The organism is Pseudomonas sp. W4I3, assembly GCF_030816195.1.
Taxonomy (GTDB): domain Bacteria; phylum Pseudomonadota; class Gammaproteobacteria; order Pseudomonadales; family Pseudomonadaceae; genus Aquipseudomonas.
Map to the genome: position 1 here is coordinate 687,388 of NZ_JAUSXS010000001.1, position 56,590 is coordinate 743,977.

Genomic DNA, 56,590 nt, shown 5'->3' on the forward strand with positions numbered 1-56,590 from the left:
AGAACGCGTTTTGCGGAGTATGGCCTGCAGGGTCATGTATTAAAGCAGGGGCAGCGTTTTCTTCGGGAGACTGCGACGGTCAACTGGCCGTTGGAAGCCACACAGCGAGAAGCTTTATTGCAGGAAGAAGACTTCGTGACGTCATGGCGCTTCAGTGCGCTGGGGGAGGAGCTTGGGCAGGTCGATGCAAAAAACAATGTAAAAGACAGTCGTTATGGACGCATCGGTGAGCTACTGGAAGTGGGCATCACCCTGTCGAGCGGTACTCGTCAGGTCATCGCGGAGGGGCCGACTACAACGCCAGTGGTCAGGTGATAACGCAACGCGCTGGCAACGGCGTGCTCAGCGAGTGGCGCTACGACGCACGTAGTCAGCGGCTGGAGCGGTTATTGACCTATCGCAGCGGGGCAAGGAAAGAGCTGCTGCAAGAGTTGACATACACCTACGACCACGTCGGCAATGTAGTCGAAATTGTTGACGCAGCCCAACCAACCCAATGGTCGAGCAATGCCCAGGTCAGGGCTGTCAGCCGCTATGAATACGACACTTTGTATCAGCTGGTCCGGGCCAGTGGACGGGAGAGTGCGCACAATAGTGCGGGACCGGGAATGCCAAGTCGGGCGACTTTCGGCGCCGCAGATGATAGCCAGTGGCGCAACTACACCCGGACCTACGTCTATGACGCCGATGGCAATCTGCAAAGGCTGCAACATGTGCCTAGCAGTGGCAGCGGCTACACGCGAACAATGAAGGTGGCAACGCTCGGAAACCAAAGTCTGCCGAGTACAAGCCCATTGATCGAGTCGCCCGGACTGGACAAGGGTTTTGACCTCAATGGAAATCAGCAGCAACTCGAACGTGGGCAGATCATGAGCTGGGATGTGTCCAACCGGCTGGCCAGTGTTGCCTTGGTGGTCCGTGAGGATGCTGCCAATGATGAAGAGCTGTACGGCTATGATGCCTTCGGCCGGCGGGTGATAAAAAATGGCTTATCCCGGGCGCGTGCTGTCACTCATCGTGTTCAGGTGTGCTACCTGCCGGGGCTGGAAGTACGGCGCGACAGTGCCAGTGGCGAATGGCTGAATGTCTTGAATATTGAAGTGGGTCGCTACAACGTGCGGATACTTCAGTGGGAAAAAGGTCGCCCTTCCGGGCTTGCGAACAATTGCATTCGCTGCAACGTGTCGGATCATTTGGGCAGCAGCACCCTGGAGTTGGATGAAAAGGCCTTGCTGATCAGTCAGGAAAGTTATTACCCATTTGGCAGTACTGCAGGGTGGGCGGCGAGAGGCGCCATCGAGGCGAGCTACAAAACTCGCCGCTACAGTGGCAAGGAACTCGATGCGTCAGGGCTGTATTACTACGGGTTGCGTTACTACGCCCCCTGGTTGCAGCGTTGGATCAGCCCGGATCCGGCAGGGACAATTGACGGGCTGAATCGATACACAATGGTGCATAACAACCCGATGAACAGGGTTGATCGCCAAGGGATGATTACCTCCTTGCCCACCGACTGGAGTTCGGCCGGTGGAGGCAGGTTGCCAAGCCTTGGGCATAATGTATCCGTTGGCGCTGCACAGGGTGTGGTACTGGGCGGGGTTGCTGCGCTAGGGGCCAAGCTGACGGGCGTTGTGGGGGCCTCAGTTGCATTCGGCGGATTCGTTGCGGGCGGGGCGGGTTTAGCCGCAGCACGCAACGTTTCGGATGAAATCCGTCATTCATTATGGGTAGGCTCGCCCAGTTATAAAAAACTCGTGGCAGGGGCGCAGGCAGCTTCTGTTCTGTTGAATGCAGCGTATGCGGCGCTCGATGATCCTGCTAACGCAACTGAATTGAATCAGTTGAGCGCGTTGTTTTTTGGGGTGACGCAAGGCGCGAGCAATCTAAGGGAAACGATGTCTGCGGTCAGTTATTACCATGACAACTTACACAGAATAAGTGTCATGGAGCACCATGAAGGCAGGACGACGGTGGAGGCTATTTCAGCCAGAGGCACGTTGGAGTCCGGCAGGCTGACGATGCCAGGCATAAAACGGCTGATGTATTTTCAGCGAGATTTTCTGGAACGGTCTTCCGCGGAGCAAATCGCTCACACCTTCATTCATGAAGTCACTCACAGCGCACTCTTAACTCACGATGAAGGCGGCAGTTCGGCCACCGAGGACACCTTGTCGTCCTATCTGAGTGGACTGCGCAGTGAGAGGGTTTTACTGGCCACCAGTGCAGAGGCCAACGCTCATTATTTTTCTTTGTTGGCCGCCTTGCACCTCAATAAAGCCGACTATCTGCGAAGGAAAAACCTGCTGACAAGTGGAGTAGCCGCTCAACCTGCAAGCTCACCAGCCGCACATGTTCCAGTGCGCAGACGAAGGCCTTGAAAACCCGTGTGGCGTGTTAACGGTGGCCCGTAAACGCCTGGTGCAACTCGGCCAATGTTTCAAAGTGCCAGGTCGGCGCTTCGGCATTCAGCTCTTCAAAGCTGCCAAACCCATACCCCACCGCGGCTGAATCCAGCCCGTTGCTGCGCGCGCCGATCAGGTCATGCTTGCGATCACCAATCATCAAGGTGCTGGACGGGTCCAGCCCTTCCTCGCGCACCAAGTGGGCGATCAGCTCAACCTTGTTGGTGCGTGTGCCATCCAGCTCGCTGCCGTAAATCACCTTGAAGTGCTTGGCAAAGTCGAAATGCCGCGCGATCTCACGGGCGAATTCCCACGGCTTGGAGGTGGCCACATACAGCTGACGTCCCTGGTTGTTCAGTTCTTCCAGCAAAGGCATAACGCCGTCGAACACCTGGTTTTCATACAGCCCGGTCACCTTGAAGCGCTCGCGATAGAAATTCACCGCTTCCCACGCCTTGGCCTCATCAAAGCTGTAGAACTGCATGAACGCCTGCAACAACGGCGGGCCGATGAAGTGTTCGAGTTTGGTCAGGTCCGGCTCGTCGATGCCCAGTTTGCCCAGGGCGTACTGGATCGAACGGGTGATGCCCTCGCGCGGGTCGGTGAGGGTGCCGTCGAGGTCGAACAGGACGGTGGGGTGGTGCAAGGTCATTGGTCGAATCCTTCGGCGATGTGCAGGTCTTTGAGCTTCACGTAGTTCGCCGCGCTGTAGGTGAAAAAGGCACGCTCCTTGTCGGTCAGCGGACGGACCTGTTTAACCGGGCTGCCAACGTACAAAAAGCCGCTGACGAGTATCTTGCCCGGCGGCACCAGGCTGCCGGCCCCAATGATCACGTCATCCTCCACCACGGCGCCGTCCATCACGATGCTGCCCATGCCGATCAGGATGCGGCTGCCCACGGTGCAGCCATGCAGCATGACTTTATGGGCGATGGTCACGTCGTCGCCGATCAACAGCGGGAAACCGTCCGGGTTGAACGGGCCGGCGTGGGTAATGTGCAGCACGCAGCCGTCCTGCACGCTGGTGCGTGCACCGATGCGGATGCGGTGCATGTCGCCGCGAATCACCGTCAAGGGCCAGACTGAGCTGTCGGCGCCGATTTCGACATCGCCGATCACCACCGCCGAAACATCGACAAAAGCCCCGGAGCCCAGGGTGGGCGTGTGGTTCTGATAGGTGCGAAGGGTCACGATAGCCTCTCTCTCTTTAGCTGATAGCTGCGGTGGGCATTGATTGTAATTAAGATGGCCCCATCTTTGTCTTATCAGTTTCTTCAGCCAAGGTGCCAACCGTGAGCGCGAACAATCCTCTTCTGCAGCCCTACGACCTGCCGCCGTTCTCGGCGATCCGTGCCGAGCATGTCCAGCCGGCCATCGAACAGATTCTTGCCGATAACCGTGCAGCTATCGCAGACATCCTGCAAAGCCAGGGAAAAAATCCGACATGGGCGGGATTGATTCTGGCCATGGACGAACTGAACGATCGCCTGGGCGCCGCCTGGAGCCCGGTCAGCCACCTCAACGCCGTGTGCAACAGCGCCGAGCTGCGCGAAGCCTATGAGGCGTGCCTGCCGGCATTGAGCGCCTATTCCACCGAGATGGGGCAGAACCGTGAACTGTTCCAGGCCTTCGAAGCCCTGGCCAACAGCCCGGAGGCCGCCGGTTTCGATGTGGCACAGAAAACCATCCTCGAACACTCGCTGCGCGACTTCCGCCTCTCGGGTATTGATTTGCCGCCGGAGCAGCAAAAGCGTTACGCCGAAGTGCAAAGCAAGCTGTCGGAGCTGGGCAGCAAATTCTCCAACCAGTTGCTGGACGCCACCCAGGCCTGGACCAGGCACGTCACCGACGAAGCCACCCTTGCCGGCCTGACCGATTCGGCCAAGGCGCAAATGGCTGCGGCCGCTCAGGCCAAAGGTCTCGATGGCTGGCTGATCACCCTGGAATTTCCGAGCTATTACGCGGTAATGACCTACGCCCAGGACCGCGCCCTGCGTGAAGAGGTCTACGCGGCCTACTGCACACGCGCGTCGGACCAAGGCCCGAATGCCGGCCAGAACGACAACGGCCCGGTGATGGAGCAAATCCTCGACCTGCGCCAGGAACTGGCACAGCTGCTGGGCTACGCATCGTTCGCCGAATTGAGCCTGGCCACCAAAATGGCCGAGTCCAGCGACCAGGTGCTGAGTTTCCTGCGCGACCTGGCCCAGCGCAGCAAACCGTTCGCGACCCAGGACCTGCAACAGCTCAAGGCCTACGCCGCCGAGCAAGGGTGCGCCGACCTGCAAAGCTGGGACAGCGGTTTCTACGGCGAAAAACTGCGCGAGCAGCGCTACAGCGTGTCCCAGGAAGCCCTGCGCGCCTACTTCCCGATCGACAAGGTACTGAGCGGCCTGTTCGCCATCGTGCAGCGCCTGTACGGCATCGAAATCGCCGAGCAGAAAGGGTTCGACGCCTGGCATCCGGACGTGCGCCTGTTCGAGATCAAGGAAAACGGCCAGCACGTCGGCCGCTTCTTCTTCGACCTGTACGCCCGCGCCAACAAGCGTGGCGGTGCCTGGATGGACGGCGCCCGCGACCGTCGCCGCAAAATCGACGGTGTGCTGCAGAGCCCGGTGGCCAACCTGGTGTGCAACTTCACCCCGGCCGACAGTGGCAAGCCTGCCCTGCTGACCCACGATGAAGTGACCACCCTGTTCCACGAGTTCGGCCATGGCCTGCACCACCTGCTGACCCGCGTCGAACATGCCGGCGTGTCCGGGATCAACGGCGTGGCCTGGGATGCGGTGGAGTTGCCGAGCCAGTTCATGGAGAACTGGTGCTGGGAGCCTGAAGGCCTGGCGCTGATTTCCGGCCACTACGAAACCGGTGAGCCGCTGCCGCAGGACCTGCTGGAAAAAATGCTTGCGGCGAAAAATTTCCAGTCCGGCCTGATGATGGTGCGCCAGCTGGAATTCTCGCTGTTCGACTTCGAATTGCACGCCACCCATGGCGATGGTCGCAGTGTGGCGCAGGTGCTTGAAGGCGTGCGCGATGAAGTCTCTGTGATGCGCCCACCGGCCTATAACCGCTTCCCGAACAGCTTCGCGCACATCTTCGCTGGCGGTTACGCCGCAGGTTATTACAGCTACAAGTGGGCCGAAGTGCTGTCGGCGGATGCCTTCTCCAAGTTCGAAGAAGACGGCGTGCTCAATGCCCAGACCGGTCGTGCCTTCCGTGAAGCGATCCTCGCACGGGGCGGTTCTCAGGAGCCGATGGTGTTGTTCGTCGACTTCCGCGGACGTGCGCCGTCAATTGACGCACTCTTGCGCCACAGCGGCCTGAGTGAGGACGCGGCAGCATGAGTGAAGGGCCTGTGATTACCAAAAAGCAATTTATCGCCGGGGCGGTCTGCCCGGCGTGCAGCGAGCCGGACAAGCTCAAGATGTGGACCGAAGACAGCGTGCCGCACCGCGAGTGTGTGGCCTGTGGTTACACCGACACGCTCAACGACCAGGGGCTGTCGGTGCCCAAGGAGTTGGGTACGCGGGTCAATACGTCGGCACTGAAAGCACCGGCGGACCCGAAGGTGCAAGCGGTGCAGTTCTTCCCCAATCCCAAGCTCAAGAAAGATTGAATGGCAGCGGGAGCGAGTACGCTCGCTCCCGCCGTTGCGTTCACTTGCTGTCCTTGACCGTTGTACTGATCCAGCTCTTCATCGAGCACAGCGCAAACGCGCTGGTGCTGCAGTCGCCATTCGCCAAGGCTGCGCGTAACTTGTCGACATCGGCCCGCATCATGTAGCGAACGCCGTCCTTGAAACCATTGCTGCTGCCAAAGCCGCCCAGGGTCATTTCGTTCAGCGCCTCTTCCTTGCTCCATCCTTGGATCACCACGCGATACATCGCGGCCATCAGCCCCGTGCGGTCAGAGCCGTGCTTGCAATGCATCAACACCGGGCCGTTGGCTTGAGCCTGTTGAATGGCCCGCAGTGCCGCCAGCACGTCGGAGTCTTCGACATGGTTGGTGTGATAAGTGATCTGCACTTCTTTGATACCCGATGACTTCAGCCAGGGCGAATCAGGCTCCGGCAGAAAGTTGATCACCGTACCAATCTTCAATTTTTCCAGCACCGGCACGGCGTCACCGTCGAGCAAAGCGCTGCGATAGAGCGTGGGCGTAATCTGGTGCAGGTTGTATTGATCGCTCACCGGCTGCGCCCACTCAGGCGAGCGAATCGAGGAGGCGCTCTGCGCGTAGGCATCGACGCTGGCGAACAGGGTCATCAATGCCAAGCCTAGGGCTGGCAGCAATCGAATCTTGAACATGGAGGAGGTGACCGACCAGGGCAGTGTTGATGGTGCACAGAGTCGTCCCCAGGGGGTGAATGAGGCGTGAGGTGCTCGTCAAAGAATCGTGAATCTTGGGCTCTGATCCGGTGTTTTTGTCACCGAGGCCAGCCTCTCAATGCTTAGCCTGCTATCATTTGTAACTATTGTTTGCCAGAGTGTTCTATCTTTTGGATCCATTCCTTGGCAAATCATCACGCTGCTCCCAGAAGCGGCTGATCAATCCGTGACCACATGATGAGGTGCACCCATGTCTGATCAAGATCAAGACAACCCCCGGCGTGACTTTCTGCGCAAATCCTTGACCTTGATCCCGGTGGTCACGGTTGCCAGCACCGGCCTTGGCGGTTCGATGCTGATGGCGACACCCGAGCCCGCCCAGGCGGCGCCCGCCAAGCCCGCGGTCAGCGACAAGGCGTATGAACCGACCTACTTCACCGCCGAGGAATGGGCGTTCATCAACGCCGCCGTCGAGCGTTTGATCCCTGCTGATGCCCAGGGCCCAGGTGCCCTGGAAGCCGGTGCTGCGGAGTACATCGATCGTCAAATGAACACGCCGTACGCCAGTGGCGCGCTGTGGTTCATGCAAGGCCCCTTCAACACCGATGCCGCGCCGGAAATGGGCTGGCAGAGCAAATTGGTACCCAAAGAAATCTATCGCCTCGGTATCGCCGCGACGGATGCATGGTCGAAGGCGTTCAACGGTAAGGCTTTTGCTGCACAAGACAGCGCTACCCGAGACGATATGTTGCACCGTCTGGAGGCGGGTGGCAGTGAAGTGAGCGCGCATTTCGAGGCGGTGCCGGCCAAGATGTTCTTCAACCTGTTGCTGCAGAACACCAAGGAAGGCTTCTTCTGCGACCCCATCCACGGCGGCAATAAAGGCATGGTCGGCTGGACCATGATCGGTTTTCCCGGCGCCCGCGCCGATTTCATGGACTGGGTGGAGCGCAACGAGCAATACCCCTTCCCGGCAGTTTCCATTCGCGGCGAGAGGGCATAACCGTGGCGACCATCATGAAGAAAGTGGACGCGGTGATCGTGGGCTTCGGCTGGACCGGCGCGATCATGGCCAAGGAGCTGACCGAAGCCGGCCTCAACGTGGTCGCGCTTGAGCGCGGCCCGATGCAGGACACTTACCCGGACGGCAACTATCCCCAGGTCATCGACGAATTGACCTACAGCGTGCGTAAAAAACTCTTCCAGGACATCTCCAAGGAGACGGTGACCATTCGCCACAGCGTGAATGACGTCGCCCTGCCCAACCGTCAGCTTGGCGCCTTCTTGCCGGGCAATGGTGTTGGCGGGGCCGGTCTGCACTGGTCGGGCGTGCATTTTCGTGTCGATCCCATCGAGCTGCGCATGCGCAGCCACTACGAAGAACGCTACGGGAAGAACTTCATCCCCAAGGACATGACCATCCAGGACTTCGGGGTCAGCTACGAAGAGCTGGAGCCGTTTTTCGATTACGCGGAAAAAGTCTTCGGCACCTCCGGCGAGGCCTGGACCGTCAAAGGCCAGTTGGTGGGTGAAGGTCGCGGCGGTAACCCGTATGCACCGGATCGCTCGAACCCGTTCCCACTGGAGTCGCAAAAGAACACCGTCTCCGCGCAGCTGTTTCAGAAAGCGGCGGCTGATGTGGGTTACAAACCTTACAACCTGCCGTCAGCCAACACTTCCGGGCCTTACACCAACCCTTATGGCGCGCAGATGGGCCCGTGCAACTTCTGCGGTTTTTGCAGTGGCTACGTGTGCTACATGTACTCCAAGGCGTCGCCGAACGTGAACATCCTGCCGGCGCTGCGCCAAGTGCCGAATTTCGAGCTGCGGCCCAATTCCCATGTGCTCAAGGTCAATCTCGACAGCACTCAGAAGAAAGCCACCGGTGTGACCTATGTCGACGGCCAGGGCCGCGAGTGCGAGCAGCCGGCGGACCTGGTGATCCTCGGTGCGTTCCAGTTCCACAACGTGCGCCTGATGCTGCTGTCGGGCATCGGCAAGCCTTACGACCCGGTTACGAATGAAGGCGTGGTGGGGCGCAACTTTGCCTACCAGAACATGGGCACCATCAAGGTGTTTTTCGACAAGGACACCCACACCAACAACTTCATCGGCGCTGGCGGCAACGGCGTGGCCATCGATGATTTCAATGCCGACAACTTCGACCACGGGCCTCACGGCTTCGTCGGGGGCTCGCCGATGTGGGTCAACCAGGCGGGCAGCCGGCCGATTGCCGGCACTTCCAACCCGCCGGGCACGCCGGCCTGGGGCAGCGCGTGGAAGCGCGCCACTGCCGATTACTACACCCACCAGGTGTCGATGGACGCCCACGGTGCCCATCAGTCCTACCGGAGCAATTACCTGGATCTGGACCCGGTTTACCGCGATGCCTACGGCCTGCCGCTATTGCGAATGACCTTCGACTGGCAGGAAAACGACATCAAGATGAACCGCTTCATGATGGAGAAAATGGGCAAGGTCGCCCAGGCCATGAACCCCAAGGCCATTGCGGTGCTGGGCAAAAAAGTCGGTGAGCATTTCAATACCGCGGCGTACCAGACCACCCACCTCAACGGGGGCGCGATCATGGGCACCGACCCGAAAACCAGCGCGCTGAACCGCTACCTGCAGAGCTGGGATGTGCACAACGTGTTTGTCCCCGGGGCGTCCGCTTTCCCACAAGGACTGGGCTACAACCCTACCGGGCTGGTGGCGGCGCTGACCTATTGGTCGGCCCGTGCGATCCGCGAGCAGTACCTGAAAAACCCCGGCCCGCTGGTTCAGGCATAAGGAGCGATGACCATGAAAGCACTCGTTATCGCCTCTCTGGCGCTGTTGAGCAGTTGCTCGGTGAGCGCGCGCTGAAGCCGAGCTAATCAAGCAAGGTGAATACCTGGCCCGCGCCGGTGACTGTGTGGCCTGCCACACCGCCAAGGGCGGCAAGCCATTCGCCGGCGGCCTGCCGATGGAAACCCCCATCGGCGTGATTTATTCCACCAACATCACGCCGGACAAGACCGGCCTTGGCGACTACAGCTTCGAAGACTTCGACAAGGCCGTGCGCCATGGTGTCGCCAAGAACGGCAGTACGCTTTACCCGGCGATGCCCTACCCGTCTTACGCGCGTGTCAGCGACAGCGATATGCAGGCGTTGTATGCCTATTTCATGAAAGGCGTCGAGCCGGTGGCCCAGGAGAACAAGGACAGCGATATTCCCTGGCCGTTAAGCATGCGCTGGCCCCTGGCGGCGTGGCGCTGGATGTTTGCGCCGTCTGTTGAAGAGCATCAGGCACAAGCGGCCGCCGACCCGGTGGTCAGCCGTGGCGCTTACCTGGTGGAAGGCCTCGGCCACTGCGGTGCGTGTCACACACCGCGTGCCCTGACCATGCAGGAAAAGGCCCTGAGTGCCACCGACGGTGATGCGTTCCTGTCCGGCAGCGCGCCGTTGGAAGGCTGGATTGCGAAAAGCCTGCGCGGCGACCACAAGGACGGCCTCGGCAGTTGGAGCGAGGAGCAGTTGGTGCAATTCCTCAAGACCGGGCGCAGTGATCGCAGTGCTGTGTTTGGCGGCATGAGTGATGTGGTGGTGCATAGCATGCAGTACATGTCGCAAGACGACCTGACCGCTATCGCCCGCTACCTCAAAAGCCTGCCGGCGGTGGACCCCAAGGATCAGCCGCACCAGTACGACAAGCAAGTGGCCCAGGCGCTGTGGAAGGGTGATGACAGCCAGCCGGGCGCCTCGGTGTATATCGACAACTGCGCGGCTTGCCACCGTACCGATGGGCACGGTTACACGCGGGTGTTCCCGGCACTGGCGGGCAACCCGGTGCTGCAGACGGCGGATGCCACGTCGATGATCAACATCGTGTTGAACGGCGGCACCTTACCGGCAACCCACGCCGCGCCTTCGACCTTCACCATGCCGGCATTTGCCTGGCGCTTGTCGGACCAGGAAGTGGCGGACGTGGTCAGTTTCATCCGCAGCAGCTGGGGCAACCAGGGCGCGCCGGTGAGTGCCAGTGATGTGGCCGACCTGCGCAAGAGCGACATGCGCACCACCTCGGGTGACGATCTGGGGCAGGTCACGCAAAAGCACTGACCGCCAAACGGCACTGGTCATAAACCTCGCGCCTCGATACTGTATATAAAAACAGTATCGAGGCGTTTTCATGACCACTGCACTGCCACCCCGTGGCCGGGGCACGGCCACCAACCTGCATAACCGTTTCGCACCCACTGTCAGCGTGGTCGAGGACGACGGCTGGTTTCAGGAAGTGCCGCCTACCCAGGGCACCGAAGTGCGTATCGAAACGGCCAAGACCATCATCACCCGCAATAACTCGCCGGACTTGCCCTTCGATCGTTCCATCAACCCGTATCGTGGCTGCGAGCATGGCTGCATCTACTGCTATGCGCGGCCCAGCCACGCTTATTGGGACATGTCGCCGGGGCTGGATTTCGAAACCAGGCTGATCGCCAAGAGCAACGCCGCCGACGTGCTGGAGCAGCAGCTGTCCAAGCCGGGGTACGTGTGCGCGCCGATCAACCTGGGCTCCAACACCGACCCATACCAGCCCATCGAGCGCGAATACCGGATCACCCGGCAAACCCTGGAAGTGCTGCTGCGCTATCGGCACCCGGTGACCATCATTACCAAGGGCTCCCTGATTCTGCGCGACCTGGACCTGCTCGCCGAGCTGGCCAGGCAACGCCTCGTGGCAGTGATGATCAGCCTCACCAGCCTGGACGATGAACTCAAGCGCATCCTGGAGCCGCGCACGGCGGCGCCCAAGGCGCGGTTGCGGGCGATACGGGTGATGCGCGAAGCGGGGATCCCAGTGGGTGTGCTGTGCTCTCCGATGATTCCGATGATCAACGACAGCGAGTTGGAAAGCCTGCTCACCGAGGCTCATGCCGCAGGTGCGCGGAGTGCCGCGTACATGATGCTGCGCCTGCCGCTCGAGGTGGCGCCGCTGTTCGAAGAGTGGCTGGCGGCGCATTACCCGCAACGCGCGGCGCATGTGATGAGCCTGGTGCGTCAGGTGCGCGGTGGCGCGGTGTACGACAGCCGTTTCGGCGTACGCATGCGCGGCGAAGGGCCTTTTGCCGATTTGCTGGCGCAACGGTTCAGCAAGGCGATCAAACGTCTGGGGCTCAATCGCCGTGAAGGCTTCGATCTGGATTGCACGGCTTTTTGCCCACCGGGCAGGCAAATGGCATTGTTGTAGACTACAGAGGTTAAATGGGAGATCCCTGTAGGAATAGTCGCGTTTTGATATTACTGAAACCCGCGATCTAGAGCGGTTGATTCAGTTTGAGTTAAGTTTCGGTGGGTACCTTGTTCAACGAGTGACTGATGAGTCGGCGCCCTGGCCGGTGGAGCTTTTCCAACTATTCCACTACCCAGGCGTCGAACTGACCTGAACACTTCCCCTGCATTGATCAAGAGGATGAATCATGAGTGACAAGGATAAACAGCCGTTGGCTGCGTCGGCTTCAGCCCCTCAGGTGGCGGAAACCGCCGATGCAGCGCTGCAGCACATCGTAGACGGCTTTTTGCATTTCCATCACGACGTCTTCCCCCAGCAGGAAGAGCTTTTCAAGCGACTGGCCACGGCTCAGAGTCCGCGCGCGATGTTCATCACCTGCGCCGACTCGCGCATCGTGCCTGAACTGATCACCCAAAGCTCGCCTGGGGATCTGTTCGTGACTCGTAACGTGGGTAACGTGGTGCCGCCCTATGGCCAGATGAACGGCGGTGTGTCCACGGCCATCGAGTACGCGGTCCTGGCGCTGGGCGTGCAGCACATCATCGTGTGCGGGCATTCCGACTGCGGCGCCATGCGTGCGGTCCTCAATCCCGACAGCCTCGAGAAGATGCCGACGGTCAAGGCCTGGTTGCGGCATGCCGAGGTGGCCAAGACCATGGTCCACGACAACTGCGACTGCGCCAGTGAAGGCGAGAGCATGAAGGTGTTGACCGAAGAAAACGTCATCGCCCAGTTGCAGCACTTGCGCACCCACCCTTCCGTGGCATCGCGCATGGCCAACGGCCAATTGTTTATCCACGGTTGGATCTACAACATCGAAACCAGCGAGATCCGAGCCTACGACGCAGACCAGTCGGCGTTCCGACCGTTGGGCGGCGAAGGTCCGATTCCATCCGCGACGCCTAAAGCGCGCTTCTAAACACACTTCCCTGCCGGGTAAAGCGGTGGCTGCCATGGACGCAGCCAGGCTTTACCGCGCCCGGCGAATGCCTCGGGAGAGTCATCATGCGTGCTGCTCAATTGAAAGCTGTTTTACCTCGGGAGCTGCTCGCCTCCGTGGTGGTGTTTCTGGTCGCCCTGCCCTTGTGCATGGGCATCGCGATTGCGTCCGGCATGCCGCCGGCCAAGGGCTTGATCACCGGGATCATCGGGGGGCTGGTGGTGGGCTGGCTGGCGGGTTCTCCGCTGCAAGTCAGTGGCCCTGCCGCGGGGTTGGCGGTGTTGGTGTTCGAGCTGGTGCGCCAGCACGGCATGCTGATGCTGGGGCCTATCCTGCTGCTGGCGGGGTTCCTGCAATTGGCGGCCGGGCGCCTGCGCCTGGGCTGCTGGTTCCGAGTGACGGCGCCAGCGGTGGTGTACGGCATGCTGGCGGGTATCGGCGTATTGATTGTGCTGTCGCAGATCCATGTGATGCTCGACGGTGTGCCCAAACCTTCGGGGCTGGACAACCTGGCGGGCTTCCCGGCGGCATTGATCGAAGCGATTCCCACCCTTGGCGGCGGGCTTGGCTGGCAGGCGGGATTGCTCGGTTTATCGACGATGCTGGTGATGTACCTGTGGGATAAATTGCGCCCGCAAAAATTGCGCTTCGTGCCAGGGGCTCTGCTGGGCGTAGGCCTGGCGACAGTGACCAGCCTGGTGCTGGCGTTGCAGGTCAAACGTGTGGAAGTGCCGGAAAACCTGTCCGATGCCATCGATTGGCTGCGCCCCAGCGACCTGCTCAACCTGGCTGACCCGCAGCTGCTGATCGCCGCATTCGCCGTCGCGTTCATCGCCAGCGCTGAAACGCTGCTTTCCGCTGCAGCGGTTGACCGCATGCACAGCGGGCAGCGTTCGGATTTCGATAAGGAACTGTCCGCTCAAGGCGTGGGCAACATGCTCTGCGGGTTGGTGGGTGCGTTGCCGATGACCGGCGTGATTGTGCGCAGCTCGGCCAACGTCCAGGCAGGCGCCACCACGCGCTTGTCAGCGATGTTCCATGGCGTGTGGCTGCTGGGCTTCGTGCTGCTGCTGTCGAGCGTGCTGCAGAGCATTCCGGTGGCGAGCCTGGCGGGTGTGCTGGTGTATACCGGGATCAAGCTGGTGGACGTGAAGGCGTTCAAGGCACTGGGGCGTTATGGCCGGATGCCGATGTTCACTTACGCAGCCACCGCGTTGGCGATCATCTTCACCGACCTGCTGACCGGTGTGCTGGTGGGCTTCGGGCTGACATTGGTGAAGCTGGCGTTCAAGGCATCGCGGCTGAAAGTCAGCCTGATCGATCTGCCTCAGGACGGTGAGATGGAGTTGCGACTGATCGGTGCGGCGACATTCCTGAAAGTGCCGGCGTTGACCCAGGTGCTGTCGACGGTGCCGATGGGAACCACCGTGCATGTGCCGCTCAATAACCTGAGTTATATCGACCACTCCTGCCTGGAACTGCTGGAGGAATGGGGAAGGGCCAATGCGGCCAAGGGCTCGAAACTGGTGATCGAGGCGCGTGGGTTGAAGCGCCGGTTGGAAGGTCGGATAAGGACCACCACGGGGATAGGCTCCGCACCCTCCACCTGACCAAACCGGATCAAAATGTGGGAGGGGGCTTGCCCTGGTACAAACCGGGGACATCGTTTACATTTCTAACCGGGGACATGGTTTACAGGTTAATACGCATGATCAGGAGATAACTGATCATGCCCTGGAACCAAGAGTCTCCGATGAATCAACGAATCAGACTGGTCGCCGATTGGCTTTCTGGCAACTACACCAAAAGCCAGTTGGCGCGTCGCTTTGACGTTAGTCGGCCTACCGTCGACAAATGGATTTCCCGGCACAACGGTGATTTAAAATCCTTATCCGAACTGTCCCGGCGACCTCACAACAGCCCCAATAAAACCGACGACGAGATCTTGGCCCGCGTCATGGCGATGAAGCAGGCTCACGATAAATGGGGGCCGAAAAAGCTTCTCGAGCTATTACGGCTTGAAGATCCCTCAGTCGCCTGGCCCTCTCCGAGTACAGCAGGCCAATGGCTTGATCGGCTCGGGCTCGTCAACAAGCGACGCTTCAAGCGTCGGCACACTATTTCCCACGCAGAAATGCGAGAGGCCAACGAACCTAACAAGACGTGGTGCGCCGACTACAAAGGGCAATTCAAGATGCTTAACGCGCAGATGTGCTTCCCCTTGACCGTCACAGACCACGCGTCCCGGCTGATTCTGGCATGCAGGGCCCACCCCAAGATCAAGACCCAGCCGGTAAAACAAGCATTTGAGAGGCTTTTTCTGGAGTACGGCATGCCAGAAGTTATCCGTTCGGACAACGGGGTTCCGTTCGCCTCTCCTGGACTGGCACGGATGTCCACACTGGCAGTTTGGTGGATTCGCCTCGGCATCTATCCGGAGCGCACCATGCCCGGAAGACCCGCGCAGAATGGTCGCCATGAGCGAATGCACCGCAGCTTGAAGCTTGAGCTGCCCTTAGGGAAAAACTTGGTCGAGCAGCAGCTTTTGCTGGAGCACTTCAGGCATGAGTTCAATTACGTACGCCCTCATGAAGCACTCGGTATGAAACGTCCGGGAGATTTGTATGTACCGTCTACCCGACCTTACCCAGGATGCTTGCCCGATGTGGAGTATCCCGCGGAAATGAAGGTTCGCAGCGTCAGACAGGACGGATCGATCAAATGGAACGGCAAGTTGGTATTTATTAGCGAGGCGCTATCTGGGGAACGGATAGGGCTCAAAGAAGCTGACGAGGATGTTTGGGATTTGTACTTGTGTGATTATCCCTTGGGGAGGCTTGGACGAGGTATGACCCGTGTCCAGGCCTCAAAAGTGTAAACGATGTCCCCGGTTTCAGATGTAAACGATGTCTACGGTTCTACACCTCGATAGCGGTGGATCAGTCGAAATCTCTTTGGCTGATACACCGTAATCGGGAGCAAGCCCCCTCCCACATTTGTTTTGTGTCTGATTTAGGATTTACGTCGGCTGATCCAGTGCCAGCTCAACGCCAAGCTGGCGCGACAGGCACGGCCAGCGCTTCCACGCGGCTTCCGTGTGCGGGCTCTTCAACTGTTCGCGGTAGGTTTCGACCGACTCCAGCGCAAAAGCTCTCTTCGTTAAGCATCTCATCCACCGCCAGGTGCACCGCTTCATCCAGTTGATTGGCAAAGTTCTCGCCGATCAATTGGTGGGCAATCAGGTTGGCAACGGTGGTATCCGCCGGAATCAGCGGCTGGCCGAAATGCTTGATGTACAGGTCGTTGACTTCCTCCACCAAACGATGGGCCAGGTAGGCCTCGTCCAGCAGGCCATCCAGGCCTTCATGGCCCGCCAGAATCGCCGGCGGCTGCAGGAAGAAATGTTCGGCAATCTTCAGCACAGGCTTGATCTGGCTTTCGATCCCGGCTTCGCGAGCTACGTCGTTAGCGGCTTCGAGCAAATCGGGGACGAGGTCGATGTACGCGGTGACAAAGCGGGTCATGACAATGTTGCGATCACCCTCGGCCAGGGAAATGGCCGAATGCAGGTGCGGCAATTGTTTTTCCAGTTGCTGGGCCAGTTGGCCCGTCGTGGCTTCGTGTTGATGGGCACGGGAAATCTGCTCGCGCAATGCGGCGGTGTTCATGAAGGCTCCAGTCATGCAGGCGTAGGAAAAGGGAGACGATAAGGTAGCTCGTTTATACGAGCGCCTAAGACGCATTTGTCATAATTATTTCATGGTTATACGGAGACGTTATATCGGATTGCCATCGTTCGTCGGATAAACGATTCCGCAACCGATTTTATTGGGCCCATCCGTCTGTTTTCACTCATTTGCCCCTACACATTGCGGGGTCGCTACGGCTGTCTATACTCGGATTTGTACGCAATTAGCTGATGACGCCCAACTGCATGAAGCAGGCAAGGCTTGGCGGTTGTAAGCAGTATGGAAGCCGCTCCCTTCGCCGCAGGTGCAAACCGGCGGGATAACAAGAAACATAAAGGGGAACCCGCAATGACGCGACATCCACACGTTTGGATGGGCTTACTGTTGTGGTCAGTATTCGGCCAGGCCCACGCCGCCTGGACAACGAATATGGCGCCAGGGGCCACTGAAGTCAGCCACGCCGTGTTTGACCTGCACATGACCATTTTCTGGATCTGTGTGGTGATCGGCATCGTCGTGTTTGGCGCGATGTTCTGGTCGATGATCCTGCACCGCCGATCCACCGGCCAGGTGGCGGCCAAGTTCCATGAAAGCACCACGGTGGAAATTCTCTGGACCGTCGTGCCGCTGCTGATCCTGGTGGCCATGGCCATTCCAGCCACCAAGACGCTGATCAACATCTACGACAGCAGTGAGTCGGATATCGATATCCAGGTCACCGGCTATCAGTGGAAATGGCACTACAAATACCTGGGTCAGGACGTCGAGTTCTTCAGCAACCTGGCCACACCCGCCGAGCAAATCCATAACCAGGCCACCAAGGGCGAGCACTATCTGCTGGAGGTCGACCAGCCGCTGGTGCTGCCGGTGGGCGCAAAGGTGCGCTTTTTGGTGACCGCCGCTGACGTGATCCACTCCTGGTGGGTGCCGGCCTTTGCGGTCAAGCGCGACGCCATTCCCGGGTTCGTCAACGAGGCCTGGACCCGTATCGAGAAGCCCGGCATCTATCGCGGACAGTGCGCTGAGCTGTGCGGCAAGGACCACGGGTTCATGCCCATTGTGGTCGAGGTCAAGTCCAAGGCCGACTACGACACCTGGCTCGGCGAGCGCAAGCAAGAGGCGGCCAAGCTCAAGGAGCTGACCTCCAAGGAGTGGACGCTGGACGAGCTGGTGGCCCGCGGCGATAAGGTCTACCACACCACCTGCGTGGCCTGTCACCAGGCTGAAGGCCAGGGCCTGCCGCCGATGTTCCCGGCGCTCAAGGGCTCGAAGATCGCCACCGGGCCTGCCGCTGATCACCTGAACCTGGTGTATCACGGCAAGCCAGGTACCGCGATGGCCGCGTTCGGCAAACAACTCTCGGAAGTCGATATTGCCGCTGTCGTGACCTACGAACGCAATGCCTGGGGAAACAACAAAGGCGACATGGTCACGCCAAAAGACGTGCTGGCCATCAAACAGGCAGAAAGCAAATGATAGCCACCCTTGCCTGCGTCCAGACCCGCCCCGCCCACTCGTTTGCAGGAGAACGGTCATGAGCACTGTGATCGATGACCATGGCCACGCCGACCACGCCCACGGCCCCGCCAAAGGGTTGATGCGCTGGGTGCTGACCACCAACCATAAAGACATCGGCACGATGTACCTGTGGTTTGCCTTCACCATGTTTTTGCTGGGCGGTTCGTTCGCCATGGTGATTCGCGCCGAACTGTTCCAGCCCGGCCTGCAGATTGTGCAGCCGGCGTTCTTCAACCAGATGACCACCATGCATGGCCTGATCATGGTGTTCGGTGCGGTGATGCCGGCCTTTGTCGGCCTGGCCAACTGGATGATCCCGCTGATGATCGGCGCGCCGGACATGGCCCTGCCGCGCATGAACAACTTCAGCTTCTGGCTGCTGCCGGCGGCGTTCCTGCTGCTGGTCTCGACCCTGTTCACGCCGGGTGGCGGGCCGAATTTCGGCTGGACGTTCTATGCCCCTCTCTCCACCACCTATGCGCCGGAAAGCGTGACCTTCTTCATCTTTGCCATCCACCTGATGGGCATCAGCTCGATCATGGGCGCGATCAACGTGGTCGCGACCATCCTCAACTTGCGCGCACCGGGCATGACCCTGATGAAGATGCCGCTGTTCGTGTGGACCTGGCTGATCACCGCGTTCCTGCTGATTGCGGTGATGCCGGTGCTGGCCGGTTGCGTGACCATGATGCTGATGGATATCCACTTCGGCACCAGCTTTTTCAGCGCGTCGGGCGGTGGTGATCCGGTGCTGTTCCAGCACGTGTTCTGGTTCTTTGGCCACCCTGAGGTGTACATCATGATCCTGCCGGCATTCGGCGCCGTCAGCTCGATCATCCCGACCTTTTCGCGCAAACCGTTGTTCGGCTACACCTCGATGGTCTACGCCACGGCCAGCATCGCGTTCCTGTCGTTCATCGTGTGGGCGCACCATATGTTCGTGGTCGGCATTCCGCTGGTGGGCGAACTGTTCTTCATGTACGCCACCCTGCTGATTGCGGTGCCTACCGGGGTCAAGGTGTTCAACTGGGTCAGTACCATGTGGCAAGGCTCGCTGACCTTTGAGACGCCGATGTTGTTTGCGGTGGCCTTCGTGATTCTGTTCACCATCGGCGGTTTCTCGGGGCTGATGCTGGCCATCGCGCCGGCGGACTTTCAGTACCACGACACCTATTTCGTGGTGGCGCATTTCCATTACGTACTGGTGCCCGGCGCGATCTTCGGCATCTTCGCCTCCGCCTACTATTGGCTGCCGAAATGGACCGGTCACATGTATGACGAAACCCTGGGCAAGCTGCACTTTTGGCTGTCCTTCGTGGGCATGAACATGGCGTTCTTCCCGATGCACTTCGTGGGCCTGGCCGGCATGCCGCGTCGGGTGCCGGACTACAACCTGCAGTTCGCCGACTTCAACATGGTCTCGTCCATTGGTGCGTTCATGTTCGGCGCCACCCAGATCTTCTTCCTGTTTATCGTGATCAAGTGCATCCGCGGCGGCCCGCCCGCACCGGCCAAGCCGTGGGATGGCGCCGAAGGCCTGGAGTGGAGCGTGCCCTCGCCCGCGCCTTACCACACCTTCACCACGCCGCCGGAGGTGAAATGAATAAGTTATCCGCGATCCCCTGTGGGAGGGGGCTTGCCCCCGATAGCGGTGTGTCAGTCGACATCGTTAACGGCAGGGAGACCGCTATCGGGAGCAAGCCCCCTCCCACATGGCCCTCATTCACATCGGGTGGGCGTCATGGCTGACTCCGTGCCCCTCAAGCGCCTGGTCACCCGCCTGCTGATCCTGGTGCTGGCAATGTTCGCCTTCGGCTTTGCCCTGGTGCCGATCTACGACGTGATGTGCAAGGCCTTCGGCATCAACGGCAAGACGGGCGGGCAGTATGAGGGCGAGCAAGTTGTCGACCCGTCGCGCCAGGTAAGGGTGCAGTTTCTGTCCACCAATGCCATCGATATGGTCTGGGATTTCTATGCCAAGGCTGACGAAGTGGTGGTCAATCCGGGTGCGGTGACCGAGATGCTCTTCGTCGCTTACAACCCGACCGACAAACCGATGACTGCTCAGGCGGTGCCGAGCATTTCTCCAGCTGAAGCGGCGATGTATTTCCACAAGACCGAGTGCTTTTGCTTCACCCAGCAAGTGCTGCAGCCAGGCGAACGTATCGAAATGCCGGTGCGCTTCATCGTCGATCGCGCGATGCCCAAGGACGTGAAGCATTTGACCCTGGCGTACACGCTGTTTGATATCACCGCGCGCCAGCCGCCAGGGGCGGCCCGCAGCGGCGGCTAGCTACTGTTTGCCCGCTCAATCAGGAGAGCGAATACATGTCGACTCATGATACGTATTACGTACCAGCGCAAAGCAAATGGCCGATAATTGCCACGATTGGTCTGTTGGTCACCGTGTATGGACTGGCCGTCTGGTTCAACGACCTTAAGGCCTTGCGCCCGGAATCCCACGGCCCTTGGATCTTTTTCGTCGGCGGCCTGTTGCTGGCCTACATGCTGTTCGGCTGGTTCGGTGCGGTGATCAAGGAAAGTCGCGCCGGTTTGTACAGTGCGCAAATGGACCGCTCGTTCCGCTGGGGCATGACCTGGTTCATCTTTTCTGAAGTGATGTTCTTCATCGCGTTCTTCGGCGCGCTGTTTTATGTGCGCACCTGGGCGGGGCCATGGCTGGCGGGTGAGGGCCCCAAGGGCGTCGCGCACATGCTGTGGCCCAATTTCGAGTTCGCCTGGCCCTTGCTGAACAATCCGGACCCCAAGCTGTACCCGGCGCCCAAAGGCACCATCAGCCCGTGGGGCCTGCCATTGGTGAACACCATCTTGTTGGTGAGCTCCAGCGTGACCATCACCATTGCTCACCATGCTCTGCGCAAAGGCCATCGCGGCGCGCTGAAGATCTGGCTGGCGATCACCGTGCTGCTGGGCCTGGCGTTTTCTCGGCTTCCAGGCCGAGGAGTACATCCACGCTTATAAAGAATTGGGCTTGACGCTGGGCTCGGGTGTGTACGGGGCGACGTTCTTCATGCTCACGGGGTTTCACGGCGCCCACGTGACCATCGGCACAATCATTCTGTTTGTGATGCTGATGCGCATCGTGAAGGGGCATTTCAATGCCGAGCACCAGTTCGGTTTCGAGGCGGCCAGTTGGTATTGGCACTTCGTGGATGTGGTGTGGATCGGGCTGTTTTTCTTCGTGTATGTGCTGTGAGCCGTTCTACCACGGCACATGCGAGACCAACTGGCCACTGAAAAAGCCCCAGGCGATCAGCCCCACGGTGATGGCGGCCAGTACGACACGCACGGTCAGGGCGGTGACGAGGCGGTTGGAGTGGCCCTCGTCCCTGACCAAAAAGAATAAGCCACTGAACAGGCTCGCGACGGACGCGATCAGCATCAGGGCAATGGCGGCTTTGAGCATGGTCAGGCTCCGGGCTTTTGGGGGAGGGGGCAATGAAATCCAGTATAGCCACTGCCTGGCAGCGCTTCCGGCCCGGCATCGCGCCCACGTTGGTGGTGATGATGCTGCTGCCGTTGATGATCGGCCTGGGGTTCTGGCAACTGTCGCGCGGCCAGGAAAAGCAGCACTTGGTCGACACCTACGCAGAGCGGCGCGCCGCCGAGCCCATGGGCAGCGAGCAGCTTGAGGCGAGTGCCGATCCCACCTTTCGCCGGGTGCACCTGCGCGGCAGCTTCGATGCCGAACACAGCGTGTGGCTCGACAACCGCATGCGCGACGGCAGGGCCGGTGTCGAGTTGCTGCAACCCTTCCACGACCAGGCCAGCGGCCTGTGGTTGTTGCTCAATCGCGGTTGGCTGCCCTGGCCGGACCGCCGCACGCCGCCGGCGTTCACCACCCCGGATCAGCCGGTGAATCTGGTTGCCTGGGTGTACGTCGCCCCCGGCGAAACCTTCCAGTTGCATGTCGACCCGGCCACCGCCCAGTGGCCACGTCTGTTGACCGCGTTGCATCCCGCCGCCCTGTGGGCGGAATTGGGCCGCAACGGGTTCGCCTACGAGCTGCGCGCCGAAGCGGGCCCCGGCACGTACGACACCACCTGGCCTGTGGTCGCCATGGGGCCGGAAAAACACCTGGGGTATGCGGTGCAGTGGTTTGCCATGTCATTGGCGCTGCTGGCGCTTTACCTCTACCTCGGATGGCACAACGCAAAGGAGAAGCCGCATGGGAGCCGCCATGAATCCACTCAACATGTCTGAGGCGCCAGACCGGCGTAAAGGCCGCTGGCAGTTGATCCTGATCCTGCTGATGGTGGTCGGCCCGATGGTGCTGGCGACCTTTATGTACAAGCTGCAGTTCTGGGTGCCAGACAGCCGCAGTTATCACGGTGAAATGATCGGTAACGGCCAGACCCGCGCCGATATCGGCGTGCAGGCCGATGAGGACCGTTGGCAATTGCTGGTCACTGCGCCCGGCGCCTGCGCCGCCGAATGCCAGCAACTGGTGTACCTGGCGCGCCAGCTGCAGATCGGCCTGGGCCGCGATGCCTCCCGTGCCAGCCACGCGCTGGCCAGTGCGCAGCCGGTCGGCGCCGACTACGACGCGAAGCTCAAGGCCGAGTACCCGCAATTGCAGCGCTACTCACTGGACCTGTCGACCTTCAACCGCAATGCCGGCGCGCCTGGCGATGCGCACCTGTGGATCGTCGACCCCCACGGCAACCTGGTGCTGCGTTACGACGCCAAGACCAACGGCAAGGATTTGCTCAACGACCTGCGTTTGCTGCTGAAACTGTCGAACATCGGATAAGGGCATCGTCATGGCCAAGCCTGGATTTCGCCTCGCGTTGTTTGCCACCTTGCTGGCGCTGATCGTCGTGTTGCTCGGCGCCTACACCCGCCTGACCCATGCTGGCCTGGGGTGCCCGGACTGGCCGGGTTGCTACGGCTTTATCAGCGTGCCGCAAAGCGCTGCCCAGCTGGCCCATGCCGAGCTGCATTTTCCGGATACCCCGGTGGAAGCCGACAAGGGCTGGGCCGAGATGACTCACCGCTATTTTGCCGGCACCCTCGCCCTGCTGATCGCGCTGTTGGCGGCGCGTGCGTGGCGCCACCGGCGTGACCCCGGCCAGCCGGTGAAATTGCCGCTGTTTGTGCTGGCGGTGGTGTGCGCTCAGGCCGCGTTTGGCATGTGGACGGTGACGCTCAAGCTTTGGCCGCAAGTCGTGACGGGGCACCTGTTGGGCGGCTTTGCCACCTTGAGCCTGCTGTTTCTGTTGACGCTGCGCCTGTCCGGCGTGCTGCCCGCCCTGGTGGTGCCCAAGCGCCTGCAGTACTGGGCAACGGCGGGGTTGGTGCTGGTGATCGGGCAGATTGCGCTGGGCGGTTGGGTCAGCTCAAACTATGCGGCGGTGGCCTGTGTCGATCTGCCGACGTGTCACGGCCAATGGTGGCCGGCAGCGGACTTTGCCAATGGCTTCCACCTGACCCAGCATATCGGACCTAATTACCTGGGCGGCCAGTTGGACAGCGATGCGCGCACGGCCATTCACCTCACCCATCGGGTGGGCGCGGTGCTGGTCACGCTTGTGCTGCTGGGCCTGGCCTGGCAATTGCGCGCCGTGGGCATGACGCGCCTGGCGGGCTTGCTGCTGATCGCCCTGGCGGCGCAAATCAGCCTGGGCCTGAGCAATGTGGCTTTCGGTTTGCCGTTGCCGGTGGCGGTGGCTCACAACGCTGGGGGCGCAGCGTTATTGTTAACCCTGGTGCTGGTCAACTACCACGCGCGCACCAGCCTGGTTCGGGTGCGCTACCTGCGGCCAATCGCCTGGCGTTTTATTCCGCGCAAGCCGGCAGCTGGCCTGATCACCCTTAAAGGAGAGATGCCATGGCGTCCTTGATCGGCGCACGCCACGGCCAGGCGATCTGGCGTGACTATCTGGAACTGACCAAGCCGAAAGTGGTGGTGCTGATGCTGATCACCTCGCTGGTGGGCATGTTTCTCGCCACTCGCGCCGGCGTGCCGTGGGTGGTGCTGGTGTTCGGCAACCTGGGCATCGCCTTGTGTGCGGGCGCGGCGGCGGCAGTCAACCATGTGGTGGATCGGCGCATCGACGCGGTGATGGCGCGCACGCACAAACGGCCGTTGGCCGAGGGGCGTGTTTCGCCGGCTGCGGCATTGGCGTTTGCGTTGGTCCTGGCGGTGGCGGGCCTGGCGCTGTTGCTGGCCTTCACCAACCCGCTGGCGGCATGGCTGACGCTCGCTTCGTTGCTTGGCTATGCGGTGATCTACACCGGTTTCCTTAAGCGCGCGACGCCGCAGAACATCGTCATCGGCGGCCTGGCCGGGGCCGCACCGCCGCTGTTGGGTTGGGTGGCCGTAACCGGGCATGTAAGCGCCGAGCCGCTGCTGCTGGTGCTGATCATCTTTGCCTGGACGCCGCCGCACTTCTGGGCGCTGGCCATCCATCGCAAGGAGGAGTACGCCAAGGCCGATATCCCGATGCTGCCGGTCACCCACGGCGAGCACTACACCAAGGTACATATTCTGCTCTACACCTTCGCCCTGCTGGCGGTGAGCCTGATGCCCTATGTCATCCACATGAGCGGGCTGCTGTACCTGGGCTGTGCGCTGCTATTGGGCGGGCGCTTTCTGCAATGGGCCTGGGTGCTGTACCGTGGCAGCAAGCCGCACGCGGCGATCAACACCTTCAAGTACTCTATCTGGTACCTGCTGTTGCTGTTTGTCGCCCTGCTCGTAGACCACTACCTACTGTTGAACCTATGACTCGAACTCAAAAAACTGTCTTCATCCTCGTGGCCCTGGTGGCATTGATCATGGGCCTGACCGTCAACAAGGTGCTTTCAGGCAAAGGCCAGGGCGACCCGACCGCGCTGATCGACGCCGGCATTATCCTGTTGCCGCAAAGCCGCCAGTTGCCGGCGGTGAGCATGACCAACCAGGACGGCCAGCCAGTGTTGGTCAATGAGCTGAAGGGCAAGTGGAGCCTGCTGTTCTTCGGCTACACCTTCTGCCCGGATATCTGCCCGACCACCCTCGCCCAACTGCGCCAGATCAAGAGCGAACTGCCCAAGGACGCGGTGGACAAGCTGCAAGTGATCCTGGTCAGCGTCGACCCGAACCGCGACACCCCGACCCAGCTCAAGCAGTACCTGGGCTATTTCGATCCGCAGTTCCAGGGTTTGACCGGCGCCAACGTGCAGGACGTGCAGAAGGTCTCGAATGCCGTGAGCATCCCGTTCATTCCGGCCGATACCAGCAAGCCCAACTACACCGTCGATCACAGCGGCAACCTGGCGCTGATCGGGCCGGACGGTACGCAGCGCGGTTTCATCCGCGCGCCGTTGAACAATCAGAAGCTGGTGGCGCAGTTGCCAGGGTTGTTGCAGCGCAAATAGCGGTCACCATGAAACAAAATGTGGGAGGGGGTTTGCTCCCGATAGCTGAGTGTCAGTCGATGAAGAGGTTGACTGACCTGGCGCTATCGGGGGCAAGCCCCCTCCCACATTTTTTTGATCTCCAGCGTTTTGGAGACCGGGTTGGATCAGAACGCCGGCTTGATCGCGCCTTTGTACTTCTCTTCGATAAATTGCTTCACTTCAGGTGTGTGCAGGGCTGCTACCAGCTTCTTCACCGCGTCCGAATCCTTGTTGTCTTCACGGGTCACCAGGATGTTCACGTAAGGCGAGTCGCTGCCTTCGATCACCAGGGCGTCCTTGGACGGGTCCAGCTTGGCTTCCAGCGCGTAGTTGGTGTTGATCAGCGCCAGGTCGACCTGGGTCAGCACGCGCGGCAGGGTGGCAGCTTCCAGCTCACGGAACTTCAGGTGCTTGGTGTTACCGGTGATGTCCTTGATGGTCGACAGGATGTTGGTCGGGTCCTTCAGGGTAATCAGACCGTTCTTGGCCAGCAGCAGCAGGGCGCGGCCGCCGTTGGTGGCGTCGTTCGGGATCACTACGTTGGCGCCGTCTGGCAGCTCGTCCAGCTTCTTGTATTTGCTCGAATACGCGCCCAGGGGCTCCAGGTGCACGGCGCCGACGCTCACCAGGTGGGTGCCCTTGGCCTTGTTGAATTCATCCAGGTACGGTTGGTGCTGGAAGAAGTTGGCGTCCAGGCGCTTTTCAGCCACTTGGACGTTGGGCTGCACATAGTCGGTGAAGACTTTGACCTGCAGGTCCACGCCTTCCTTGGCCAGCGCAGGTTTCACGAATTCCAGAATCTGCGCATGCGGCACTGGCGAAGCAGCGACCGTGATGGTCTCGGCGTGGGCGGAAAACGCAGCAACGGCGGCGAAAGCAACCAGTAGTTTTTTCATCCAGCAAGCTCCTTGTTCGGACATCTGCCGGCACCAGGCCGGCCATGGCCGTTATTTTCGAGAAAAATGCACCACCAGCCTGTCGCCGACGGTTTGCAGAATTTGCACCAGGATCAACAGCATCACCACGGTGACCACCATCACATCGGTCTGGAAGCGCTGGTAACCGAAACGGATCGCCAGGTCGCCCAGGCCACCGGCACCGACCACGCCGGCCATCGCCGTGTAGGACACCAGTGTAATCGCCGTCACGGTAATTGCCGCGAAGATGCCGGGGCGTGCTTCCGGCAGCAGGGCGTTGGTGATGATCTGGCGCGTCGTGGCGCCCATCGACTGAGTGGCCTCGATGATGCCGCGGTCCACTTCACGCAGGGCGGTTTCCACCAGGCGCGCAAAGAATGGCGTGGCGCCGACGACCAGCGGCGGAATCGCACCGGCTACACCCAGCGAGGTGCCAGTGATCAGCACGGTGAACGGAATCATCACGATCAGCAGGATGATGAACGGCAGCGAACGCAGGATGTTCACGATCAGCGACAGCAAGGCGTACAAGCCTTTTTGCTCGAACAACTGACGTGGGCTGGTCAAGAACAGCAGCACGCCCAGGGGCAGGCCCAGCACGACCGTGAAGAACAGCGAACCGAACAGCATAATCATGGTATCGCCAGTGGCGAGCCAGATTTCGGACCAGTCGATGTTGGCGAAAAAACTCAGGAACAGGTCCATCAGCGCAGCACCTCCATATGAACGTCTGCGGCGGTGAAGCGCGCAAAGGCGGCGTCCATGTCACCGCCGGTGACGGCGAGGGTCAATTGCCCGTAGGGGATGTCTTTGATGCGGTCGATACGACCGGCCAGGATGCTGTAGTCCACCCCCGTTTCACGAGCGACGGTACCCAGCAGTGGCGCGTAGGTCGCTTCACCCTGGAAGGTCAGGCGCACGATACGGCCCGGTACGTGGGCGAAGTCATCGCGCTGTTCGCCTTCATCGACCTGTTCGGCTTCCTGGACGAAGCGCTTGGTGGTTGGATGCTTGGGGTGCAGGAACACGTCGGCCACCGAGCCTTGCTCGACGATCACGCCGGCGTCCATCACGGCGACCTGGTCGCATACCCGGCGAATCACATCCATCTCGTGGGTGATCAATACGATGGTCAGCTTCAGCTCGCGGTTGATTTCGGCCAGCAGTTGCAGCACCGAGGCGGTGGTTTGCGGGTCGAGGGCGCTGGTGGCTTCGTCGCACAGCAGAATCTTGGGTTTGGTTGCCAGGGCGCGGGCGATGCCGACGCGCTGCTTCTGGCCGCCGGACAATTGCGCCGGGTACTTCCTGGCGTGGTCCGACAGGCCGACGCGGGCGAGCAGCTCGGCCACGCGCAGGTCGATTTCCTTACGTGACAATTCGCCGGCCAATGTCAGCGGCAGCGCCACGTTGTCTGCAACGGTCTTGGACGCCAGCAGGTTGAAGTGCTGGAAAATCATGCCGACCTGCTGACGGAAACGGCGCAGGCCGTGGGCATTCAGCGCGGTGACTTCTTCACCGTCGACGCTGATCTGCCCGCCGCTCGGCTCTTCAAGGCGATTGATCAGGCGCAGCAGGGTACTTTTTCCCGCACCCGAGTGGCCAATCAGGCCAAACACCTGGCCGTTCTCGACGCGCAGGTTGGTGGGGTGCAGGGCGGGAATATCCTTACCGGCGACGCGGTAGGTTTTATGGACGTTTTGAAACTCAATCACGTAGCGAACCTTGTGGGGCGCATGGAAAAGGGATCAGCGGTTAGCCGGGCGCGCATTTTAGCCTGTCCAACCAACGTTTCTTAGCATTTATTTCGTATCGGTCCAGCGATTTGGCAATAACGAGACCGAAGGTCATAAAAAAGGAACGGCTCATAACGCTGTCAGTCACTACTTAAGCAATTCGATGTCCCGGGTGCCGTGCCCGGGGCTTCATTCAAACGAGCTGGGGACCGCCTGGCCACTTTGATTTAGGAGTTTTGACTGATGAGTACCAAGAAGCCAGGCACCCCGCCGAAGAGTGAACTCGCGGGCACCGATACCCTGGACCGAGGCAACACCAACGTCAAATTGCAGGCGTTGGAAGAATTCCGTTCCGATGCGACCGGCCAGGCCCTGCGCACCAACCAGGGCGTGAAGATCTCCGACAACCAGAACACCTTGAAGGTCGGCGCCCGTGGCCCTTCGCTGCTGGAAGACTTCATCATGCGTGAAAAGATCACGCACTTTGACCATGAGCGCATCCCAGAGCGCATCGTGCATGCCCGCGGTACTGGCGCTCATGGCTATTTCCAGAGCTACGGCGACCATTCGGCGCTGACCAAGGCTGGTTTCCTACGCACTTCAGAACATAAAACGCCGGTGTTCGCGCGTTTTTCCACGGTGCAGGGCCCGCGTGGTTCCGGTGACACCGTGCGTGATGTGCGCGGTTTTGCCGTGAAGTTTTTCACCGACGAAGGCAACTTCGACCTGGTGGGCAACAACATGCCGGTGTTTTTCATTCAGGACGCGATCAAGTTTCCTGACTTTGTACACGCGGTAAAACCTGAACCGCATAACGAGATTCCTACCGGCGGCTCTGCACACGATACGTTCTGGGACTTTGTTTCGTTGCAGCCGGAGTCGGCGCACATGGTGATCTGGGCCATGTCTGACCGAGCGATTCCGAAAAGCCTGCGCGCAATGCAGGGTTTTGGCGTGCACACCTTCCGCCTGATCAATACCGAGGGTAAGTCGAGCTTCGTCAAGTTCCACTGGCGGCCGAAGGTCGGCACCTGCTCCCTGGTGTGGGACGAAGCGCAAAAGCTTGCCGGTAAAGATACCGATTACCACCGTCGCGACCTGTGGGAATCGATCGAAAGCGGCGACTATCCCGAGTGGGAATTGGGCGTTCAGATCGTCGCCGAAGAGGACGAACACAAGTTTGACTTCGACCTGCTCGACCCGACCAAAATCATTCCCGAAGAGCTGGTGCCGATCACCCCACTGGGCAAGATGGTACTCAACCGCAACCCGGACAACTTCTTCGCTGAAGTCGAGCAGGTCGCGTTCTGCCCAGGCCACATTGTGCCGGGTATCGACTTCACCAATGACCCGCTGCTGCAGGGCCGTCTGTTTTCCTACACGGATACCCAGATCAGCCGACTGGGCGGGCCGAACTTTCACGAGATCCCGATCAACCGTCCAGTGGTACCGTTCCACAACGGCCAGCGCGACGCTCAACACCGTACCGTTATCGACAAGGGGCGTGCGGCCTACGAGCCCAACTCCATTGATGGCGGCTGGCCGAAGGAAACCCCTGCTGGCCCGACCGATGGTGGCTTCGAGACGTACTACGAGCGCGTCGATGCCAACAAAGTGCGTGAGCGCAGTGAATCGTTCGGCGACCACTTCTCCCAGGCCACGCTGTTTTTCAACAGCATGAGCCACCATGAGAAAGAGCACATCATCGCGGCCTACAGCTTTGAATTGGGCAAGGTGGAGCGGGAGTTTATCCGCGCGCGCCAGGTTAACGAGATCCTGGCTAACATCGATCTTGAACTGGCCAAGCGCGTGGCGCAGAACCTGGGCTTGCCGGCGCCGACCAAAGGCACCGTGCCTGCGCGAGAAACGTCGCTGAAGGCGTCGCCAGCACTGAGCCAGGTGAATTTGCTGTCCGGCGATATCAAGACCCGCAAAGTCGCGATTCTGGCCGCTAACGGCGTGGACGGCGCGGCGATTGATGCACTCAAGGCCGCGCTTGAGGTGGAAGGCGCGCATGCCAAGTTGCTGGGGCCGACTTCGGCGCCTGTGACTACTGCCGATGGCAAGACCCTGCCGGTGGATGCGTCGATGGAAGGCATGCCGTCCATTGCGTTTGACGCGGTGTTTATCCCGGGCGGCAAGGACTCGGTGAAGGCGCTGAGCGGCGACGGCGTGGCGTTGCATTACGTGCTGGAAGCGTACAAGCACCTGAAGGCGATTGCGGTTGCCAGTGACGTGAAGCCTTTGTTGGATTTGCTGAAGCTGGAGGCGGATGCGGGGTTGATCGTGGGCGCGGATGCCAAGGCGTTCAAGGCGTTCTTTGCGGCGATTGCCCAGCATCGGGTTTGGGATCGGGAGCCTAAGGCCAAGGCGATTCCAGCTTAATTTTTTGGTTGTTTGTTAGATCGCCATCGGGGGCAAGCCCCCTCCCACACTTGACTGCATTCACAGTTCAACATGTGGGAGGGGGCTTGCCCCCGATGCTTTTAGTCTGCCTTGCGCGGAATCAGTACAACCTGCGCCGGAATGTGTTTCAAAATCTGCCGGTGAATCTTCAGGTCATATCCCGCATCAATGCGCTTCACCCGTTTGGTCAGCAACGTGGCCAGCCAAGGGTAATCCTGGGTGCGTGGCACCTGAATGCTGACGTCGCACTGGTAATTCACCACGTCGGTGGCGATGGCATCCAACTGATGGCGCATGCCTTCGACATCCGCGAGGTTCAGCGCCACGGTGGTGCTCGGCGCGGCCGGGTCGATGACCTTGGCTGCCGGCTTGGCTTCGGCGGCTTTCAGGGCGGCTTCGGCCTGATCCAGCTCGGCTTTGCGCGCATGGCTGATGGCGCTGTTGACGCCGCCAGTCAGGGCTGGGGCCTTGGGCATCAGTGCGCGGGCACGGCTCAGGGCCGTGGCGGCGGCGTTGACGTCACCCTTTTGCAGCACGATCTGGCTGCGCTGCAGGTAGGCTTCGGCCAACTGCCGCTGGTACGCCTCAAGCGCCGGATCGTTGGGCGATTGGGCTTGCAGCGAGGCGAGTTGGTCTTCGGCCGTGGCCAATTCGCTGCTGGCCAGGTTTTGTTCCAGCTGTGCGATGGCCGCAGCGCGCGGGTCCGACGCTTGGGGAGCGGCAGGCGGTGTGCTTTGACAAGCGCCCAGCAGCAGGGAAAATGCGGCAAGGAGCAGATAACGGAAGGTGAACGGCTTCATTCCTGCGACTCTCTATTTGCGCAAAAAGCGAGCAAGTCTACACCCCTCGACGGGGCAGGACAAAACTCAGCAGAAACAGGGCGGCCGCCGATACCACAATCGACGGCCCGGCCGGCGTGTCCTTGAACCACGATAACGCGAGGCCTCCACACACTGCCAGCATGCCCAACAGGCTGGCGCCGATCGCCATCTGCTCCGGCGAGCGAGCATGGCGCTGAGCGGCGGCTGCGGGAATGATAAGCAGCGATGTGATCAACAATACGCCGACTATCTTCATCGCGACAGCGATCACCACCGCGATCAACAGCATCAGCGCCAGGCGCAGGGCGGGCACGGGCAGACCTTCAACCGTGGCGAGTTCCTCGTGCACGGTGATGGCCAGCAGCGGGCGCCACAGGCTCACCAGCAACACCAGCACGGCCGCGCTACCGCCGAGGATCCACCCAAGATCGGCAGGGCTGATCGCCAGCAGGTCGCCAAACAGGTAGGCCATCAGGTCGATGCGCACTTCATGCATGAAGCTCAGCACCACCAGGCCCAGGGACAAGGTGCTCGGCGCGAGGATGCCCAGCAGCGTGTCGGAGGCCAGCGGCTGACGCTGTTGCAGCGTCACCAGTAACACCGCCAGCAGCAGGCAGCCGACGGTGACGGCGATGGTCGGGCTCACGTCCAGCAGAAAGCCCATGGCCACGCCGAGCAGCGCGGCATGGGACAAGGTATCGCCAAAGTACGCCATGCGGCGCCAGACCACGAACGAGCCCAACGGGCCCGCCACCAACGCCAGAGCCAAGCCTGCCAGCAGGGCGTAGAGCAGAAAATCAGCCATGCTTGCAGCTATCTCCATGAACGTGAGGGTGGGGTGCGGCGGAATCGTCAACCACGGCGCCATGCAAATCATGGGCGTGGTCGTGATGGTGATGGTAGATCGCCAGGCTTTGCGCGTTCTTACCGAACAGTTCGACAAACGCCGGGTCGCCGCTGACCTGTTCCGGGTGGCCGGAACAGCACACGTGGCGGTTGAGGCAGACGACCTGGTCGGTGGTGCTCATCACCAGGTGCAGGTCGTGGGAGACCATCAACACACCGCAGCCGTGACGGTCGCGCAGACGGGTGATCAGGCTGTACAGCTCGGCTTGGCCGGCGACATCGACGCCTTGCACGGGCTCATCGAGCACCAGCAGTTCCGGTTCGCGCAACAGGGCGCGGGCCAGCAGCACACGCTGCATTTCGCCGCCGGAGATGCTCTGCACCGGGCTGTCAATCACCTGTTCGGCGCCGACTTCCTTGAGTGCCGCCTGCGCACGCGCACGGTCGACCCCAGGCACCAGGCGCAGGAAGCGCAGGACTGAAAGCGGAAGTGTCGGGTCCACATGCAGCTTCTGCGGCATATAGCCCACGCGCAATTTGGCCTTGCGCCATACGCTGCCGCGGTCGGGCTTGAGCAGACCCAGCACGGCGCGCACCAGGGTGGTCTTGCCGGCGCCATTGGGGCCAATCAGGGTAACGATCTGGCCCGGCTCCACGCTCAACGCAATGTTATCCAGCACGTTTTGCCCGGCGAACGTGACCCCGACCTGCTCCAGGCGGATTAGCGCGTTGCTCATCAAGCCCCCTGACAGCCCGAGCACAGGCCGACCACTTCGACCGTTTGCCCTTCGACGCTGAAACCCACCTCGGCGGCGCTTTTAACGATCGCGTCACTGATGCTTTTTTGTTCAAGCTCGATGGCGGCGTGGCACTGGCGGCAAATCAGGAACTGGCCTTGATGCGCATGCTCCGGGTGGTTGCAGCCGACAAAGGCATTGAGCGAGGCGATGCGGTGCACCAGGCCGTTTTCCAGCAGGAAGTCCAGCGCACGGTAAACCGTGGGTGGCGCGGCGCGGCGGCCGTCCTGTTCGCTGAGCACACCGAGGATGTCGTAAGCGCCCAGAGGCTTGTGGCTTTGCCACACCAGCTCCAGCACGCGTCGACGCAGCGCAGTCAGGCGCAAACCCTTCTGCGCACACAGGGTGTCAGCCTCCGACAACGCGGTGTGAACGCAGTGAGAGTGATCGTGGGGACGACTGGCAAGCGGTGTTATAGGCATGAGCGGCGACAGATATTTGATAGAGACGTTATTATGTTACCCGTTCCTACGCCATTGAGTGGTCATCGTGTCCCGACTTTTTCCCGTTTTTGTCGTATTTGTCACCAGTTTGTTCATGGCTGGCGCCGCTCAGGCCGAGGTGAAGGTGCTCACCAGCATCAAGCCGCTGCAGCTGATCGCCGCTGCTGTGCAGGACGGTGTGGCAGTTCCGGAGGTGTTGCTGCCGCCGGGTGCGTCGCCGCATAACTTTGCGTTGCGCCCATCCGACGTACGGCGCGTGCAGTCAGTAGACCTGCTCTACTGGATCGGGCCGGACATGGAAACATTCCTGCCGCGCGTGTTGAAAGGTCGTACGGCGACAACGGTGGCCGTGCAGGACCTGCCAGGTATGAAACTGCGCCGTTTCGGCGAAGATAGCCACTCGCATGCCGACGAAGCGGACGAACATGATCACGACCATCGCCCAGGCAGTGTGGATGCGCATTTGTGGTTGTCGACGGTGAACGCACGGGTGATCGCGGCGCGCATGGCGGCTGACCTCAGTGCTGCCGACCCGGCCAACGCTGAGCGTTATCAGAGCAACGCGAAGGCGTTCGAGGGGCGCCTGGATGCGCTGGATGCGCGCCTGAAGCAGCGCCTGGCGGGCGTTGAGGGCAAACCTTACTTTGTATTTCACGAAGCCTTTGATTACTTCGAAGACGCTTACGGCTTGAAGCACGCCGGTGTGTTCGCCGTTGCAGCCGAAGTGCAGCCGGGGGCGCAGCATGTGGCGGCGATGCGTACGCGTTTGCAGGAAGTGGGCAAGACCTGTGTGTTCAGCGAGCCGCCGTTGCGACCGCGCTTGGCTGAAACGCTGGTGGCTGGCTTGCCGGTGAAGCTGGCCGAACTGGATGCGCTGGGCGGCTATACCCCGGCGACTGCGCAAGGTTATGAGCAGGTGTTGGAAAAGCTGGGCAATGATCTGGCTGGATGCCTGGAATCGCTCTAAATGTGGGGCAAGCGTTAAGGCTTGTTGTAGGAGCGAGCTTGCTCGCGAAAAACTCACAGGCACCGCGTTCATTCAGAAAGCACGCGTTATCGTTGACGTTTTTCGCGAGCAAGCTCGCTCCTACATTTGGACTGAGCAGGTCTTTAGAGCGCGAACGGCAGATGTACAGCCACCTGTTGGCGCTGCAACAGGCGATGCTCGAACTCGGCGGGGTCGTGAATAAGCACATCCTGCCCGGCAAACGACTCGGCTGCGATCAGCCGTGACAGCCAGAACCGCACGCACGCCACACGCAGCAGGGTCGGCCACAGCTCGGCTTCCTTCGCGGTAAACGGCCGCAGCCCCGCGTAAGCGCCCAGCAACGCACGGGCGCGCTGCCCGTCAATCACGCCGTCGGCATCCGAACACCAGTCGTTCAGGGCGATGGCCACGTCGTACAGCATCGGCCCCGAGCAGGCGTTGTAGAAATCGATCAGGCCCGTCAGATGCGTGCCTTCGAACATCGCGTTATCGCGAAACAGGTCGCCGTGCACGTTGGCGCGTGGCAGCGCCAGGATCTGCGCCTTGTGGGCTTCGATCTCGCCCAAGGCATCCTGCAGAAGGCGCTGTTGTGCGTCGTTCAAGTGTGAAATCAGCTGCGCACCTTCACTGAGCATCCAATCCAGCCCGCGATCGGTCTTGCGCTCCAGTACCTTGTCGCCCTGGGTCGCCAGGTGCAGGTGACCGAGCAGGTCGCCGACCTGGGCGCAATGCTGGGCGTTGGCCTCCTTGATGTGCTTGCCGGCCAGGCGTGGCTGCAGCAGCGCCGGTTTGCCGGCCAGTGTGCGCAGGGCTACGCCGTCGGTAGTGCGCAGGGCATAGGGAACGGGCAGGTCGGCGTCGTGGAGCACGTCGAGCAGTTCGATGAAGAACGGCATTTCAGCGACGGGGCCGCGCTCAACCAGGGTCAGGACGAACTCGCCCTGTTCCAGGCTGATGAAGAAGTTGGTGTTTTCGCTACCGGCGGCAATCCCCTGGAAATCAAGCAGGCGGCCGAGCCCGTAAGGGGCAAGAAAGGTTTCCAGCTCGGGCCGAGCCAGGGGGGTAAACACAGACATGGTTAAAACTGCCGTTACGGGCGCCGCTCAGGACGGCGCCGGTTGAAGTTAGGACATCATTTCCATTCGAAGATCTTCCATGACGGGATCAGCATATCCGGCTGGTCAGAGCGGATGAAGTTCGCGTCGGTCCCGTCCGCACGGACCAGAAAATACGGTGGAGCACCTTTGGGCGTTACCTTGATGGCGTACAGAAAGCCGTTTTGGCGGTACTCCTGGATCGTCTTGTCGCCTTCCGTGCGAATGGTTACTTCCGGATCCGCCGAAGGGGCATCGTCTGCCGCCATGGCAGCCATCGGAGCGAGTGCAATCAAGCCAGTGAACAGCAGGCGATTGAATGTACGCATGATAACCTTGTCCCTTTGTTTTCATTGGTCCGGCTATTCTAGCGCCTGACCCGCCGAAAAGGTTGATCCTGCTCATGAGCCAAGCGCCCCTCGTCCTGGTGGACGGTTCTTCTTATCTGTACCGCGCCTTTCACGCGCTGCCACCGCTGACCACCTCCAAAGGCCTGCCGACCGGTGCGGTCAAGGGCGTGCTGAACATGCTCAAGAGCCTGCGCAAGCAATATCCGGACAGCCCGTTCGCCGTGGTGTTCGACGCCAAGGGCGGGACCTTTCGCGATGAAATGTTCGCCGATTACAAGGCCAATCGCCCAAGCATGCCCGACGACATGCGCCTGCAGATCGAGCCCCTGCACCAGAGCGTGATCGCCCTGGGCTTCCCGTTGCTGTGCGTCGAAGGCGTGGAAGCCGATGACGTGATCGGCACCCTGGCCCGCAGCAGTGCCGCCGCTGACCGTCCGGTGGTGATCTCCACTGGCGACAAGGACATGGCGCAACTGGTGGATGGGCACATTACCTTGGTCAACACCATGACCGGTAGTTCGATGGACATCGAGGGCGTAAAGGAGAAATTCGGCGTCGCTCCGGAGCAGATCATCGATTATCTGGCGTTGATGGGCGATTCGTCCGACAACATCCCTGGTGTTCCAGGCATCGGCCCGAAGACCGCCTCCGGTTTGCTGGTGGGTGTGAATGGCGGCCTCAAAGAACTGTATGAGCAGTTGGACATTGTGCCGACCCTGCCGATTCGTGGTGCCAAGACGCTGCCGGCCAAGTTGGAAGAACACAAGGAAATGGCGTTCCTGTCCTATCGGCTGGCGACGATCAAAATCGACGTGCCTCTGGATATCGGCCTGGACGACTTGCACCTGATCGAGCCGGATCGCGAAAAGCTGCTTGAGTTGTACACCCTGCTTGAGTTCAAGAGCTGGTACGACGAGATTCAGCGCGATACCAAGCGGGTCGAACTCAAGGCGGCAAGCGAGGTTGCACCTGTCGCCGAGGCGCCCGTCGAGGCGGTGATATCGGTGCCGGTGGAGGCTGTCTACACCACCATCCTTGACCAGGCCACGTTCGATCTCTGGATGAAGAAACTCAACGATGCGCCGTTGTTTGCCTTCGATACCGAAACCACCGGAATTGATGCGCAACGGGCACAGTTGGTTGGGGTCTCGTTCGCGGTGCAGCCTCATGAAGCCGCGTATGTCCCGCTGGCGCATGCCTATACCGGCGCGCCGGAGCAGTTGGACCGTGACACCGTGCTGCTGGCGTTGAAGCCGTTGCTGGAAGACCCGACCAAGCTCAAGGTCGGCCAGCACGCCAAGTTCGACATGAATATCCTGGCCAACTGCGCCATCGGTGGCGACCCTGCAGAGGGCATCACCGTGCGCGGCATCGCGTTCGATACCATGCTCGAATCCTACGTGCTGAACTCCACCGCGACCCGCCATGACATGGACAGCCTGGCGAAGAAGTACCTGGACCACGACACCGTCAGCTTCCAGGACATCGCCGGCAAGGGCGCCAAACAGCTGACATTCGACCAGATCGCCCTCGAGCAAGCCGGCCCGTACGCGGCTGAAGATGCTGATGTGACGTTGCGCCTGCACCAGAAACTGCATGCGCAGCTGGCGGCGATCCCGAGCCTGGCCAGCGTGCTGACGGACATCGAGATACCCCTGGTGCCGGTGCTGGCGCGTATTGAGCGTCAGGGCGCCTTGGTGGACAAGGACCTGCTCGGCATCCAGAGCATCGAGCTGGGCAACAAGATGGTCGAGCTGGAACGCCAGGCATTCGAGATCGCGGGTGAGGAGTTCAACCTGGGTTCGCCCAAGCAGCTCGGGGCGATTCTCTACGAGAAGCTCGGCATGCCGGTGTTGAAAAAGACCGGCAAGGGGCAAGCCTCCACCGCCGAGGAAGTGCTGGCCAAACTGGCCGAGGATGATTTCCCGTTGCCCAAGGTACTGATGCAGTACCGCAGCATGAGCAAGCTCAAAAGCACCTATACCGACCGCCTGCCGGAACAGATCAACCCACGTACCGGGCGTATTCATACGTCTTACCACCAGGCGGTGGCGGCGACCGGGCGTCTGTCCTCCAGCGATCCGAACCTGCAGAACATCCCGGTGCGCACCGCCGAAGGCCGACGCATTCGCCAGGCGTTTGTCGCGCCCAAGGGCTACAAGCTGCTGGCAGCGGACTATTCGCAGATCGAACTGCGGATCATGGCGCACCTGTCCAAGGATGAAGGGCTGATGAACGCCTTTCGCAACGACCTGGACGTGCACACCGCCACGGCTGCCGAGGTGTTCAAGGTTGAATTGACAGAGGTCACGTCCAACCAGCGCCGTAGCGCCAAGGCGATCAACTTCGGCCTGATCTACGGCATGGGTGCCCAGAAGCTTGGCAAGGACATCGGCGTCGACACCAAGACCGCCAAGGCCTATATCGATGTGTACTTTGCCCGCTACCCCGGCGTGCGTGAGTACATGGAGCGCACCCGTGCCCAGGCGGCGGATCAGGGCTACGTGGAAACCTTCTTCGGGCGGCGTCTGTACTTGCCGGATATCAACTCCAACAAGCCTCAGGAACGCGCGGCGGCCGAACGCACCGCAATCAATGCGCCGATGCAGGGCACGGCAGCGGACATCATCAAGAAAGCCATGGTGAAGGTGGACAACTGGCTGACCGAGTCGGGCTTGGACGCCAAGGTGATCCTGCAGGTGCACGACGAACTGGTACTGGAGGTGCGCGAAGACCTGATCGCAGAGGTCAGCGAGAGGATCCGCGAACACATGAGCGCCGCGGCTGAGCTGGACGTGCCGTTGGTGGTGGACGTGGGTGTTGGCGATAACTGGGACGAGGCCCACTGATTCTGCGGCTTCGCCATTACCGAGGATGGCGAAGCGCTTTAGAACGGAAACCGCTGTCAGTTATTTCCAAGTGTTTTTTGAACCTGCCGGAACTTAACCTGTGAACCGCCACTCAGAGTTACTGAATGGGTGGTGAAGCCCTTCAATGCTCCTATGTTGTGTTAAGTGTTGGCAGATATCTGGACCCCGCCCTAGCGGTCCGGAACTTGGACCCCGAACTTCCCCTCCCCATACGAAGTCCGGGGTTTTTTTTGCCTGCGCAAAAGTTACTCGGCGATTTCCGCGCCCTTGTCGGCCAGTTCCATCCAGCCGGCCAGTACCGTGTAGGCGTCTTCCAGGCCCATGCGCTTTGGCGCCGAGAACAGCTGGATAGTGATCGCATCGCCCCAGCCCTTACGGATTTCGGACTGCACTTTGAGCAGGGTGTTCTTGGCCGCGCCGTAGGTCAGCTTGTCGGCCTTGGTCAGCAGGATATGCATCGGCATGCCGCTGGCGACTGCCCAATCGAGCATCAACAGGTCGAAATCGGTCATTGGATGACGGATGTCCATCATCAGAATCAAACCCTTCAAACTCTCCCGGCCACCCAGGTAAGCCTCCAGGTGACGCTGCCAGTGCAGCTTCAGCGGGATAGGAACTTTTGCATAACCGTAGCCTGGCAGGTCGACCAGACGCCGATCATCGTCTAGCTTGAAGAAATTGAGCAGTTGCGTGCGACCTGGGGTTTTCGAGGTGCGCGCAAGGCTGGCGTGGGTCAGGGTGTTCAGTGCGCTGGACTTGCCAGCGTTGGAACGGCCGGCAAAGGCAACTTCAAAGCCTTCGTCATCGGGGCATTGGTCCACTTTGGCGGCGCTGAGCATGAAGGTGGACTGTTGGCACAGGCCGAGGATGGGGTTCTTGAGTTGCATGAGATTTCCGATGTGGGCGGTGCCGAAAAAGGGTGCGGCAAGCGGTGTCGTTTCCGTTTCAGTAGCGCCAGTATATAATGCCGCAGATTTTGTGTGTGCTTTGTCCCAGCGAAGGATGAAGTTCACGGGAGCGAAAGACCTTCATTGCGCATTAGAACGCAAAACGCTCTCAAACCCTGAAAAGGTCGATGTATGACCGGATGGTGACTCGCTTCGGTGTCCTGAGCGCACGTTAGGGCAACAAGGCTACACAGGAACCGGAAGCGCTGTACAACCGAGTTTGCGTGGTCACGCTGGTGCAACGCGTGACCCGGGGTTTCAAGGCAATGCCGCCGCGTGGTTTGTGCATGGACTGCAGTACTGAGGATTACCAGGCCATCATTTGAGTTGATGGTGAGTAAACCCGGTAGATAACTCTTAAACCCTTAGCCGTAGTTGGATTAGCTGATGAACAAACTGATCGTGAGTCTGCTGTTGACCTTGGGCATCACCGGTGTTGCCCATGCTGCAGGCGACGCTACCGCAGGGCAGGCGAAAGCCGCCGTGTGTGGTGCTTGCCACGGACCGGACGGTAACAGCCCGGCACCTAACTTTCCCAAACTGGCTGGCCAGGGTGAACGCTACCTGACCAAGCAGATGCACGACATCAAGGATGGCAAGCGCGTGGTGCTGGAAATGACCGGTTTGCTGGCCAACTCCAGCGATCAGGACATGGCTGATATTGCGGCCTATTTTGCCAGTCAGAAAGGCAGCGTGGGAGCTGCTGATCCGAAACTGGTCGCCCGTGGCGAGAAGTTGTTTCGTGGCGGTGACCTGGACAAAGGCCTGCCCGCCTGTACCGGCTGCCATTCGCCAAATGGCGCAGGCAACGCCGCGGCAGGCTTTCCGCACCTGAGTGGTCAGCACGCTACTTACATCGCCAAACAGTTGACCGACTTCCGCAAGGAAGAAGCCGGCCGGGCCAACGATGGCGACGCGATGACCATGCGCACCATCGCCCGCAAATTGAGCGACGAAGACATTGCGGCAATTTCCAGCTACATCCAGGGCCTGCACTGACAGCCTGCGACGTTAACGCTCGATTAATCCAGCGATGCAAGCATAAAAAGGGTGGCTTAGGCCGCCCTTTTTTGTGGCTGCTGCCGTTACACTAACGAACTCATGTCCGCGTAGACCTGTCACACCTAAAGGTCGCGTGAGGCGACTTTATTTGTCCAGGAGTAAAGCATGCGTAATCTGATCCTCAGCGTCGCTCTCGTCACTGCCAGTCTCTTCGGCATGACCGCACAGGCTGCCGACGTGCCGCTTGAAGCCGGTAAAACCTACGTCGAATTGGCTAACCCGGTGCCGGTTTCGGTACCCGGCAAGATCGAAGTGGTGGAGCTGTTCTGGTACGGCTGCCCGCATTGCTACGCCTTTGAGCCAACCATCAACCCTTGGGCCGAAAAACTGCCCAAGGACGTGAATTTCAAACGCATTCCGGCCATGTTCGGCGGCCCATGGGATGCCCACGGCCAACTGTTCCTGACCCTGGAAGCCATGGGTGTGGAGCATAAGGTTCACAACGCGGTGTTCAACGCGATCCAGAAAGAAGGCAAGCGCCTGACCAAGCCAGACGAAATGGCTGACTTCGTTGCCACCCAAGGCGTCGACAAGGACAAATTCCTGGCCACCTTCAACTCCTTCGCCATTCAGGGCCAGATCAAACAGGCCAAGGAACTCGCGCAGAAGTATGGCGTACAAGGCGTACCGACCCTGATCGTCAACGGCAAGTACCGTTTCGACCTGGGTAGCACCGGTGGCCCTGAAGAGACTCTCAATGTTGCCGACCAGCTGATCGCCAAAGAGCGCGCAGCCAAGTAAGGGGCTCGCCATGCGCCGCTGGGGTACCGAACGCGTCGTAGGCCTGCATGACGCGCAGGTCAACGAACATCACCTGGAAACCACAGGTCTGCCGGCAGACAGTCGCCTGCGCCTGCTCAGCTTCAATATCCAGGTGGGTAACAGTACCGAGAAATATCGGCACTACCTCACGCGTGGCTGGCAGCACGTGCTGCCCCACAAGGGGCGCACCACAAATCTGCAGAAAATCGGCGACCTGCTCAGCGACTTCGACTTGGTTGCCTTGCAGGAGGCCGACGGCGGCAGCCTGCGCTCCGGCTACATCAATCAGGTGGAGCACTTGGCCCAGCTTGGCGCCTTCCCTTATTGGTACCAGCAACTCAATCGCAACCTCGGGCGCCTGGCGCAGCACAGCAATGGTGTACTCAGTCGCTTGAAGCCGACCGTCATCGAGGATCATCCGTTGCCGGGCCCCAAGGGGCGTGGCGCGATCCTTGTGCGGTTTGGCGAAGGTCCGGAAGCGTTGGTAGTGGTGATGATGCACCTGGCCCTCGGCGGGCGTACGCGCAACCTCCAATTGGCCTACGTGCGCGACCTGATTGGCAATTACAAGCACCAGGTGCTGATGGGTGACATGAACACCCATGCCACTGACCTGCTGCAGAATTCCCCGCTGCGCGACCTCGGCTTACTGGCACCGCAAGTCGAAGCCACGTTTCCCAGTTGGCGTCCGCAGCGCTGTCTGGACCATATCCTGCTCAGCCCGACCCTCACGCTGGAAAGTGTGCAGGTTCTGGCGCAGCCCATTTCCGATCACCTGCCGGTCGCGGTAGAGATTCGTCTGCCGGGTTCGCTCACGGCTGATGCATTACCCGCGTTGAGCCCAGGTCCTCGCGGACCTCTTGCATGAGCGACGACGCCCAGCGCTGGAAAGAAAAATACCTGCAAAGCATCGAGCAGCAAGACAAGCTCGAGCGCCGCTGGGCCGCCCGTCTCGACCTGCTGCGCCGGGGGCTGGTGCGCAGCACGCTGGCGGCTGAAGGTACTGACCGCGCTGTCGATCAATGCATGAAGGAAATGCGCGATGTCGTGCGTACAGACGATATGGATGCGGCCCTCGCCGCACTGCTGCCGCGTCTGGAAAAGGCCGTGCTGGATTCGGAGCAGCGCCGCGAAACCCGGGTTGACCAGATAAGTACTGCCCTCACCGCGCTGGTCGCGCAGTTGCAGAAACTCCCGCTGCCCCGCGAGGTGGCGCGCCCCCTGAAAACCTTCGCCAAGCAGCTCGACGGTCGAGTTGGGCAGGCGCGGGAAATACCGCTGCTGCTCAGCGAGTTGAGCAGCCTGCAAGAGCAGGCGCTGCATAACCTGGAGCCAGACGGCGAAATCTCGCGCTCCGGGCCTGGATTGTTGCAGCGCCTGTTTGGTGCGAAAGAAGCCTCCACTGAAACCCCCGCGCCTGAGCCCGAACCTCTGCCTGCGGCAAAACCCGTTGCCCCCACACCTGCACCGGAGTCTCCAGAGCCGGACCAGTCCGAGGAGCTGACACAAGCCTTGCGGGCGTTCGCACCGTTGCCGCAAGCACTGAGCCCCTCAGAGCCTGAGCCCGTCGTGGCTGTCGAAGAGCCAGCGCCAGCCAGCACAACGTTTGAATTCCAAGCCCCTGCCCAAACAGCGCCTGTGCTGGTACCTGACGCAACCCCAGAACCTGCCGCGCCTGAAGCGCCGGTCGAGGAAGCCGCTCCCGAAAGCGCACTGGCTGCCTTCATCGAAACGCCGCAAGCCCCAGTCGACACGCCTGAAGAAACGCTCATCGGCAGCCTGTCGCTCCCGCCGGTATTGAATACCGCAGAGCCTGATCCCGACGCATTGGAATCGGATGGTCTATACGCCCTGCCCGATTCGCCCGAGCCTTCCTACAGCTCGGTTGCCAAGCATATTGAAGACACCTTGCTCGGCCTGCTGGAAGACCTGTCCCTTCCCGAGCGCCACCGGCCCCAGGCCGAAGCCATGCGCGAGCGCCTTGTCCATGGCTTGAACTGGTACGAGTTGCTGCCGATCCTGGATGACCTGGCAGTGCTGATGCTGGCCGTCACCGACAGCGGCCAGCATGAGTTCGAGGCTTACCTCAAACAGCTCAATGATCGCCTTGAGGCATTCCAGGGCCACCTGCAGGTGGCCAGCGAGGGCCATGCCGACAGCCGTACCGCCGCGCTGGAGCTGGACACGCAAATCCGCGAACAGGTGGACGGCCTGCAAAGCAGCGTGCAGGACGCTGCAGATCTGGACAGCCTGAAGCAGGTGCTGGAAAGCCACCTCGAAGGTTTGCTCGGCACCATGGATGAGCATCGGCAGCAGCGCGATCAACGCGAACAGGAAGTGGCCGCACGCCTCCAGGGCCTGGCGGAGCGGGTGGCGAACATGGAGCAGGAAGCCCAGGGCTATCGCGAGCATTTGGAGATACAGCGCCAGAAGGCGTTGATCGATCCCCTCACCGGCCTGCCCAACCGTGCAGCCTGGAGTGAGCGCCTGGATCATGAGGTCAACGCCTGGCATCAGCGTGGAAACAACCTGTCACTGGCCATGCTGGACCTCGACCACTTCAAGCGTATCAATGACGGCTACGGGCACCTGGCTGGCGACAAAGTGCTGAAGATCATTGCCACTGTACTGAGCAAGCGCCTACGGCCGTCGGACTTCATCGCGCGCTTCGGCGGCGAAGAATTTGTGTTGCTGATGCCCGACTCAGCCCTGGCGGATGCCTTGGCCGTGGGTGAAGCGTTACGCGCCGCTATCGAGGCTTGCCCGTTTCACTTCAAGGGCGAGCCGGTGACCATCACGGTGTCCATGGGGGTCGCGCAGTTCCAGCCGGGCGAGCGCAGTGACCTTGCGCTCAAGCGTGCCGACGAAGCACTTTACAAGGCTAAGTCGGCGGGGCGTAACCAGGTGCAGGCGGCGTAAAAGATGTTCCATTTTGTGATTTGGCCGCCCAGGATTTGACGTTACGTTACACTGTTGCATTATCGTCCTTTGCGTATGCCTTCTCTCATGAAATCTCTCTCTATCGCCTTTGCAGTACTTCTGCTCGCCGGCTGCTCCAGCGGGCCCCGACTGAACACCAGCCATCCTTCGATCAACCATGACAACCGCGTGCAGTTCGTTGTGGTCCACTACACCTCGACCAACCTTGAGCGCTCCCTGGCGCTGTTGACCAAGGGGCAGGTCAGCAGCCACTACCTGATCGGCGATGATGCCTCAGGCACCATCTACAAGCTGGTGGATGAAAGCCAGCGCGCCTGGCATGCGGGAGAAAGCGAATGGATGGGGCGCACCTGGCTCAATTCCAGTTCCATCGGTATCGAGATCGTCAACCCAGGCTACAGTGATACCCCGACCGGGCGGGTGTGGTACCCGTATTCCGAAGCGCAGGTAAAGTCACTGGTGGAGTTGCTCAAGGACATCAGCAAGCGTAACGGGATCGATCCCAAGAACATTATTGGGCACAGCGATATCGCGCCGCTGCGCAAGCTGGACCCGGGTCCGCTGTTCCCTTGGAAGCGTCTGGCCGACGAAGGCGTTGGGATTTGGCCGGATGCGCAGGCCGTGGCTCGATTCCAGGCGCAATACGCTACGCAACTGCCGAGCATTCTCTGGTTCCAGGAAGAGCTGGCTCGCCTGGGCTATCAGACACCGCAAACCGGTGAGCTGGATGTGGCCACGCGTCATGTGCTGGCCGCATTCCAGATGCGCTTCCGTCCATCGCTGTTCGACGGAACGCCGGATGCGCAAAGTGCGGCGATCCTGCGAGTCTTGAACCAGCGCTGAGTGCCGGCACGTCATTGTGGCGAGGCGCTTGCTTTCGCTTGAGTGCGCAGCGCCCGTGAGTTGGGGCCGCTGCGCAGCCCAGCGGGAGCTTGCTCCCTCGCCACACAAGCACACGCCTACAGAGGCAGAGCCATATAGAACTGGGTTCCCTGTCCCGGCCGTGAATACACGCCCATGCGCCCGCCGTGCAATTGCACGATTTCCTTGCACAAGGCCAGCCCAAGGCCGGCGCCGCCTTTCTTGCGGCCTACCTGCACGAAAGGTTCGAAGATGCGTCCTTGCTGGCCGTACGCGATACCTTCGCCGTTGTCCTCGACACTGATAATCACCCGCTCGCCGTGACGCCGGGCCTGCAGACGAATTTGCCCGCCCTCGGCGGTGTGGCGCAGGGCGTTACCCAGTAGGTTGTCGAGCACGCGCTCCAGCTGTGCCTTGTCGGCATACAGGCGTGGCAGGTCAGATTGAGCCTCCACCAGCAGTTCGATGCTTTGCGCGTTCGCCGGCTCGGCAAATCGCGCCCGTGCATGTTCCAGCAAATCAATGACGTCGCACGGCCCGAGCGTGAGTTTCTGCAGGCCGTTCTGATAGCGCGAGAAATTGAGCAAGTCGTTGATCAACTGCATCAACCGCTGCATCTCTTCATTCACCGTATCCAGCAGGTCCGCTTCACGTGATTCAGCCGGGAACTTGGCCCGTTCGCGGAACAGGCCGAAGGCCATGTGCATGCCTGTCACCGGCGTTCGCAGCTCGTGGGAGGCTCGCAACACGAACTCGCTGCGCACCCGCTCAAAGGCACGCTGCTCGGTGACGTCATGCAGCACCATCACCGCGCCGAGGATGTGTCCCTGCGTGTGGCTGACCGGTGTCAGGCTATACGTCAGCAGGCGCAGCTCGCCCTCGACCTCCACTTCCAGATCCTCCGGCGCCCGTTCCAGATTGCCACCACGCAGCACCAGCTGCAGTTGTTCATCCATTTCCGGGCGGCCAAGGGCTTCGCTCAGGCCCTGGCCGAGCCGCTCTTCGTCCCAACCCAGTTGGCGCTGCGCGACCGGATTAAGGTGCTCAAGGTGGCCCTGGCGGTCAATCATCAGCAGGCCGTCGTCAATGCTGTCGAGCACCGCTTGCAATCGCTGTTGACCCGCGAGCAATTCATCGACATTGGTGGCCTGATGCTGACGCAGCGCTTGAGCCATGATGCCGAAGCGTCGGGTCAGCTGATTCATTTCCGCCGCCGACGATATCGGCAATGTCACCTCGAAATCACCTTGCCCGATTTTGTCGGCAGCCTTGGCCAGGGCTTCAATGGGCCCGCCGAAGCGTCGGGCGATGCCGTGGGCGGTCACGAATCCGATGATCAGCACCGCGAGGCCTACCAGCCCCAATAAGGCGGCAATCAACAGCGCACGTTCGCGGGATCTATGCTCGCTCGTGCTGATGTTTTCCAACGCCTGTTTGTGATGGACGATCAGCCCATTGCGCAGGGTATTGAAGGTTTCAGTGAGCTTCTCCTTGCTGCCCGGCGCAGGTGGTTCCTGTTGGGAACGGTCAAAGGCCTCCAACAGGTTCTGGTAATCCTCGCGTGCCTGACTGAAACCGTGGGTAATGCCGTCACGTTGTTCATGGGCGACACCCTGGTCCAGCAGGTCGAGGTAGTGCTGCTTGGAAGCTTGCAGGGCAGCGGGATCAGGACGCTTTTCGAGCATCATGATCAGTTGATCGCCCAGGCTCTGGCGCAACTTGAGGCCCAGATCCAGGGTGACGAAGTTGCTGCGAATCAACGACTCCTGGGTCTTGGCCATCTGCATGACACTGACCAGGCCCAGGAACAGCCCCAGCAGCGCCACGGTGATCAGCGCTGATATGCTCAGGAATAACCGGGTGCGCAGTTTCATCGCGAGCTTCATGAGGTACAGCTCATAAGTTGTACTGTTTGCGTTTGCGATACAGGGTTGATGCGTCGATGCCAAGGGTGCGAGCTGCTTGGTCCAACGTGTCGCTGGTGGCAAGTACCGCGCCGATGTGCGCTTTTTCCAGTTCGTCCAGGCTCAGTGCCGCACCGATGCGCGGCGCGTTGTTGGTCGGTTGTTCGGCCATGCCTAGGTGGCTGATTTCGACCTTTTCCTGCGGGCAAATGATGCTGGCGCGTTCCACCACGTTGCGCAGTTCACGGATGTTGCCGGGCCAACGATAGTTGAGCAGTGCTTCGCGCGCCTGATCGCTGAAACCGCGCGCCGGGCGGGCGTACTCCTTGACGAAGCGTGCCAGGAACCGGTCGGCCAGGGTCAGAATATCTTCACTGCGCTCGCGCAGTGGCGGCAGGTGCAGGGTGATGACGTTGAGGCGATAGAGCAGGTCTTCACGGAAGCGGCCGTCGCGCACCATGTCTTCCAGGTTCAGGTTGGTGGCGGCGAGGATGCGCACGTCAGCGCGGCGGGTAACCGGGTCACCCACGCGCTCATACTCCTTATCCTGAATAAAACGCAGCAACTTGGGCTGCAACGTGAGCGGAAAGTCGCCGATCTCATCAAGAAACAACGTGCCGCCGTCCGCCTGGTTAACCCGGCCCAAGGTACTTTCGCTGGCACCGGTAAATGCCCCGCGGCTGTGGCCGAACAATTCGCTTTCCATCAGTTCTGCGGTCAACGATGGGCAGTTGATGGTCACGCAGGATTTCTTCGAGCGCTTGCTCCAGCCGTGAATGGCCCGCGCCAGTTCCCCTTTACCGGTGCCGGACTCGCCGAGGATCAGGATATTGGCATCGGTGCCGGCGACCTGCCGTGCGGTTTCCAGCACCACCATCATGGCCGGGCTGTGAGAATCGAGGCCGTCCTTGGGCTGGCGCACCGCGCCTTCCAGCGCTTCCAATCGTGCCGAGAGCTGGCGCACTTCCAACTGCTTGGCGGTGGCCAGGCGCAACTGGTCGGGACTGCAGGGCTTGACCAGATAGTCGGCGGCGCCGGCCTGGATTGCGTCCACGGCGGTGTCCACGGCGGAGTGGGCTGTCACGATCACTACACGCATCCATGGCGCCTGAATACGCATCTGAGCCAATACATCCAGGCCATTGTCTTCGCCCAGTCGCAGGTCGAGGAAGCACAGGTCGAACACTTGGCGTTGCATCAAGGCGTCGGCCTGAGCCGCGCTGTTGGCGGTGGCAACGGTATAGCCTTCATCTTCCAGGCAATAACGGAAGGTGCGGAGGATCGCGGACTCGTCATCCACTAAAAGAATGCGGCCTTGAAGTTCCTTGGCTGATTCCATCTGTCCCGCGCTCCTTAACTATGAATGTTGGTCTTTAGTCCCAGAATAATCGGGCAAGTTGCATGGTTCATTCTGCTCGATAAAAGGCAATGTCGTGCAGCTATCTGCACATCGTCCTACATGGCCCTGTAAAAGCGCGGGGCTAGTGGCGTTTTCATGTCTTCTGGCCGGTTCGGCAACCGTGCTGCCTCCATCGATCCCCCACCCTGACCATTGGCCATCGTGCATTTCGCACGGCCCTGGGGAGGGCATCGTGCAGGATGCTGTGTTGGATAGGTACGGCTCATTTATAAGTCATTGATTTAACGGTGTTTTATTTTGTAAAAAACCTGGCATGCGCTCTGCAATAGGTACTGCATAGAGCGTCATGAACGAATAATCAGAATGCAGGAGAAAGCAGCATGACTCGCCAGAGCCTTAGCCAATTGCGTATATCGCCGCTGCACCTGCAGCAAGGTCTGTTCGCCAGCCTAGCGTTGATGGTCACCCTGATCGCCGGCCAGCAAATGCAGCATTGGCAGCAGAGTCAGCAGCAAGCCCTGCACTTCGAACGCCCTGTCATGACGCAGACCCATTTCCGTTCCGTCGCGAGCACCGCTGGCGATGTAACCGCCCCGCAACTGAGAGTGGTAGATCAGGATTCCACCCTGACCGAACTGCCCGTTCAAGAACGCTGGGTGTTCTAAGCAACAAAACGTCGCTCAAGCCGAGCGGCTGCACGGCATCACCGTTGTTACCTTTATGAAAGCTTAAGGAGAATCACCATGTTGAGTTGGGCAATCACGTTTCTGATCATCGCCATTGTGGCTGCAGTCCTGGGCTTCGGTGGTATCGCAGGCACCGCTACGGGTATCGCCAAGATTCTGTTCGTGGTTTTCCTGGTGATGTTCATCGCCTCGTTCTTCTTTGGTCGTCGCGGCCGAGGCTGAATATGACCCATCTGTCCCTCAAAGCCATTGCCGCCGCCGTGCTCTTGGGCGGCAGCGGCCTGGTGATGGCCGCCAATGACGGTCAATCCCGGGCCAACGAATTGCTCAGCACGGATGCGCAGTACCGTGAAACCTGGCAAGGCGTGGTGAAGAAAGAAGAACGCCTGCCGGAATGGGTGATGAACCTGTCGGGCACGGCTGAACAGATGAACGCTGTCGAAGAGGATGGCGATAAGTATCTGGTCGGTCCGCTGTGTGAAACGGCAGATACCTGCCTGAACAAGCGCCTGATCGTAGCCTTCAGCCTCGATAAGGAAGATGCCTACGCGATGTTGGTGGAAGTCCCGGCCGGCCTGCCGGCGGACAAGTCCCCGACGCGCCACGCCGATTACCGTTTCCTCGGTAAGCCGGACGAAGGCATGAAGAAGCTGCTGATGGAGCAGCTCAAGAAAGATCCGAATTGGTACTAGGTTCCGTCTCACGGAGCTGGCATCCATAGAAAGAAGCCTTTTCGCTTCTTTCTGTTTGCATCGCTCGCCAAGCGCGATGCATGACCAGGGGGCTGGGTTGTTCTGATCGATGAGGATCGGCGCGACCTACGGGTACAGGGAGTGCCTGCGCAAGGGCCGGGTCAGGTGAAAAGCTGCGACGCAAGTTCACAAGTCCTCAAGCTTGCTGAACTTGCGACGGGCTTATCGCTCTCATGGCCCAGTGTCATGCCGCCCGTAGTCTGAAATTTTCCTTCTGCCTCTCGCCAACCATTACCTGGTATGTCGGCGCGACCATCCATCGATAAAAATTTTCCAGCGCCATAGGCTATTTCCGACGCCAGGTGGCGGATTTTGCAGGCATTTTTACCAAACATTCGAATTCATCGAATATCTCTGTAAAGCCTGAATTGGCAGCTTCACGGCAGGTTCACCCGCTTAAATGGCGCATTCGAACTGACCGTTCAGACAATTAATTTCAAAAAAAGCCATGCCGATTCGGCATAGGGTAGGCGTTTACGGCATTAGACGTCGCTCCCTCGCATGGGAATAGTTGCGCCTTTTTTCGCCTACCAGTAAGCCATTTCGGCCAAGCTGCGGTGACCTTTCATGGAGGCAGATGCACACACTTTTTCGCTTTCGAGCGGTCCAGCTGACGCATTTGCCTTGAGTTCACTTGAAGTAAGGGTAATGACATGAAGAAGGCAAAGCTAAGCCTCGCCTGGCAGATCCTCATCGGTTTGGTGCTAGGGATCGCAATTGGTGCAGTGCTCAACCATTTCAGTGCTGAAAAGGCCTGGTGGATCAGCAACGTGCTCCAGCCGGCAGGCGATATCTTTATCCGCCTGATCAAGATGATTGTCATCCCAATCGTGATTTCCTCACTGATCGTTGGCATTGCCGGTGTTGGTGACGCGAAAAAGCTGGGTCGCATCGGCGTCAAAACCATCCTCTACTTTGAAATCGTCACCACCATCGCCATTGTGGTCGGCCTGTTGCTGGCCAACCTGTTCCATCCGGGCGCTGGCATCGACATGAGTACCCTGGGTACCGTCGACATCTCCAAGTACCAGGCGACCGCCGCCGAAGTGCAGCATGAGCATGCGTTCATCGAGACCATCCTCAACCTGATCCCGTCGAATATCTTCGCTGCCGTCGCCCGAGGCGAGATGTTGCCGATCATTTTCTTCTCGGTGCTGTTCGGCCTGGGCTTGTCGAGCCTCAAGCCGGAGCTGCGCGAGCCATTGGTGACCATGTTCCAGGGCGTGTCCGAGAGCATGTTCAAAGTCACCCACATGATCATGAAGTACGCCCCAATCGGGGTATTTGCCCTGATCGCGGTGACCGTCGCCAACTTTGGCTTTGCCTCGCTGCTGCCGTTGGCCAAGCTGGTGATCCTGGTTTACGTCGCGATTCTGTTCTTCGCGTTTGCGGTACTGGGCATGATCGCCCGCCTGTTTGGCTTCTCGATCCTCAGGCTGATCCGCATCTTCAAGGACGAGCTGGTGCTCGCCTACTCCACCGCCAGCTCCGAAACCGTGCTGCCGCGGGTGATCGAGAAGATGGAAGCCTACGGCGCGCCCAAGGCGATCTGCAGCTTCGTGGTGCCGACCGGCTACTCGTTCAATCTCGACGGTTCGACCCTGTACCAGAGCATCGCGGCAATCTTTATCGCCCAGCTGTACGGCATCGACCTGTCGATCGGCCAGCAGCTGATGTTGGTCCTGACCCTGATGGTCACCTCCAAAGGCATCGCCGGTGTGCCGGGCGTGTCCTTCGTGGTGCTGCTGGCTACCCTGGGCAGCGTGGGCATTCCACTGGAAGGCTTGGCGTTCATCGCGGGTGTCGACCGAGTGATGGACATGGCGCGCACCGCATTGAACGTGATCGGCAACGCGTTGGCTGTACTGGTCATCTCCCGCTGGGAAGGCATGTACGACGACGCCAAGGGCGAACGCTACTGGAATTCGCTTCCGCACTGGCGCAGCAAAGAGGCGCTGCCGGCCGGCGAGATCACTCGCGGCTGATCGCACGATTGGGCTGACACAAACCCCGGGTAATTCCGGGGTTTGTCGTTTCTGCCAGCCCCGCTATCATTCGCCCCATCTTTCGGGGGATTTAACTGATGCTCAATGGCCTGTGGCTTGGCTTCTTTGTCGTGGCAATGGTGTCAGCACTGGCGCAATGGCTGGTGGGCGGAAACGCCGGGATTTTTGCGGCGATGGTGGAAAGCATTTTCGCCATGGCGAAATTGTCGGTGGAAGTCATGGTGCTGTTGTTCGGCACCTTGACCCTGTGGCTGGGCTTTCTGCGTATCGCCGAAAAAGCCGGAATCGTCGATTGGCTGGCCAAGGCTCTGGGCCCGCTGTTTCGCCGCTTGATGCCAGAAGTGCCCGCCGGCCACCCGGCCATCGGCCTGATCACCCTCAACTTCGCCGCCAACGGCCTGGGTCTGGACAACGCCGCCACGCCCATCGGCCTGAAAGCCATGAAGGCGCTGCAGGAACTCAACCCGATTCCCAACACGGCCAGCAACGCACAGATCCTGTTTCTGGTGCTCAATGCGTCGTCGCTGACGCTGCTGCCCGTGACCATCTTCATGTACCGCGCGCAGCAAGGCGCTGCGGACCCGACGCTGGTGTTCCTGCCGATTCTGCTGGCCACCAGCGCCTCGACCCTGGTGGGCCTGCTGTCGGTGGCGGTCATGCAGCGCCTGCGCTTGTGGGACCCGGTGGTGCTGGCCTACCTGATTCCCGGTGCGTTGGTGCTGGGTGGCTTCATGGCACTGCTGGCGACCCTGTCTGCCACGGCGCTGGCCGGGCTGTCTTCGATCCTGGGCAACCTCACGCTGTTTGGCTTGATCATGCTGTTCCTGGTGATCGGCGCGTTGCGCAAGGTCAAGGTGTATGAGGCCTTTGTCGAAGGCGCCAAGGAAGGCTTTGACGTTGCCAAGAACCTGTTGCCCTATTTGGTGGCGATGCTCTGTGCGGTGGGCGTGTTGCGTGCCTCCGGCGCGCTGGATTTCGGCCTGGAAGGCATCCGCCATGTAGTGGCCTGGACCGGCATGGACACGCGTTTCGTCGACGCGCTGCCGACAGCGATGGTCAAGCCGTTTTCCGGCAGTGCAGCGCGGGCGATGCTGATCGAGACCATGCAGACCCAGGGTGTGGACAGTTTCCCGGCGTTGGTGGCGGCGACCATCCAAGGCAGTACCGAGACCACTTTCTATGTATTGGCGGTGTACTTTGGTTCGGTGGGCATCCAGCGCGCAAGGCACGCCGTTGGCTGTGCGTTGCTGGCGGAATTTGCCGGTGTGGTGGCGGCCATTGCGGTGTGCTACTGGTTCTTTGGTTAACCTCAGACCGCTATCGGGAGCAAGCCCCCTCCCACACTTTGACTGTATTCACAGATCTAAATGTGGGAGGGGGCTTGCCCACGATGAGGCCATCAGTGTTTAGAAGCACCATTGCCTTGCGCGACCACCCACTCCACCACCTGCCTGTTCAACGCATCCCCCGCCTGCCCAAACCCCGCCACCACGCCTGGCACCTTGGTATCGCTCACCGGCTGGCGCACTTCAAACCGGCGGCTGGCGATGATGCGCTGATCGCTGCCGCGCACTAGCCGAGCGTCCAGGCGAACCACCACCTCCACTGCCGTGCCACGGTACTCGCTCTGAAATGCCTGCAACTGCCCGCCCAGTTCATAGTCCGCCTGCAGGTTGGTCTCATCGGTACTCAGCAGCGTCACCCGGCCGTCACGCTGGAAACCGTCCAGCAGGCGATTACGCAGTAGCACGGGCGCCGGATCGCTCCAGCGCGAGTTCGCATAGCTGCTGATCAAGTCGCCATTGGGCACCACCGCGATGCGTGGGCTGTCGAGAAACTCGCTGGTCTGTGGCTTGGTCACGCGCAACGACCAGCTCACCGGCGCGCCTTGACTGACGGGCTGGGCGGACGCCAGGCGGTACACGTCGGATGGGTCCGGCTTGGGCAGGATCGAGCAGGCGCTGATCAGCGCCAAGGCCGCGGGGGCGATCAGTTGGTAAGCACGCTTCATGGCGTGAACTCCTTGTTCTTGTCACTGCCCAGCAGGTAACCGCTGGGGTTGGCTTCCAGGCGACGCGAGATGGCGCGCAGCGAACCGAGGGTTTCACGCAGTTCGCGCACGGCCGGCGCCAGCTCATTGAGGCCCTGCATGCCACTGTTCACTGAGTCTTGGTTGTTGGTCAGCAAGGTGTTGATGGTGGCGGTGCTTTGCTCAAGAGACTTCATCGCCTGCTCCGCACTGCCGAACGCTTGCTTGCCTTGATCATTGAGCAAGCCGTTGGCGTTGCGCATCAGCACGGTGGTCTGTTCCAACGCGCCGCCAGCCTGTTTGCTCACCTGCATCAATTGCTGCATCACCACTTTGATCTCGCCGCGCTGTTCTGCGATCGCGCCGGTGGTTTGCTGCAGGTTGTCCAAGGTGGTGCTCAAGCGTTCGACGTTTTCTCGGGAGAACAGCTGGTTGGCGTTGTGCAGCAGCAGGTTGATGCTGGTCATCAGGTCGTTGCTGTTATTGAGCAGGCGCGCGATAGGCGATGGCGACGCGATGATTTCCGGCAGGTTGCCGTCCTTGCCCTTGAGTTCCGGGCTCTGCGGGGTGCCGCCGCTGAGCTGGATGATCGAGGTGCCGGTGATGCCGGTCAGTGCCAGCTTGGCCTGGGTGTCTTCCTTGATCGGCGTCTGCCCGGCCAGACGGATGCGCGCCAGCACGCGGCGTGGGTCCTTGGGGTCCAGGCGTAGGCTGGTGACGTCGCCCACCTTGATCCCGCTGTACTGCACCGAACTGCCCTGGGACAGGCCGCTGACCGCTTCGTTGAACACCACCTCGTAATCGCGAAAGGCGCTGTCGACACTGGATTTGGCCAGCCACAGGCCGAACAGCATCGCGCCGACCACCACAATTACGCTGAACAATCCGATCATCACATGATGGGCTCGGGTTTCCATGTCATACCTCGTTAAGCGATTGAGCGGCATCCAATGCCGCGCGGCCTCGGGGGCCGTGGAAATATTCGTGAATCCAGGCGTCGTCGGTTTCCGAGACGACATCGATGGCATCGGCCACCAGCACTTTCTTTTGCGCCAGCACCGCCACGCGGTCGGTGATGGTATACAGCGTGTCGAGGTCGTGGGTGACCAGGAACACGCTCAAGCCAAGCGCATCGCGCAGGGTCAGGATCAGTTGGTCGAATTGCGCGGCGCCAATCGGGTCGAGGCCGGCGGTGGGCTCGTCGAGAAACAGGATGTCCGGGTCCAGGGCCAGCGCGCGCGCCAGGGCGGCGCGCTTGATCATGCCGCCGGACAGCGACGCCGGGTACTTGTCGGCCGCCGACAACGGCAGTCCGGCGAGGGCCAGTTTGACCGCCGCCAAATGCTCGGCATCGGCGCGGCTGAGCCCGGCGTGCTCGATCAACGGCAAGGCGACGTTCTCAGTGACAGTCAGGGAAGAAAACAGCGCGCCCTTCTGGAACAGCACGCCGAAGCGGCGTTCCACCAGCGAACGTTCATGCTCGGGCAGGCTCGGCAGGTTCTTGCCGAACACCCGCACTTGCCCTTCGCTGGGGCGCCGCAAGCCGACGATGCTGCGCAGCAACACCGACTTGCCGCTGCCGGAGCCACCGACCACCGCGAGGATCTCACCCTTGTACAAATCCAGGTCGAGGTTTTCGTGCACGCTCTGGCTGCCAAAGCGGTTGCACAGGCCACGCACCTCGATCACCGCCTCAGTGGGCGCTCGATGTAGACGACTCACCAGCCCATCTCCATGAAAAACATCGCGGCGACCGCGTCCAGCACGATCACCACGAAGATCGATTGCACCACGCTTGAGGTGGTATGCGCGCCGACTGATTCGGCACTGCCGCTGACCTTGAACCCTTCCAGGCAGCCAATCGCGGCGATCAGGAACGCGAAGATCGGCGCTTTCACCATGCCCACCAGGAAGTGCTGCACGCCGATGTCCGATTGCAGCAGCGACAGGAACATCGCCGGCGAAATATCCAGCGCCACCGCACACACCACGCCGCCGCCAATAATCCCCGAGAGCATCGCCAGGAACGTCAGCATCGGCAAGGCCACCAGCAGCGCCAGGACCCGCGGCAGCACCAGCAGCTCCATCGGGTCCAGGCCCAGGGTACGGATCGCGTCGATTTCCTCGTTGGCCTTCATCGAGCCGATTTGTGCGGTAAAGGCACTGGCCGTGCGACCGGCGATCAGGATGGCGGTGAGCAACACGCCAAATTCCCGCAGAAATGAGAACGCCACCAGGTCCACGGTGAATATCGTCGCGCCGAAGCTCTTGAGCACGGTGGCGCCGAGGAAGGCCACCACGGCGCCCACCAGAAAGGTCAGCAGCGCAACGATAGGCGCGGCATCGAGGCCGGTCTGTTCGATATGCGCGACCATCGGTGTGAGGCGCCAGCGTTTGGGCCGAAAGACGCCGCGCACGAAGGTTTCGAGGATCAGGCCGATGAAGCCCAGCAGTTTCATTCC

Annotated in this window: 52 protein-coding genes and 4 pseudogenes (2 of these 56 running past the window's edge); 34 read left to right on the forward strand and 22 right to left on the reverse strand. The window is 60.5% G+C overall.

Going from position 1 to position 56,590, the window contains the following annotated elements; all coding sequences use genetic code 11:
- A protein-coding gene (locus QF045_RS03170) for a hypothetical protein (protein WP_306491020.1) crosses the window boundary here: on the forward strand, positions 1-315 show its 3' portion. It extends 510 nt beyond the left edge of the window; 315 of the gene's 825 nt are visible here — the last part of the coding sequence; its start codon lies off the left edge, out of view; the stop codon is at positions 313-315.
- Between the two features lie 74 nt (positions 316-389).
- Positions 390-2,378: an RHS repeat domain-containing protein gene (locus QF045_RS03175; protein WP_306491021.1), complete on the forward strand. Its 1,989-nt coding sequence runs from the start codon at positions 390-392 to the stop codon at positions 2,376-2,378.
- A gap of 16 nt (positions 2,379-2,394) precedes the next feature.
- Here the strand turns inward: QF045_RS03175 and QF045_RS03180 are convergent, their stop codons facing one another.
- Together QF045_RS03180 and QF045_RS03185 are read right to left on the reverse strand one after the other, a co-directional pair.
- A complete protein-coding gene (locus tag QF045_RS03180) occupies positions 2,395-3,054 on the reverse strand; it encodes an HAD family hydrolase (protein WP_306491022.1) in 660 nt (219 codons plus the stop codon).
- Positions 3,051-3,593, reverse strand: a complete 543-nt coding sequence (locus tag QF045_RS03185) for a gamma carbonic anhydrase family protein (protein WP_306491023.1) — start codon at positions 3,591-3,593, stop codon at positions 3,051-3,053. Before QF045_RS03185 ends, QF045_RS03180 begins: the two co-directional genes overlap by 4 nt.
- Before the next feature lie 101 nt (positions 3,594-3,694).
- On the opposite strand from QF045_RS03185, the gene prlC reads away from it, so the two are divergent.
- Both prlC and QF045_RS03195 read left to right on the forward strand, forming a co-directional pair.
- Positions 3,695-5,746: an oligopeptidase A gene (gene prlC / locus QF045_RS03190; RefSeq protein WP_306491024.1), complete on the forward strand. Its 2,052-nt coding sequence runs from the start codon at positions 3,695-3,697 to the stop codon at positions 5,744-5,746.
- Positions 5,743-6,018: a YheV family putative zinc ribbon protein gene (locus QF045_RS03195; RefSeq protein ID WP_017528719.1), complete on the forward strand. Its 276-nt coding sequence runs from the start codon at positions 5,743-5,745 to the stop codon at positions 6,016-6,018. Before prlC ends, QF045_RS03195 begins: the two co-directional genes overlap by 4 nt.
- Positions 6,019-6,058: 40 nt before the next feature.
- Here QF045_RS03195 and QF045_RS03200 read toward each other — a convergent pair whose 3' ends face one another.
- Positions 6,059-6,709 carry a dual specificity protein phosphatase family protein gene (locus tag QF045_RS03200; protein ID WP_306491025.1) on the reverse strand — a complete coding sequence of 217 codons (651 nt, stop codon included), beginning with the start codon at positions 6,707-6,709 and terminating at the stop codon, positions 6,059-6,061.
- A gap of 271 nt (positions 6,710-6,980) precedes the next feature.
- On the opposite strand from QF045_RS03200, the gene QF045_RS03205 reads away from it, so the two are divergent.
- From QF045_RS03205 to QF045_RS03235, 7 genes and pseudogenes are all read left to right on the forward strand, one after another.
- Entirely contained in the window at positions 6,981-7,733 is a 753-nt protein-coding gene (locus QF045_RS03205; RefSeq protein WP_306491026.1) for a gluconate 2-dehydrogenase subunit 3 family protein, read from the forward strand.
- Positions 7,734-7,735: 2 nt separating this feature from the next.
- Positions 7,736-9,520: a GMC family oxidoreductase gene (locus QF045_RS03210; protein ID WP_306491027.1), complete on the forward strand. Its 1,785-nt coding sequence runs from the start codon at positions 7,736-7,738 to the stop codon at positions 9,518-9,520.
- A 64-nt stretch (positions 9,521-9,584) separates the two neighbouring features.
- Positions 9,585-10,832: pseudogene (locus QF045_RS03215) on the forward strand (c-type cytochrome); the annotation flags it as partial.
- Positions 10,833-10,902: 70 nt separating this feature from the next.
- Positions 10,903-11,961, forward strand: coding sequence for a PA0069 family radical SAM protein (locus tag QF045_RS03220; RefSeq protein ID WP_306491028.1), 1,059 nt, complete (start codon positions 10,903-10,905; stop codon positions 11,959-11,961).
- A gap of 229 nt (positions 11,962-12,190) precedes the next feature.
- Positions 12,191-12,922 (forward strand): carbonic anhydrase, encoded by a 732-nt coding sequence (locus QF045_RS03225; RefSeq protein ID WP_306491029.1) that lies wholly within the window; start codon positions 12,191-12,193, stop codon positions 12,920-12,922.
- A gap of 86 nt (positions 12,923-13,008) precedes the next feature.
- Complete coding sequence (locus QF045_RS03230; RefSeq protein ID WP_306491030.1) at positions 13,009-14,553, forward strand: SulP family inorganic anion transporter; 1,545 nt, start codon at positions 13,009-13,011, stop codon at positions 14,551-14,553.
- 119 nt (positions 14,554-14,672) lie between these two features.
- Positions 14,673-15,821: an integrase core domain-containing protein gene (locus QF045_RS03235; RefSeq protein WP_373424389.1), complete on the forward strand. Its 1,149-nt coding sequence runs from the start codon at positions 14,673-14,675 to the stop codon at positions 15,819-15,821.
- 141 nt (positions 15,822-15,962) lie between these two features.
- Here the strand turns inward: QF045_RS03235 and QF045_RS03240 are convergent.
- Positions 15,963-16,611: pseudogene (locus QF045_RS03240) on the reverse strand (hypothetical protein).
- A gap of 369 nt (positions 16,612-16,980) precedes the next feature.
- Here QF045_RS03240 and coxB point away from each other — a divergent pair.
- From coxB to QF045_RS03260, 4 genes and pseudogenes are all read left to right on the forward strand, one after another.
- The gene (gene coxB, locus QF045_RS03245; RefSeq protein ID WP_306491032.1) at positions 16,981-18,108 is read left to right on the forward strand and encodes a cytochrome c oxidase subunit II; all 1,128 of its coding nucleotides are present in this window, start codon (positions 16,981-16,983) and stop codon (positions 18,106-18,108) included.
- A gap of 58 nt (positions 18,109-18,166) precedes the next feature.
- Positions 18,167-19,753, forward strand: a complete 1,587-nt coding sequence (ctaD, locus tag QF045_RS03250) for a cytochrome c oxidase subunit I (RefSeq protein ID WP_124384481.1) — start codon at positions 18,167-18,169, stop codon at positions 19,751-19,753.
- Between the two features lie 138 nt (positions 19,754-19,891).
- Entirely contained in the window at positions 19,892-20,443 is a 552-nt protein-coding gene (locus QF045_RS03255) for a cytochrome c oxidase assembly protein (RefSeq protein WP_306491033.1), read from the forward strand.
- 35 nt (positions 20,444-20,478) lie between these two features.
- A pseudogene (locus tag QF045_RS03260) lies at positions 20,479-21,367 on the forward strand (cytochrome c oxidase subunit 3).
- 6 nt (positions 21,368-21,373) lie between these two features.
- On the opposite strand, the gene QF045_RS03265 reads toward QF045_RS03260, so the two are convergent.
- Positions 21,374-21,577 carry a twin transmembrane helix small protein gene (locus QF045_RS03265; RefSeq protein WP_306491034.1) on the reverse strand — a complete coding sequence of 68 codons (204 nt, stop codon included), beginning with the start codon at positions 21,575-21,577 and terminating at the stop codon, positions 21,374-21,376.
- A 32-nt stretch (positions 21,578-21,609) separates the two neighbouring features.
- On the opposite strand from QF045_RS03265, the gene QF045_RS03270 reads away from it, so the two are divergent.
- From QF045_RS03270 to QF045_RS03290, 5 genes are read left to right on the forward strand one after another with little or no spacing between them, the layout of a single operon-like run.
- Positions 21,610-22,374 (forward strand): SURF1 family protein, encoded by a 765-nt coding sequence (locus QF045_RS03270; RefSeq protein WP_306491035.1) that lies wholly within the window; start codon positions 21,610-21,612, stop codon positions 22,372-22,374.
- Complete coding sequence (locus QF045_RS03275; protein ID WP_306491036.1) at positions 22,340-22,924, forward strand: hypothetical protein; 585 nt, start codon at positions 22,340-22,342, stop codon at positions 22,922-22,924. The genes QF045_RS03270 and QF045_RS03275 overlap by 35 nt, the downstream gene beginning before the upstream one ends.
- 10 nt (positions 22,925-22,934) lie before the next feature.
- Entirely contained in the window at positions 22,935-24,014 is a 1,080-nt protein-coding gene (locus QF045_RS03280) for a heme A synthase (RefSeq protein ID WP_306491037.1), read from the forward strand.
- Positions 24,002-24,901, forward strand: coding sequence for a heme o synthase (gene cyoE / locus QF045_RS03285; protein ID WP_306491038.1), 900 nt, complete (start codon positions 24,002-24,004; stop codon positions 24,899-24,901). Before QF045_RS03280 ends, cyoE begins: the two co-directional genes overlap by 13 nt.
- Positions 24,898-25,533 carry an SCO family protein gene (locus QF045_RS03290; RefSeq protein ID WP_306491039.1) on the forward strand — a complete coding sequence of 212 codons (636 nt, stop codon included), beginning with the start codon at positions 24,898-24,900 and terminating at the stop codon, positions 25,531-25,533. The genes cyoE and QF045_RS03290 overlap by 4 nt, the downstream gene beginning before the upstream one ends.
- Before the next feature lie 146 nt (positions 25,534-25,679).
- Here the strand turns inward: QF045_RS03290 and QF045_RS03295 are convergent, their stop codons facing one another.
- Genes QF045_RS03295 through QF045_RS03305 form a run of 3 tightly spaced genes read right to left on the reverse strand, consistent with a single transcriptional unit; the run spans position 25,680 to position 28,183 of the window.
- Positions 25,680-26,450, reverse strand: a complete 771-nt coding sequence (locus tag QF045_RS03295; protein ID WP_306491040.1) for a MetQ/NlpA family ABC transporter substrate-binding protein — start codon at positions 26,448-26,450, stop codon at positions 25,680-25,682.
- A gap of 51 nt (positions 26,451-26,501) precedes the next feature.
- Positions 26,502-27,176 (reverse strand): methionine ABC transporter permease, encoded by a 675-nt coding sequence (locus QF045_RS03300; protein ID WP_306491041.1) that lies wholly within the window; start codon positions 27,174-27,176, stop codon positions 26,502-26,504.
- A complete protein-coding gene (locus QF045_RS03305; RefSeq protein WP_306491042.1) occupies positions 27,176-28,183 on the reverse strand; it encodes a methionine ABC transporter ATP-binding protein in 1,008 nt (335 codons plus the stop codon). The genes QF045_RS03300 and QF045_RS03305 overlap by 1 nt, the downstream gene beginning before the upstream one ends.
- 264 nt (positions 28,184-28,447) lie before the next feature.
- Here QF045_RS03305 and katE point away from each other — a divergent pair, with 264 nt between their 5' ends.
- Positions 28,448-30,589, forward strand: a complete 2,142-nt coding sequence (gene katE, locus QF045_RS03310) for a catalase HPII (RefSeq protein ID WP_306491043.1) — start codon at positions 28,448-28,450, stop codon at positions 30,587-30,589.
- Positions 30,590-30,690: 101 nt separating this feature from the next.
- On the opposite strand, the gene QF045_RS03315 is transcribed toward katE, so the two are convergent.
- Genes QF045_RS03315 through zur form a run of 4 tightly spaced genes read right to left on the reverse strand, consistent with a single transcriptional unit; the run spans position 30,691 to position 33,496 of the window.
- Positions 30,691-31,410: a PA5502 family lipoprotein gene (locus QF045_RS03315; RefSeq protein WP_306491044.1), complete on the reverse strand. Its 720-nt coding sequence runs from the start codon at positions 31,408-31,410 to the stop codon at positions 30,691-30,693.
- Positions 31,411-31,447: 37 nt separating this feature from the next.
- The gene (gene znuB / locus QF045_RS03320) at positions 31,448-32,236 is read right to left on the reverse strand and encodes a zinc ABC transporter permease subunit ZnuB (RefSeq protein ID WP_306491045.1); all 789 of its coding nucleotides are present in this window, start codon (positions 32,234-32,236) and stop codon (positions 31,448-31,450) included.
- Complete coding sequence (gene znuC / locus QF045_RS03325; RefSeq protein WP_306491046.1) at positions 32,229-33,014, reverse strand: zinc ABC transporter ATP-binding protein ZnuC; 786 nt, start codon at positions 33,012-33,014, stop codon at positions 32,229-32,231. Before znuC ends, znuB begins: the two co-directional genes overlap by 8 nt.
- Complete coding sequence (zur, locus tag QF045_RS03330) at positions 33,014-33,496, reverse strand: zinc uptake transcriptional repressor Zur (RefSeq protein WP_306491047.1); 483 nt, start codon at positions 33,494-33,496, stop codon at positions 33,014-33,016. Before zur ends, znuC begins: the two co-directional genes overlap by 1 nt.
- A gap of 58 nt (positions 33,497-33,554) precedes the next feature.
- On the opposite strand from zur, the gene QF045_RS03335 reads away from it, so the two are divergent.
- Positions 33,555-34,484, forward strand: a complete 930-nt coding sequence (locus QF045_RS03335; protein WP_306491048.1) for a zinc ABC transporter substrate-binding protein — start codon at positions 33,555-33,557, stop codon at positions 34,482-34,484.
- A gap of 143 nt (positions 34,485-34,627) precedes the next feature.
- Here QF045_RS03335 and QF045_RS03340 read toward each other — a convergent pair whose 3' ends face one another.
- On the reverse strand, positions 34,628-35,581 hold the full coding sequence (locus tag QF045_RS03340) for a homoserine kinase (protein WP_306491049.1): 954 nt from the start codon (positions 35,579-35,581) through the stop codon (positions 34,628-34,630).
- A gap of 56 nt (positions 35,582-35,637) precedes the next feature.
- Entirely contained in the window at positions 35,638-35,928 is a 291-nt protein-coding gene (locus tag QF045_RS03345) for a DUF2782 domain-containing protein (protein WP_124360643.1), read from the reverse strand.
- 74 nt (positions 35,929-36,002) lie between these two features.
- On the opposite strand from QF045_RS03345, the gene polA reads away from it, so the two are divergent.
- Complete coding sequence (gene polA / locus QF045_RS03350) at positions 36,003-38,798, forward strand: DNA polymerase I (protein WP_306491050.1); 2,796 nt, start codon at positions 36,003-36,005, stop codon at positions 38,796-38,798.
- 266 nt (positions 38,799-39,064) lie between these two features.
- On the opposite strand, the gene yihA is transcribed toward polA, so the two are convergent.
- A complete protein-coding gene (gene yihA, locus QF045_RS03355; protein WP_042943980.1) occupies positions 39,065-39,706 on the reverse strand; it encodes a ribosome biogenesis GTP-binding protein YihA/YsxC in 642 nt (213 codons plus the stop codon).
- Between the two features lie 266 nt (positions 39,707-39,972).
- Between yihA and QF045_RS03360 the strand changes: the two are divergent.
- From QF045_RS03360 to QF045_RS03385, 6 genes and pseudogenes are all read left to right on the forward strand, one after another.
- Positions 39,973-40,120 (forward strand): annotated as a pseudogene (locus QF045_RS03360) (cytochrome C).
- A gap of 33 nt (positions 40,121-40,153) precedes the next feature.
- Positions 40,154-40,765 carry a cytochrome c4 gene (locus QF045_RS03365; protein ID WP_124384503.1) on the forward strand — a complete coding sequence of 204 codons (612 nt, stop codon included), beginning with the start codon at positions 40,154-40,156 and terminating at the stop codon, positions 40,763-40,765.
- A 168-nt stretch (positions 40,766-40,933) separates the two neighbouring features.
- Positions 40,934-41,569, forward strand: coding sequence for a thiol:disulfide interchange protein DsbA (gene dsbA / locus QF045_RS03370; protein ID WP_306491051.1), 636 nt, complete (start codon positions 40,934-40,936; stop codon positions 41,567-41,569).
- 10 nt (positions 41,570-41,579) lie between these two features.
- The gene (locus QF045_RS03375) at positions 41,580-42,458 is read left to right on the forward strand and encodes an endonuclease/exonuclease/phosphatase family protein (protein WP_306491052.1); all 879 of its coding nucleotides are present in this window, start codon (positions 41,580-41,582) and stop codon (positions 42,456-42,458) included.
- Entirely contained in the window at positions 42,455-44,509 is a 2,055-nt protein-coding gene (locus QF045_RS03380; RefSeq protein WP_306491053.1) for a diguanylate cyclase, read from the forward strand. The genes QF045_RS03375 and QF045_RS03380 overlap by 4 nt, the downstream gene beginning before the upstream one ends.
- Before the next feature lie 87 nt (positions 44,510-44,596).
- Entirely contained in the window at positions 44,597-45,373 is a 777-nt protein-coding gene (locus tag QF045_RS03385; RefSeq protein ID WP_306491054.1) for an N-acetylmuramoyl-L-alanine amidase, read from the forward strand.
- Positions 45,374-45,489: 116 nt separating this feature from the next.
- On the opposite strand, the gene QF045_RS03390 is transcribed toward QF045_RS03385, so the two are convergent.
- Together QF045_RS03390 and algB are read right to left on the reverse strand one after the other, a co-directional pair.
- A complete protein-coding gene (locus tag QF045_RS03390) occupies positions 45,490-47,277 on the reverse strand; it encodes an ATP-binding protein (RefSeq protein ID WP_306491055.1) in 1,788 nt (595 codons plus the stop codon).
- Between the two features lie 10 nt (positions 47,278-47,287).
- A complete protein-coding gene (gene algB / locus QF045_RS03395) occupies positions 47,288-48,634 on the reverse strand; it encodes a sigma-54-dependent response regulator transcription factor AlgB (protein WP_124384508.1) in 1,347 nt (448 codons plus the stop codon).
- 401 nt (positions 48,635-49,035) lie between these two features.
- Here algB and QF045_RS03400 point away from each other — a divergent pair, with 401 nt between their 5' ends.
- The 3 genes from QF045_RS03400 to QF045_RS03410 all read left to right on the forward strand — a co-directional run bounded on the left by QF045_RS03400 (position 49,036) and on the right by QF045_RS03410 (position 50,033).
- Positions 49,036-49,320: a hypothetical protein gene (locus QF045_RS03400; RefSeq protein WP_306491056.1), complete on the forward strand. Its 285-nt coding sequence runs from the start codon at positions 49,036-49,038 to the stop codon at positions 49,318-49,320.
- A gap of 78 nt (positions 49,321-49,398) precedes the next feature.
- Positions 49,399-49,563, forward strand: coding sequence for a DUF1328 domain-containing protein (locus QF045_RS03405; RefSeq protein ID WP_003170804.1), 165 nt, complete (start codon positions 49,399-49,401; stop codon positions 49,561-49,563).
- 2 nt (positions 49,564-49,565) lie between these two features.
- Entirely contained in the window at positions 49,566-50,033 is a 468-nt protein-coding gene (locus QF045_RS03410; protein ID WP_306491057.1) for an inhibitor of vertebrate lysozyme family protein, read from the forward strand.
- Positions 50,034-50,194: 161 nt separating this feature from the next.
- On the opposite strand, the gene QF045_RS03415 is transcribed toward QF045_RS03410, so the two are convergent.
- On the reverse strand, positions 50,195-50,428 hold the full coding sequence (locus QF045_RS03415) for a hypothetical protein (RefSeq protein ID WP_306491058.1): 234 nt from the start codon (positions 50,426-50,428) through the stop codon (positions 50,195-50,197).
- A 318-nt stretch (positions 50,429-50,746) separates the two neighbouring features.
- Here QF045_RS03415 and gltP point away from each other — a divergent pair, with 318 nt between their 5' ends.
- Both gltP and QF045_RS03425 read left to right on the forward strand, forming a co-directional pair.
- Complete coding sequence (gltP, locus tag QF045_RS03420) at positions 50,747-52,078, forward strand: glutamate/aspartate:proton symporter GltP (RefSeq protein ID WP_306491059.1); 1,332 nt, start codon at positions 50,747-50,749, stop codon at positions 52,076-52,078.
- A 98-nt stretch (positions 52,079-52,176) separates the two neighbouring features.
- Complete coding sequence (locus tag QF045_RS03425) at positions 52,177-53,406, forward strand: nucleoside recognition domain-containing protein (RefSeq protein ID WP_005783476.1); 1,230 nt, start codon at positions 52,177-52,179, stop codon at positions 53,404-53,406.
- A 92-nt stretch (positions 53,407-53,498) separates the two neighbouring features.
- On the opposite strand, the gene lptE is transcribed toward QF045_RS03425, so the two are convergent.
- The 4 genes in view from lptE to QF045_RS03445 are tightly spaced (at most 1 nt apart) and all read right to left on the reverse strand, a layout consistent with a single transcriptional unit that may run on beyond the window.
- The gene (gene lptE / locus QF045_RS03430) at positions 53,499-54,110 is read right to left on the reverse strand and encodes an LPS assembly lipoprotein LptE (protein WP_306491060.1); all 612 of its coding nucleotides are present in this window, start codon (positions 54,108-54,110) and stop codon (positions 53,499-53,501) included.
- Positions 54,107-55,045, reverse strand: coding sequence for an MlaD family protein (locus tag QF045_RS03435; RefSeq protein ID WP_306491061.1), 939 nt, complete (start codon positions 55,043-55,045; stop codon positions 54,107-54,109). Before QF045_RS03435 ends, lptE begins: the two co-directional genes overlap by 4 nt.
- Before the next feature lies 1 nt (position 55,046).
- Positions 55,047-55,850 (reverse strand): ABC transporter ATP-binding protein, encoded by an 804-nt coding sequence (locus QF045_RS03440; RefSeq protein WP_124365302.1) that lies wholly within the window; start codon positions 55,848-55,850, stop codon positions 55,047-55,049.
- Positions 55,847-56,590, reverse strand: partial view of an ABC transporter permease gene (locus tag QF045_RS03445; protein ID WP_306491062.1) — the 3' portion only. 405 nt of this gene lie beyond the right edge of the window; only the last 744 of its 1,149 coding nucleotides appear in the window; the start codon falls outside the window, past its right edge; it ends in the stop codon at positions 55,847-55,849. Before QF045_RS03445 ends, QF045_RS03440 begins: the two co-directional genes overlap by 4 nt.

Excerpts from the sequence above, each read along its gene's own strand:
- QF045_RS03300 (WP_306491041.1), bottom strand. The coding sequence starts at position 27,176 with ATGGACCTGTTCCTGAGTTTTTTCGCCAACATCGACTGGTCCGAAATC.
- QF045_RS03275 (WP_306491036.1), top strand. The coding sequence starts at position 22,340 with ATGGGAGCCGCCATGAATCCACTCAACATGTCTGAGGCGCCAGACCGG.
- gltP (WP_306491059.1), top strand. The coding sequence starts at position 50,747 with ATGAAGAAGGCAAAGCTAAGCCTCGCCTGGCAGATCCTCATCGGTTTG.
- QF045_RS03195 (WP_017528719.1), top strand. The coding sequence starts at position 5,743 with ATGAGTGAAGGGCCTGTGATTACCAAAAAGCAATTTATCGCCGGGGCG.
- QF045_RS03410 (WP_306491057.1), top strand. The coding sequence starts at position 49,566 with ATGACCCATCTGTCCCTCAAAGCCATTGCCGCCGCCGTGCTCTTGGGC.
- QF045_RS03400 (WP_306491056.1), top strand. The coding sequence starts at position 49,036 with ATGACTCGCCAGAGCCTTAGCCAATTGCGTATATCGCCGCTGCACCTG.
- QF045_RS03230 (WP_306491030.1), top strand. The coding sequence starts at position 13,009 with ATGCGTGCTGCTCAATTGAAAGCTGTTTTACCTCGGGAGCTGCTCGCC.
- QF045_RS03345 (WP_124360643.1), bottom strand. The coding sequence starts at position 35,928 with ATGCGTACATTCAATCGCCTGCTGTTCACTGGCTTGATTGCACTCGCT.
- QF045_RS03255 (WP_306491033.1), top strand. The coding sequence starts at position 19,892 with ATGGCTGACTCCGTGCCCCTCAAGCGCCTGGTCACCCGCCTGCTGATC.
- katE (WP_306491043.1), top strand. The coding sequence starts at position 28,448 with ATGAGTACCAAGAAGCCAGGCACCCCGCCGAAGAGTGAACTCGCGGGC.
- QF045_RS03340 (WP_306491049.1), bottom strand. The coding sequence starts at position 35,581 with ATGTCTGTGTTTACCCCCCTGGCTCGGCCCGAGCTGGAAACCTTTCTT.
- QF045_RS03220 (WP_306491028.1), top strand. The coding sequence starts at position 10,903 with ATGACCACTGCACTGCCACCCCGTGGCCGGGGCACGGCCACCAACCTG.
- polA (WP_306491050.1), top strand. The coding sequence starts at position 36,003 with ATGAGCCAAGCGCCCCTCGTCCTGGTGGACGGTTCTTCTTATCTGTAC.
- QF045_RS03425 (WP_005783476.1), top strand. The coding sequence starts at position 52,177 with ATGCTCAATGGCCTGTGGCTTGGCTTCTTTGTCGTGGCAATGGTGTCA.
- QF045_RS03435 (WP_306491061.1), bottom strand. The coding sequence starts at position 55,045 with ATGGAAACCCGAGCCCATCATGTGATGATCGGATTGTTCAGCGTAATT.
- QF045_RS03265 (WP_306491034.1), bottom strand. The coding sequence starts at position 21,577 with ATGCTCAAAGCCGCCATTGCCCTGATGCTGATCGCGTCCGTCGCGAGC.
- QF045_RS03385 (WP_306491054.1), top strand. The coding sequence starts at position 44,597 with ATGAAATCTCTCTCTATCGCCTTTGCAGTACTTCTGCTCGCCGGCTGC.
- QF045_RS03200 (WP_306491025.1), bottom strand. The coding sequence starts at position 6,709 with ATGTTCAAGATTCGATTGCTGCCAGCCCTAGGCTTGGCATTGATGACC.
- QF045_RS03295 (WP_306491040.1), bottom strand. The coding sequence starts at position 26,450 with ATGAAAAAACTACTGGTTGCTTTCGCCGCCGTTGCTGCGTTTTCCGCC.
- coxB (WP_306491032.1), top strand. The coding sequence starts at position 16,981 with ATGACGCGACATCCACACGTTTGGATGGGCTTACTGTTGTGGTCAGTA.
- QF045_RS03405 (WP_003170804.1), top strand. The coding sequence starts at position 49,399 with ATGTTGAGTTGGGCAATCACGTTTCTGATCATCGCCATTGTGGCTGCA.
- QF045_RS03290 (WP_306491039.1), top strand. The coding sequence starts at position 24,898 with ATGACTCGAACTCAAAAAACTGTCTTCATCCTCGTGGCCCTGGTGGCA.
- znuB (WP_306491045.1), bottom strand. The coding sequence starts at position 32,236 with ATGGCTGATTTTCTGCTCTACGCCCTGCTGGCAGGCTTGGCTCTGGCG.
- QF045_RS03365 (WP_124384503.1), top strand. The coding sequence starts at position 40,154 with ATGAACAAACTGATCGTGAGTCTGCTGTTGACCTTGGGCATCACCGGT.
- QF045_RS03235 (WP_373424389.1), top strand. The coding sequence starts at position 14,673 with ATGCCCTGGAACCAAGAGTCTCCGATGAATCAACGAATCAGACTGGTC.
- QF045_RS03225 (WP_306491029.1), top strand. The coding sequence starts at position 12,191 with ATGAGTGACAAGGATAAACAGCCGTTGGCTGCGTCGGCTTCAGCCCCT.
- QF045_RS03415 (WP_306491058.1), bottom strand. The coding sequence starts at position 50,428 with ATGTTTGGTAAAAATGCCTGCAAAATCCGCCACCTGGCGTCGGAAATA.
- QF045_RS03315 (WP_306491044.1), bottom strand. The coding sequence starts at position 31,410 with ATGAAGCCGTTCACCTTCCGTTATCTGCTCCTTGCCGCATTTTCCCTG.
- algB (WP_124384508.1), bottom strand. The coding sequence starts at position 48,634 with ATGGAATCAGCCAAGGAACTTCAAGGCCGCATTCTTTTAGTGGATGAC.
- yihA (WP_042943980.1), bottom strand. The coding sequence starts at position 39,706 with ATGCAACTCAAGAACCCCATCCTCGGCCTGTGCCAACAGTCCACCTTC.
- QF045_RS03280 (WP_306491037.1), top strand. The coding sequence starts at position 22,935 with ATGGCCAAGCCTGGATTTCGCCTCGCGTTGTTTGCCACCTTGCTGGCG.
- znuC (WP_306491046.1), bottom strand. The coding sequence starts at position 33,014 with ATGAGCAACGCGCTAATCCGCCTGGAGCAGGTCGGGGTCACGTTCGCC.
- QF045_RS03270 (WP_306491035.1), top strand. The coding sequence starts at position 21,610 with ATGAAATCCAGTATAGCCACTGCCTGGCAGCGCTTCCGGCCCGGCATC.
- lptE (WP_306491060.1), bottom strand. The coding sequence starts at position 54,110 with ATGAAGCGTGCTTACCAACTGATCGCCCCCGCGGCCTTGGCGCTGATC.
- QF045_RS03205 (WP_306491026.1), top strand. The coding sequence starts at position 6,981 with ATGTCTGATCAAGATCAAGACAACCCCCGGCGTGACTTTCTGCGCAAA.
- dsbA (WP_306491051.1), top strand. The coding sequence starts at position 40,934 with ATGCGTAATCTGATCCTCAGCGTCGCTCTCGTCACTGCCAGTCTCTTC.
- QF045_RS03180 (WP_306491022.1), bottom strand. The coding sequence starts at position 3,054 with ATGACCTTGCACCACCCCACCGTCCTGTTCGACCTCGACGGCACCCTC.
- QF045_RS03390 (WP_306491055.1), bottom strand. The coding sequence starts at position 47,277 with ATGAAGCTCGCGATGAAACTGCGCACCCGGTTATTCCTGAGCATATCA.
- QF045_RS03380 (WP_306491053.1), top strand. The coding sequence starts at position 42,455 with ATGAGCGACGACGCCCAGCGCTGGAAAGAAAAATACCTGCAAAGCATC.
- QF045_RS03375 (WP_306491052.1), top strand. The coding sequence starts at position 41,580 with ATGCGCCGCTGGGGTACCGAACGCGTCGTAGGCCTGCATGACGCGCAG.
- cyoE (WP_306491038.1), top strand. The coding sequence starts at position 24,002 with ATGGCGTCCTTGATCGGCGCACGCCACGGCCAGGCGATCTGGCGTGAC.
- zur (WP_306491047.1), bottom strand. The coding sequence starts at position 33,496 with ATGCCTATAACACCGCTTGCCAGTCGTCCCCACGATCACTCTCACTGC.
- ctaD (WP_124384481.1), top strand. The coding sequence starts at position 18,167 with ATGAGCACTGTGATCGATGACCATGGCCACGCCGACCACGCCCACGGC.